Origin of the sequence: Streptomyces sp. NPDC002619 (genome assembly GCF_042889305.1) — a bacterium.
In the GTDB taxonomy this organism is placed as follows: domain Bacteria; phylum Actinomycetota; class Actinomycetes; order Streptomycetales; family Streptomycetaceae; genus Streptomyces.
Genome location: NZ_JBIAQV010000028.1, coordinates 55158 through 99681, shown reverse-complemented (window position 1 = coordinate 99681; position 44524 = coordinate 55158). Strand labels below are relative to the sequence as shown.

General features: G+C 69.5%; 40 protein-coding genes, 1 tRNA gene and 2 pseudogenes (1 of these 43 running past the window's edge). 18 read left to right on the top strand and 25 right to left on the bottom strand.

The genetic code is table 11. The features are described 5' to 3' along the window. Positions 1-90 precede the first annotated feature (90 nt). Entirely contained in the window at positions 91-1530 is a 1440-nt protein-coding gene (locus ACFYXB_RS32350; RefSeq protein ID WP_389588367.1) for a PLP-dependent aminotransferase family protein, read from the bottom strand. A 303-nt stretch (positions 1531-1833) separates the two neighbouring features. Between ACFYXB_RS32350 and ACFYXB_RS32345 the strand changes: the two genes are divergently transcribed. From ACFYXB_RS32345 to ACFYXB_RS32315, 7 genes are all read left to right on the top strand, one after another. Next, positions 1834-2388 carry a carboxymuconolactone decarboxylase family protein gene (locus ACFYXB_RS32345; RefSeq protein ID WP_389588365.1) on the top strand — a complete coding sequence of 185 codons (555 nt, stop codon included), beginning with the start codon at positions 1834-1836 and terminating at the stop codon, positions 2386-2388. Further along, positions 2385-2579, top strand: coding sequence for a hypothetical protein (locus ACFYXB_RS32340; RefSeq protein ID WP_389588363.1), 195 nt, complete (start codon positions 2385-2387; stop codon positions 2577-2579). The genes ACFYXB_RS32345 and ACFYXB_RS32340 overlap by 4 nt, the downstream gene beginning before the upstream one ends. Positions 2580-2595: 16 nt before the next feature. Further along, positions 2596-2814: a hypothetical protein gene (locus ACFYXB_RS32335; RefSeq protein WP_389588361.1), complete on the top strand. Its 219-nt coding sequence runs from the start codon at positions 2596-2598 to the stop codon at positions 2812-2814. Positions 2815-2895: 81 nt separating this feature from the next. Then, on the top strand, positions 2896-3720 hold the full coding sequence (locus ACFYXB_RS32330) for an isocitrate lyase/phosphoenolpyruvate mutase family protein (protein WP_389588359.1): 825 nt from the start codon (positions 2896-2898) through the stop codon (positions 3718-3720). 60 nt (positions 3721-3780) lie between these two features. Then, a complete protein-coding gene (locus ACFYXB_RS32325) occupies positions 3781-4428 on the top strand; it encodes a nitroreductase family protein (RefSeq protein WP_389588357.1) in 648 nt (215 codons plus the stop codon). A 54-nt stretch (positions 4429-4482) separates the two neighbouring features. Continuing rightward, on the top strand, positions 4483-5400 hold the full coding sequence (locus ACFYXB_RS32320) for an NADP-dependent oxidoreductase (RefSeq protein ID WP_389588354.1): 918 nt from the start codon (positions 4483-4485) through the stop codon (positions 5398-5400). Positions 5401-5533: 133 nt separating this feature from the next. Next, positions 5534-5917 carry an MmcQ/YjbR family DNA-binding protein gene (locus ACFYXB_RS32315; protein WP_389588352.1) on the top strand — a complete coding sequence of 128 codons (384 nt, stop codon included), beginning with the start codon at positions 5534-5536 and terminating at the stop codon, positions 5915-5917. Between the two features lie 139 nt (positions 5918-6056). Here ACFYXB_RS32315 and ACFYXB_RS32310 read toward each other — a convergent pair whose 3' ends face one another. The 4 genes and pseudogenes from ACFYXB_RS32310 to ACFYXB_RS32295 all read right to left on the bottom strand — a co-directional run. Next, on the bottom strand, positions 6057-7046 hold the full coding sequence (locus ACFYXB_RS32310; protein ID WP_389588373.1) for an integrase core domain-containing protein: 990 nt from the start codon (positions 7044-7046) through the stop codon (positions 6057-6059). A gap of 300 nt (positions 7047-7346) precedes the next feature. Then, complete coding sequence (locus ACFYXB_RS32305; RefSeq protein WP_389588350.1) at positions 7347-8870, bottom strand: CBS domain-containing protein; 1524 nt, start codon at positions 8868-8870, stop codon at positions 7347-7349. A gap of 330 nt (positions 8871-9200) precedes the next feature. Beyond that, positions 9201-9332 carry a hypothetical protein gene (locus ACFYXB_RS32300; RefSeq protein ID WP_389588371.1) on the bottom strand — a complete coding sequence of 44 codons (132 nt, stop codon included), beginning with the start codon at positions 9330-9332 and terminating at the stop codon, positions 9201-9203. Positions 9333-9397: 65 nt separating this feature from the next. Further along, positions 9398-9704: pseudogene (locus ACFYXB_RS32295) on the bottom strand (DNA helicase); the annotation flags it as partial. Positions 9705-10005: 301 nt separating this feature from the next. Between ACFYXB_RS32295 and ACFYXB_RS32290 the strand changes: the two are divergent. Continuing rightward, the gene (locus ACFYXB_RS32290) at positions 10006-10650 is read left to right on the top strand and encodes a DNA-binding protein (RefSeq protein ID WP_389588348.1); all 645 of its coding nucleotides are present in this window, start codon (positions 10006-10008) and stop codon (positions 10648-10650) included. A 531-nt stretch (positions 10651-11181) separates the two neighbouring features. Here the strand turns inward: ACFYXB_RS32290 and ACFYXB_RS32285 are convergent. From ACFYXB_RS32285 to ACFYXB_RS32275, 3 genes are all read right to left on the bottom strand, one after another. Beyond that, positions 11182-11946: a TRM11 family SAM-dependent methyltransferase gene (locus ACFYXB_RS32285; protein ID WP_389588346.1), complete on the bottom strand. Its 765-nt coding sequence runs from the start codon at positions 11944-11946 to the stop codon at positions 11182-11184. A 125-nt stretch (positions 11947-12071) separates the two neighbouring features. Then, positions 12072-12731: a hypothetical protein gene (locus ACFYXB_RS32280; RefSeq protein WP_389588344.1), complete on the bottom strand. Its 660-nt coding sequence runs from the start codon at positions 12729-12731 to the stop codon at positions 12072-12074. A 315-nt stretch (positions 12732-13046) separates the two neighbouring features. Further along, positions 13047-13873, bottom strand: a protein-coding gene (locus ACFYXB_RS32275; protein WP_389588342.1) for an IS5 family transposase whose coding sequence is annotated in 2 segments (ribosomal slippage) — positions 13047-13513 and positions 13513-13873 — 828 coding nt in all. Because the reading frame shifts where the segments join, the coding sequence is not laid out codon by codon here. Between the two features lie 338 nt (positions 13874-14211). Here ACFYXB_RS32275 and ACFYXB_RS32270 point away from each other — a divergent pair. From ACFYXB_RS32270 to ACFYXB_RS32260, 3 genes are all read left to right on the top strand, one after another. Beyond that, the gene (locus tag ACFYXB_RS32270) at positions 14212-14367 is read left to right on the top strand and encodes a hypothetical protein (protein WP_389588340.1); all 156 of its coding nucleotides are present in this window, start codon (positions 14212-14214) and stop codon (positions 14365-14367) included. A gap of 19 nt (positions 14368-14386) precedes the next feature. Continuing rightward, positions 14387-14623, top strand: coding sequence for a hypothetical protein (locus tag ACFYXB_RS32265; protein WP_389588339.1), 237 nt, complete (start codon positions 14387-14389; stop codon positions 14621-14623). A 727-nt stretch (positions 14624-15350) separates the two neighbouring features. After that, the gene (locus ACFYXB_RS32260; RefSeq protein ID WP_389588337.1) at positions 15351-15476 is read left to right on the top strand and encodes a hypothetical protein; all 126 of its coding nucleotides are present in this window, start codon (positions 15351-15353) and stop codon (positions 15474-15476) included. Here ACFYXB_RS32260 and ACFYXB_RS32255 read toward each other — a convergent pair. Both ACFYXB_RS32255 and ACFYXB_RS32250 read right to left on the bottom strand, forming a co-directional pair. After that, a pseudogene (locus ACFYXB_RS32255) lies at positions 15473-16421 on the bottom strand (IS481 family transposase). The gene ACFYXB_RS32260 and the pseudogene ACFYXB_RS32255 sit on opposite strands and share 4 nt — an antisense overlap. Before the next feature lie 137 nt (positions 16422-16558). Further along, complete coding sequence (locus ACFYXB_RS32250; protein ID WP_389588335.1) at positions 16559-17509, bottom strand: NADP-dependent oxidoreductase; 951 nt, start codon at positions 17507-17509, stop codon at positions 16559-16561. A 70-nt stretch (positions 17510-17579) separates the two neighbouring features. Here ACFYXB_RS32250 and ACFYXB_RS32245 point away from each other — a divergent pair, with 70 nt between their 5' ends. Together ACFYXB_RS32245 and ACFYXB_RS32240 are read left to right on the top strand one after the other, a co-directional pair. Beyond that, positions 17580-18593, top strand: coding sequence for a GlxA family transcriptional regulator (locus tag ACFYXB_RS32245; RefSeq protein ID WP_389588333.1), 1014 nt, complete (start codon positions 17580-17582; stop codon positions 18591-18593). A gap of 485 nt (positions 18594-19078) precedes the next feature. After that, positions 19079-19819: a helix-turn-helix domain-containing protein gene (locus ACFYXB_RS32240; protein ID WP_389588331.1), complete on the top strand. Its 741-nt coding sequence runs from the start codon at positions 19079-19081 to the stop codon at positions 19817-19819. 169 nt (positions 19820-19988) lie between these two features. On the opposite strand, the gene ACFYXB_RS32235 is transcribed toward ACFYXB_RS32240, so the two are convergent. Beyond that, the gene (locus tag ACFYXB_RS32235; protein WP_389588329.1) at positions 19989-21551 is read right to left on the bottom strand and encodes a hypothetical protein; all 1563 of its coding nucleotides are present in this window, start codon (positions 21549-21551) and stop codon (positions 19989-19991) included. Between the two features lie 565 nt (positions 21552-22116). Here ACFYXB_RS32235 and ACFYXB_RS32230 point away from each other — a divergent pair. Beyond that, positions 22117-22644, top strand: coding sequence for an SMI1/KNR4 family protein (locus tag ACFYXB_RS32230; protein ID WP_389588327.1), 528 nt, complete (start codon positions 22117-22119; stop codon positions 22642-22644). 849 nt (positions 22645-23493) lie between these two features. Here ACFYXB_RS32230 and ACFYXB_RS32225 read toward each other — a convergent pair. The 4 genes from ACFYXB_RS32225 to sucC all read right to left on the bottom strand — a co-directional run bounded on the left by ACFYXB_RS32225 (position 23494) and on the right by sucC (position 27483). Next, positions 23494-23578, bottom strand: a tRNA-Leu gene (locus ACFYXB_RS32225). Between the two features lie 150 nt (positions 23579-23728). Continuing rightward, positions 23729-25291, bottom strand: coding sequence for an aldehyde dehydrogenase family protein (locus ACFYXB_RS32220; protein ID WP_389588325.1), 1563 nt, complete (start codon positions 25289-25291; stop codon positions 23729-23731). A gap of 147 nt (positions 25292-25438) precedes the next feature. Further along, positions 25439-26338: a succinate--CoA ligase subunit alpha gene (sucD, locus tag ACFYXB_RS32215; RefSeq protein WP_351359286.1), complete on the bottom strand. Its 900-nt coding sequence runs from the start codon at positions 26336-26338 to the stop codon at positions 25439-25441. Positions 26339-26352: 14 nt separating this feature from the next. Continuing rightward, positions 26353-27483 carry an ADP-forming succinate--CoA ligase subunit beta gene (gene sucC / locus ACFYXB_RS32210; protein WP_389588323.1) on the bottom strand — a complete coding sequence of 377 codons (1131 nt, stop codon included), beginning with the start codon at positions 27481-27483 and terminating at the stop codon, positions 26353-26355. Positions 27484-27651: 168 nt separating this feature from the next. Here sucC and frc point away from each other — a divergent pair, with 168 nt between their 5' ends. The 4 genes from frc to ACFYXB_RS32190 all read left to right on the top strand — a co-directional run bounded on the left by frc (position 27652) and on the right by ACFYXB_RS32190 (position 33946). Further along, on the top strand, positions 27652-28893 hold the full coding sequence (frc, locus tag ACFYXB_RS32205; RefSeq protein ID WP_389588321.1) for a formyl-CoA transferase: 1242 nt from the start codon (positions 27652-27654) through the stop codon (positions 28891-28893). Position 28894: 1 nt separating this feature from the next. Next, positions 28895-31042: an acetate--CoA ligase family protein gene (locus ACFYXB_RS32200; RefSeq protein WP_389588319.1), complete on the top strand. Its 2148-nt coding sequence runs from the start codon at positions 28895-28897 to the stop codon at positions 31040-31042. 118 nt (positions 31043-31160) lie between these two features. Further along, positions 31161-32549, top strand: coding sequence for an OFA family MFS transporter (locus ACFYXB_RS32195; protein ID WP_389588317.1), 1389 nt, complete (start codon positions 31161-31163; stop codon positions 32547-32549). 2 nt (positions 32550-32551) lie between these two features. Then, positions 32552-33946 carry an OFA family MFS transporter gene (locus ACFYXB_RS32190; RefSeq protein WP_389588315.1) on the top strand — a complete coding sequence of 465 codons (1395 nt, stop codon included), beginning with the start codon at positions 32552-32554 and terminating at the stop codon, positions 33944-33946. A 76-nt stretch (positions 33947-34022) separates the two neighbouring features. Here ACFYXB_RS32190 and ACFYXB_RS32185 read toward each other — a convergent pair whose 3' ends face one another. From ACFYXB_RS32185 to ACFYXB_RS32140, 10 genes are all read right to left on the bottom strand, one after another. Continuing rightward, positions 34023-35174 (bottom strand): sugar phosphate isomerase/epimerase family protein, encoded by a 1152-nt coding sequence (locus tag ACFYXB_RS32185; protein WP_389588313.1) that lies wholly within the window; start codon positions 35172-35174, stop codon positions 34023-34025. Next, positions 35171-36598, bottom strand: coding sequence for an alkaline phosphatase family protein (locus ACFYXB_RS32180; RefSeq protein ID WP_389588312.1), 1428 nt, complete (start codon positions 36596-36598; stop codon positions 35171-35173). Before ACFYXB_RS32180 ends, ACFYXB_RS32185 begins: the two co-directional genes overlap by 4 nt. Next, positions 36595-37767 (bottom strand): metabolite traffic protein EboE, encoded by a 1173-nt coding sequence (gene eboE / locus ACFYXB_RS32175; protein WP_389588310.1) that lies wholly within the window; start codon positions 37765-37767, stop codon positions 36595-36597. The genes ACFYXB_RS32180 and eboE overlap by 4 nt, the downstream gene beginning before the upstream one ends. Positions 37768-37770: 3 nt before the next feature. Continuing rightward, positions 37771-38619, bottom strand: coding sequence for a TatD family hydrolase (locus tag ACFYXB_RS32170; protein ID WP_389588308.1), 849 nt, complete (start codon positions 38617-38619; stop codon positions 37771-37773). Beyond that, complete coding sequence (locus ACFYXB_RS32165) at positions 38619-39290, bottom strand: EboA domain-containing protein (RefSeq protein WP_389588306.1); 672 nt, start codon at positions 39288-39290, stop codon at positions 38619-38621. Before ACFYXB_RS32165 ends, ACFYXB_RS32170 begins: the two co-directional genes overlap by 1 nt. Next, positions 39287-40189: a sugar phosphate isomerase/epimerase family protein gene (locus ACFYXB_RS32160; RefSeq protein WP_389588304.1), complete on the bottom strand. Its 903-nt coding sequence runs from the start codon at positions 40187-40189 to the stop codon at positions 39287-39289. The genes ACFYXB_RS32165 and ACFYXB_RS32160 overlap by 4 nt, the downstream gene beginning before the upstream one ends. After that, a complete protein-coding gene (locus ACFYXB_RS32155) occupies positions 40186-41055 on the bottom strand; it encodes an SCO3242 family prenyltransferase (RefSeq protein ID WP_389588302.1) in 870 nt (289 codons plus the stop codon). Before ACFYXB_RS32155 ends, ACFYXB_RS32160 begins: the two co-directional genes overlap by 4 nt. After that, positions 41052-42173 carry an inositol-3-phosphate synthase gene (locus ACFYXB_RS32150; protein ID WP_389588300.1) on the bottom strand — a complete coding sequence of 374 codons (1122 nt, stop codon included), beginning with the start codon at positions 42171-42173 and terminating at the stop codon, positions 41052-41054. The genes ACFYXB_RS32155 and ACFYXB_RS32150 overlap by 4 nt, the downstream gene beginning before the upstream one ends. 86 nt (positions 42174-42259) lie before the next feature. Beyond that, positions 42260-43588, bottom strand: coding sequence for a ThuA domain-containing protein (locus ACFYXB_RS32145; RefSeq protein ID WP_389588298.1), 1329 nt, complete (start codon positions 43586-43588; stop codon positions 42260-42262). 14 nt (positions 43589-43602) lie between these two features. Then, on the bottom strand, positions 43603-44524 hold the 3' portion of the coding sequence (locus ACFYXB_RS32140; RefSeq protein WP_389588296.1) for a PQQ-dependent sugar dehydrogenase. The gene runs 1586 nt beyond the window's last position; the window shows 922 of its 2508 coding nt (coding positions 1587-2508); its start codon lies off the right edge, out of view; it ends in the stop codon at positions 43603-43605.

Here is a 44524-nt window from a genome sequence, read left to right as displayed (position 1 = left end):
ACCGCCGCGATCTGGCACAACGACGCCACCGGACAAACCGTCCTACGCTCACTGATCGCCTACGATCACTGACCCCTTGGACTAGATCATCTAGGGCATCACCCTGCACAGTGCGTCCAGTGCGCCCGCCCACGCGCTGTCCGAGGGCGCCGCGTAGTTGACCACCAGGGCGTCCCGTTCGGGCAACTGCCACCCACAGTCCGCCACTTCGTAGCGGAACTGCGTCAACCCCCTGATCGCCAGACCTTGCCGGGCCGCGGCCTGGACCACCGAACTCTCGGTTCCACGAGGGAGGTCGAGGACCGTCTGCAGTCCTGCCGCCATGCCGGCCACACGAATGCCGGGAGCCCTCTGGCGCAGGACCGCGACCAGCTGATCACGGCGGCGCCGGTAGCGCAGCCGCATCGAGCGCACATGACGGTCGTACGCGCCCGAGGCGATGAATTCCGCGAGCATCAGCTGCTCCAGGGCGCTCGTCATGTAGTCGCCGTGCCCTTTGGCCGCCACGATCTCCGGGATGAGTTCCTCCGGCAGCACCATCCATCCGAGCCGTACCCCCGGCGCCAGGGACTTGCTTGCGGAACCGAAGTACACCACCCTCTGCGGATCGAGGCCCTGCAGGGCACCCACCGGCTGGCGGTCGTACCGGAACTCCCCGTCGTAGTCGTCCTCCAGGATCAGGCCGCCGGTGGCACGTGCCCAGTCGACGGCCGCCGTGCGCCGCTCCGGGCTGAGCGCGACCCCCGTCGGGTACTGGTGCGCCGGGGTCAGCAGCACCGCGCCCACTCCGCGCAGTCGCGCAAGGTCGTCGATGCGTGCGCCATGTTCATCGACGTAGAGGGGCGGGGTGTGCAGACCGGCGTTCGCCAGCAGGTCGCGATACAGATCGAGACCGTAGGCCTCGACGGCCACCGCCCGCACCCGCCGCGCCCTGAGCGCCTGCGCCATCAGCGCCAGGCCGTGGTGGAAACCGGAACAGATGACGATCCGCTCCGGCTCGGCATATACCCCGCGGGCCCGCGTCAGGTAGTCCGCGAGTGCTGTGCGCAGCTCCATGCGGCCGCGGGCGTCGCCGTAGCCGAAGGCGCTGTGCGGCGCGGCGGTCAGAGCCCGGCGGGCCGCGGTGAGCCACTGCGTGCGCGGAAAGTTCGCGAGGTCCGGTGCACCCGTCAGCAGGCCGTACCTGGGAAGGTGCTCGTCCGGCCTCGTGCGGCGAGCGTCGGGCGCGGCCCTGTGCGGCTCGACCCGCGTGGCCACCCGGGTCCCGGAGCCCTGCTGGGCGGTGAGCCAGCCTTCGGCGACCAGCTCGGCGTAGGACTCGACCACGGTGTTGCGGGAGACGCCGAGATCCGCGGCAAGTGAGCGGGAGGCCGGCAGCCGGCTGCCGGGCGCCAGACGCCCCGTGCGCACGGCCTCCCGCAAGGCGTCCGTGAGCCCTGCGCGCAGCCCGGGCCCGCGCAGCTCCAGATGGAGGTCGGCACCGAACGTGGGGGGCGGATCGGCCGCGGAATTGGTCCGGGAATCTCTCATGTAATTGGACCATACTCCCGCACCACTGAGACCGTAGCGTTGCGGGCATGACGATGAATCAAGCGCACGAGAGCACCGCACGTCTCCCGAACCCCTACGTCACGTGTCTGGACCTGGGATCCGCCGGCGCGGTCGTCACCACAGGCTGGGAACGGACCGTCCAGAAGACGGGAGAACGGGTCAAGGCCCCCCGGCCAAGTTGCGGCCAGCGCAGGTAAGGCCTGCGGCGGAGCTCTGAAGCACTAAGAGCCCGACTTAGGCTCGACGACGACTACTCACACCCCCACCGGAGGTCGATTCGCTGTGTCACGACTGAACGTTCCCCCTCTAGAGGATGTCCCCGCCGGCGCACAGCGGATACTCGACAACGTTGGCGCGCAGCTCGGCTTCGTCCCGAACATGTTCAAGGCCATCGCGTCGAACCCGACCGTTCTCGAGGGCGTCACGACTCTGCAAGGCACCTTGAGCCGGGTTCTGGACGCGAAGACCCGGCACAGCATCGCGCTGGCCGTGTCGCAAGCCAACGGCTGCAGTTACTGCCTGGCGATTCACACCTACGTCGCGACCGAATTCGGCGGCATGTCAGGCGACGACATCGAGCTCGGCCGCGTCGGGAGCTCGGTCGATCCCAAGCGCGCCGCGGCCGCTCGCTTCGCGCAACGGGTGGTCGACAGCCGCGGGCGAGTCAGCGACGCCGAGCTCGCGGGTGTGCGAGGCGCCGGGTACACCGACCCGCAGATCCTGGCGATCGTCGCGGTGGCAGTGCAATTCCTGCTCACCAACTTCATCAACAACGTCAACCAGACCGACCTCGACATCCCCGCCGTCGGCGCGGTCGATACGGCCGTGGCCCAGTGAACCCGCACCCGGAGCCGACGGCGCCCGACGCGGCGAGCGAGAGCGCGATCGAGCGTGTGTTCCGCGCCTGGCACGAAGCCGTGCTGACCCAGGACGCGGACAAGATCGCCGACCTCTACGCGTCAGACGGCGTCATCGAAACACCGCCCGCCGTGCTTTCGTCGGGAGACATGGGCTCCGGCGTGGTCTAGGGCCGCGAGTCGATCCGTGCCTTCGAGAACTGGGTGGCGTACCGGGACCTACCTCACCGACGGGCATCAGTTGATCTGGGAGTACCCGCGCCAGACACCGACGGGCGAACAGACCCACCTCGTCGAGTCCATGGACATCGTCGACGGACTCATCGCGCGTCATCTCGTCTGTTGGGGCTGGGTCGGCTTTAAGAAGCTCCACGCCGCCGCCAACAACACCCCACCCACCGGTTGATCGCCGGAACCCTCGACGCGGTCCGCGCACCCAGCCGGCAAACCCCTCACCGAGTCAACGATCATTCAGGAAAGGCTCGACATGCCGGGCTCCGAACTCTATGAGAAATTCATGGCGCTGCACACCCGCGACGCTGGCCTCGTCATGCCGAACGCCTGGGACGGCCTCTCGGCGCTGATGCTGGCCGATGCCGGCTTCGAGGCGATCGCAACATCGTCGGCGGCGCTCGCCACCACGCTCGGCCGCCTCGACGGGCGGCACGAAGTCACCCGCGAAGAGCACCTCGAGCATGCGCGGCTGCTCGGCCGACTCACCGGGCTGCCCGTCAACGGAGACTTCGAGGACGGTTACGGCGACACGCCTGAAGACGTCGCCGCGACCGTTGAGGCCGCCGTGGAGTCTGGCCTGGCCGGTATCGGGGTCGAGGACACCTCGGGCAATCCCGATCAACCCATCCGCGGCTTCGACGAGGCAGTCAATCGCATACGTAGCGCCGTCGACGCGGGCAAAGGGCGCATCGTCGTCACCGGCCGCACCGACAACTTCATCCAGGGGCGGCCCGATCTCGACGACACCATCCGGCGCCTGACGGCCTTCGCCGACGCCGGCGCCGATGTGCTCTACGCCCCATACCCACCCGATCTCGACGCACTCGTCGCGATCGTCACCGCGGTCGCGCCGACACCGGTCAACGTCCTCGTGTCACCGTCGGACAAGGTGCTGACCGTCGCCGAACTGCAGAAGGCCGGGGTCAAGCGCATCAGCGTGGGCCCATCGCTCTACACCCACGCGATGGGCGCACTCGAACAAGCCACGAAGGCGCTCGTCGCGGGCGACCTCGCCTCGGCGACGACAGGAATCGGCTTCGCGCGCATCAGCGACCTACTTGCCCGCGGCACGAACTAGCCCAACCCCTGTGAACCACCGCTCCTCGCCCGCTCATCGCAAGAAGAAAGGCAGATTGACATGAACCTCGACAAGCTCATGAACAAGCACCTCACCAGGTATTTCGACCCCAGCAAGACCATTCCGGAGGAAACCCTGCAGCAGTTGCTGAGGTTCCTGCGCTCCACGCCGTCATCGGTGAACGTACAGCCCAACCACTTCTACGTCCTCGCCACGCCCGAAGGCAAAGAGCAGCTCGCCAACAACCTGGGCGAACGATTCCAGGACAACGCCGAGAAGATCCTGAACGCGTCGCACACCATCATCCTCACCACCCGGGCAGATCTGCCTGACAGCCACCTCGAGGCGGTGTTCACGAAGGAGAGGGCCGACGGCCGGTTCCCCGACCTGCCAAAGCAGGAGCTGTGGGAATCAATGACCCGGGACTTCCTCAACCTGCGCACCTACGGCTACAAGGACCTGAACCACTGGATGGAGAAGCAGACCTACATGGCGGTGGGCCTGACCATGATGGCGGCCGCCGAGCTCGGCGTCGAGGCCACGCCGCTGGAGGGGTTCGACCCGACCAGTGTCGACAAGGCGTTCAAGATCCGCGAGAGCGGACACAGCACGACGGTGCTGCTGGCCCTCGGCTACCCCGACCCGGAGAAGGTGTACACCACCCCGATCTCGCGCTTCGACGCCGACCAGCTGTTCACCTTCATTTAAAAACCCATCCGGAAACCAAAACCCACCACACATACGAGGAAGGGGACAATCTCAATGAAAGCCATTGTGGTCACCGACCAGGCCGCGGGAACGGCCGGAATGACGCTGACGGAGCGGCCTGAGCCACTCGCAGCGATCAACGACGTCATCGTTCAGATTCATGCATCGGGCTTCGTCCCGACCGAGATGGAGTGGCCATCGACCTGGGCCGATCGCGCCGGCCGTGACAAGACACCGTCGATCCCCGGCCACGAGCTGGCCGGAGTGGTCACCGCCCTCGGCTACGGCACGACGGGCCTGTCACTCGGGCAGCGGGTGTTCGGCCTCGCCGACTGGCACCGCGACGGTACCCTCGCCCAGTACGTGGCGATCGAAGCACGCAACCTCGCACCGCTGCCCGGCGACATCGACTTCACGGTAGGCGCGTCCCTGCCCATCTCAGGCCTGACCGCATGGCAGGGACTGTTCCAGCACGGCCGCCTTCAGGCCGGCCAGACCGTCCTCGCCCACGGCGCAGCCGGCGCAGTCGGGACGATGGTGACCCAGCTCGCACGTGAAGCCGGCGCTTACGTCATCAGCACCGGACGCACCGCCGACCGCGAGAAGGCACTCGACTTCGGCGCCCACGAGTTCGTCGACCTCGAGAACGACACGCTCAAAGACGTCGGGGACGTCGACCTGGTCTTCGATGTCATCGGCGGCGACATTCAAAAGCAGTCCGCCGCCCTGATCAAGGCCGGAGGAACACTCGTGTCCATCGTCGGCCCGGTCGAAGCGCGGCCCACTGACGGCCTGGCGGTGGACTTCGTCGTCGAAGCCGATCGCGCCGAACTGGGCGAGATCGTGCAGCGGGTGCGCGACGGACGGCTGCGGACAAACATCGGTGACGTCGCAAGCCTCGACGATGCCATCGGCGCCCTCAACCCGACCACGCGACGCAACGGGAAGACAATCATCCGCATACGCCCGTAGGAAGCGGACGACCACAGTCCGACCGGCAGGTCATAGGCCTGATCCACGCCAATGGTCATCGACCACCGACCGGCGCAAGCACCCGAACCGCCACACACACCAAGTACGCGGACCGACAGAGGAGTTGATCACCTTGGACGGACAGGAACTGCAGAAGATCGCGCGCGACTGCACCGCGGAACTGCCCGGCACCGACCAGGAGCATCGTCTCGACCCCAACTGGGACCTCCACAAGGTGCACGGCAAGGTCTTCATGCTCATGACCGACATGCCGGGACGCCCCGTCGTGATCCTGAAAGCCGATCCCGACGACGCCACAGCCCTGCGCGAGCAGTACACAGACATCACCCCCGGCTACCACATGAACAAGAGACACTGGATCACAGTGGAAGGCGGAGACACCATCGACGAGAAACTCGTGAAGGAACTCGTGACCGACTCCTACCGCCTCGTGGTCAGCGGGCTTCCCAAGTCCAAACAGCCCGCGGACCCACACACCTACACCCGCCGCACCTGACCTTCCCCATGCCCATCAACGGCGACAAGCTCCAGGACACAGCGCACAACACGGCACTGACGCCGCCCAGGGACAGCCACGAGCGCCCGTTCACCGAGCAACTTGGACCCTGTGCCGCTCGAAATGTCGTCGCCGCACGTCACGCCGTATATCGGTACTCGTTGATCAGGCCACCGAGGATCCGGGTGCGTAGCACCTTGCGGGTGTCGAGGTCATGCCCGGTGGCCGGCTGTTCGTGAGCCTCGGGTGGTAGCTGGTGCCGGGCCTGGTGGGGTCGGTGCTCGTTACGGTGCCGCTCGTAGGCGGCAAGGACCTTTCGAGCATGGGCCTCGTTCGCGACGAGGACGTGGTCGAGGACCTCACGCCGCATGCTGCCGATGATCCGTTCGCAGTGGGCGTTCATCCAAGGAGCTCGCGGCGCGCTCTTGAAAATCTCCATGTCCTCGGCCTGGAAGACGCCGTCGAACGCCTCGCCGTACTTGCCATCACGATCACGCAGCAAAAAGCGCAGGGACTCCATGCGTATGCCCATGTCGACGGCGAGATTCCTCGCCTGCTGCACCGTCCAATCCCGCGTCGGATGGGCGGTGACCCCGGCGATGCGCAGGCGCCGGGTACCGTGCTCGGGGAACGCCAGCGCGTACAACCGCCTACCCGGCGCGGTGTCGATGTGGAAGAAATCTGCCGCGATGATGCCCTCGGCTTGGACGGTGAGCAACTCACGCAAAGTCGGGCCGGTACGACGCGGCGCCGGGTCGACGCCCGCGGCGTTCAGGATCTTCCAGACCGTGGACGGTGCGATCGGATACCCCAGCCGGGCCAGCTCGCCCTGGATCCTGCGGTGTCCCCACCGGGGATTTTCGCCGGCCAAGCGCAGCACCAGCTTTCTGAGCGCGGCCGCGGTCGGGGGTCGGCCCTTGCGGCTGCGGCGGGCGGAGTTGTCCCACTTCTTGGCGATCAGCTTGCGGTGCCAGGTCAGCAGGGTGCCGGGTGTGACGGGGAAGACGTCGGCCCAGCGGCGGCGCGGTATTAGCGAGGACAGCGCGGAGAGCCAGAACCGGTCGGCCCACTTGTAGCGGACCGGGACCTTGAGCTGACGGCGCAGGACTGAGTTCTCATGCCTCAGCACCAACAACTCGGCGTCCCTGGCGGTGTCTCGGCGCAGCAGGACAGCGGTAGGGACAGCAGCGTGCGAGCAGCGCGGTACAACAGCGACACGACCATCGGGACAGCGTCTCAGCCACCACCGACAACCATGTACACCGCTGCTCACCTGCAGCGATGACTTTACGAGCCCCACACGCCGGCAGACACAGGCGACGAGCGGTCATCTCGCACACCCCCGCTACCCGCGCCACCGCTGCCCCGCTCCCAGGTCGGGACTGAGCCGAAAGTGCGACAGAAGCATTAACTTGCCATTCCCCGGACGTCAGGCACCGTAGTCCAGGAAACGGAGCATGGTAAGGAGGCCGGTGAGCGGCAGGAGCTCGCTCTCCGCCTCGGCATCCAGGTCGGGGTTGAGGTGCATGAGGTTGTTGCGGAAGGTAGAGGCGATGAGCAGCCGGTCGGCGAACAGTTCGGCATCGACGCCCCAGCCCAGCGCCCTCCACACGGCGTCGTCCTCGAAGATCCAGCGGTATTCGCCCAGGGTCAGGTCGCGGGCGCTGTTCACTCGCGCGCGCCGGTTCCCGCGCAGGACAGCGTGTATCTGCAGCAGGCTGATGGCGCCGTCGGCCAAAGCCTGGTCGACGATGCGTCGCAGGCGGCGCTCGATTTCAGCGATGAGGATGAACGGGCGTAGTTGGCTGCCGAGTTGCATGGTGAGGTCGGCCGCGGTGACGATGCCGGTCGTGGTCCCTTGATCGCCACGAACAAATACGTAACCTCTTCGGTAGATCTCGGGGATCCACTCCAGGAGTTCGTCGTCGGCGTCCGCCTCGCGCGGTCTCACGGTCACCGCGTCAAGAGTCAGAGACGTGGGACCGGCCAGGTTGGCCAGACCGATGCTCTCCCAGCTCACCGCGCCGAGAAGGCGTCCGTCGTCGGCGAGGACGGGCATCTGGGAGAAGTTGTTGAGCGCCATTGTGGTCATCGCCCGGCTTACATCGTCGCCCGGCGACACCGACACGAGTTGCGTCCCAAGGTCAGCGGTGGGCATCTGCCCGATGCGCACCGTGACGGGGTGTTCGTCCGGGTCGGCCTGTTGGGGCAGCTCCTGCGCCGTGGGCACGTGGACCCCGGAATCCGGTGCGACGCCGACCGGCACGATCGCCACGGTGCTGTTGATGTTGTTGCTGATGTCTGCGAACGAAGGGTTCGTCGCCAATCCGAGGACGTCCAGCCCGGCCTGGACATCGTCGATCACTGACGGCCAGCGGTGCACGTGCCCCCAGATTCCGATGAGTTCCCTGATCGTCAGTGAGACCGTGTCCTCGGCCACCATGGCGGTCTGGACGAGTTCCTGCAGGCGTTCAGGCGTAGCGAGGCGCGCGGTTTCAGGATGGGCGTGGGAGGGTCCGGGGTCGATTGCCTGGTCAGCCAGGACGTGTAGGCGCGCTGCCGCTTCGTTGCGGCGCAGTTCGAACACGGTGAGCAGTGACCCGATGCTGTCGCGCAGGTCTGGCTGAACCGTGTGTCTGTCCAGGTCACGCTGCGTCCACTTGACGCTGCGGACGTGGCGCATTTCGGGGTCGGCTTCAGGACGGTAGCGGTAGGGGCCGTCGAGATAGCCAACGGCAATCCGGCGTCCGCCGGTGGGCGTGACGATCACATCACCTGCAGCCATCTCGTTGATGAAACGCCACAGCTGGCCAGTCCAGTTGCCGATGACTTGAGGGCTGGAGTCCGGGTAGGCGTCAGCGACTGCGGCGCGTATCTGTTCTCGAGAACCCAGCCCGCTCAAGTCCCCGAGCTCGCCCCACCCGACGATCGCGAGCCCCTCGGCCAGCGCCATCGCCGCCCGCTCACCACCCCGCCCAGCGCGTACCACCCATGCCTTCATAGCCCACCCCTCCCAGCGCTTCGGCCTGGACGGTAGCGGATGTCGCCTGTCCGCGTGCAGGCTTCCGCAAGCAGCACCGTCCATAGGCCTGGGCCCGGCCCGGCCAGGTGCGGGCCAGGCTCATCAGCCTGGCCCGTCATCCGCCCGAGGCTGAATCGTCGCCTCGGACAGGCTCCAGCCGGTAAATCTGCTTGCCGTTCTACTCGAAGGTCACCGAGAAACGGTCGGTTCACGAGGCCGTCGACGCCCTCGTGAACCGCCGGGGGTCATGCGGCTGGGCCGTCAGGGGCGCAGGGCGTTCTGCATGATCGTGCGGCAGCGGTCCCAGGAGGCGGGGACGATGTGACCGTACACGTCGACGGTGGTCTTGATGGAGCGGTGGCCGAGCCAGCGGGAGACTTCGTGGAGGGGGATGTTGTGGGCGAGGGCGGTGGAGGCGAAGAAGTGCCGCAGGCCGTGGGTGGTGTACTTCGGGCTGCGGCTGCCAGTTGGGCTTGTTCGGCCGGTGTCCCCAGGCCGCGCAGGCGCGGTACGTGGTGGCGGGCGAGGGTGCGGTCGGCGGAGTAGCAGAAACGGGTCACGGTGCGCAGCACGGTGTGGGACAGGGCGCGGTGGGCGGGCGATGTCCTTGTTGTAGGCGAGATAGCGGCCGCGGTGTGTGGTGCCGGCGGCAAGCAGGCGCAGCGTGCTGGTCTTTTCGGTGCCGGCGCCTGCTTGCAGGACGAGGTGGTGGCCTGCGCGGAAGGCGTCGGCTGCTTCGGTCTGTTCGTCTGTCAGGGTGGTCAACAGGGAGTCCGCCAAAGAGGAAGGGGATCGTGTTGGCGGTCGGCTCCGTGGAGGAGCCCTACTGGCTCGGTGGTACGCGGCGGCCGAGAAGGGTGGCTGCGCAGATCCTTCTGTCATCACCGACAGAGCGTCCGCCGATATTCGGGGCCGACGGTTCGCACCGTCGACGGCAGCGACGGCATCCGCCGGCCCCTCCCCCATCGACACCTGCCCGAGAGCGGGCCTCGATGACGCACGGAAGTTTACGGTGGGAGGCCCAGCTACTGCGCCTTTTCAACGCCGAGCAGGAGTGTAAGTCTCGATGATCCCTCAGGGCCGTGAGGTGCGTTCGGAGGCGGAGGTTGCCGAGGCCATGGGCGTACCTCTGCATTCTTGGCGGCGCAAGGTGCGCGACGGGTTCGAGGAGCAGGTGACCCGGGTCAACGCCGACGAGGGGCGCATTCGCCTCTACGACGCCGAGCAGGTGACCGCTTACGTCGGAGGACGACCGATCCCTCCCCTGCCGACCGTCGGCGTCGAGCATCCCGACGATCTGTTGACGGATAGGGAGGCCGGGGCGCTCCTCTGGGTCGATGCGTCGACGGTGCGCAGTTATGCCGTGACCGGCTATCTGCCTCGCGGTGTGGAGTTGCACGGCCGTAGGTGGCCCCGTCGGGTGGTCCTGGCGCGTCTCGAGCAGGGTGATCAGCGGGAGCATCCGGAGCGGACGGGTGCAGGGCGGCCGAAGAGCAGCCCGCAGCGGCCGAACCGGGGGCGCGCGGGCCGCGACGAGAGCGCCCCGCCGGACCCGCGCATCGTGGAGACGGCCGAGGTGTTCGCCCGGGCGGTCGGGGAGGGTGCGAAGCCGCCGACGTCCGCGCAGATTGCCGCTCAGTTCGGGGTGAGCCGGTCGACCGGGGCCCGGATTCTCGCGGCAGCGCGTGCACGTCTCGCGAACACGGGCTGAGATCCGCCAACAGACCCGGCGCTGGCAGCGAGGCCACATTCCGACCAGGCTTGCAGCACAAGGGCATTGGACATTCCCTACCGTACGGCGCGCCATCGGCCGAACGTCACGAATCGCTGTATCGTTGTTATCGATCGGACATGGGGAACGGCACCCCTTCCCGATCGCTCCCCCATCAACGCCCGCTCGAAGGGACAGCGATCATGCACGACCACCGGGACACGGCGACGATCTGCTCCGGGCCGACGACTATCTGGCCGGCGACGACGACCGCGTTATCCCGCGCATCACCGGTTTGCCCCGTCAGCGCGTCGGGGACCTTCGCACCCCGAGGCAGCGAAACCGCCGCGCGAAGTAATCCCCCGGGGCCGGGACGCGTTCGCGCTCCGGCCCCTCTCTGCGCCCGCACCCAGGTTCAGCAACATCCGTGGCTGCTGGGCGCGATTTCATGTGAGCGCAGGGGCTGCGTGACGCTCCGCGAACCATCGGCCCGTGTCGCGCCGCGGGCCTTGGCCGGCGAACCGTTGCCAGTCACCGGGCAAAAGGTGGGCACATGACGGGCCGGGTGAAGACCAGTACGTCTTCGTGCTGAATGACGGAGAGGGGGATGCCGTCGCGGCGGGCGTCGCGGACGTTCTTCATCTGGAAGAAGGATGGGCGGGTGATGAGTCTGCTGTCGCGGATTCCGGCGAGGAGGGCGACGCAGCGTTCCGTGGGGGTGAGTCCGGCGGCCTTGCCGGCTCCCAAGACGGCAGAGGGCAGGTCGATGAGTTCGCCGTGTTCGCGCCATGGGCGGGTGGTGACGACCACCGTGCCACCCGGGCGGAGGACCTTGCGGCACTGGGTGAGGATGTCGGTGAAGGCTTCCAGGAGTTGGTCGGTGGAGACGTGGGCGAGGTTGGACGGGTCGTGGCTGTAGCGGTGGTCCTTCTTCAGCACGCCGGGGTTGCCGGTCTCCTTGGTGGAACGTACCTGGCCGTGGACGGAGTTGCCGTAGGGCGGTGAGGTGACGACGAGGGCGACCCGGCCGTGGTACTCCTCGCCGATGAGGGTGGTCAGGCGGCGGGCGTCGCCGCAGACAACCTCGCCTCGGCCACCTCCTGTGGTGATGATGACATGGCGGACGTTGGCGCTGGCGAGGGTGGCCCAGCGGGGCTCGTACTCGGTGCCGATGGCCTGGCGGCCGAGGCGGACGGCTTCGACGAGGGTGGTGCCGATGCCGCACATCGGGTCGAGGACGAGGTCGCCAGGGCGGGTGTAGGTGGAGATCGCGTGGGCGGCGATCCGGGGCAGCATCTTGGCCGGGTGGCGGCCGATCCCGGCACGTAGTTGTCCTTGCGCTGCTTGGGCGCGGATGTGGGGGCGGTGTTCCAGATCGAGACGGGAGAGGTCACGGGCTCTTCTCCTCCTGGGGGGTTGGGCTACGCGTGGCGGATGACGCCGAGGGCGATCAGGTCGCAGTGGGTGACGCCCTGGGAGGCATCCGAGGGCGGCGCGGGCGTGATCTGGTCGCCGTCCGGGTGGGCGTAGGCGACGACGATGTGCTGCAGGTAGCGGAAGCCAGCGGTGCGGGCGGCCGCGATGAGGGCTCCGAGCAGGTCGGTGAGGCGGCCGGAGTCCCTGCGTTGCCGGGTGGCCAGGAGCAGGTAGCCGTTGTCGGGGAGGAGTCGGTGGGCGCGGTGGAAGAAGCCGGGCCAGCCATCCTCCATGGCACCGGGCATGTCACCGGCGGGCGTCATAGGTTCGCCGGGGGCGGGGAGCGCGCCCGGGTGGAGTTCGGCCAAGAGGATCCGCATGCGCTTGGGGGCGTCCTCGTCCGCCGGGTGCATGGTGAAGGCGGTGGCGGGAATGCGGGCGTCGACGCCCGGCTCCATGTCGCGGATCGCGATCTTCAGCAGCCGCACGGGCAGGTGCTCGGGGAGCCCGACGAAGTCGGTGCGGACCTTGTCGATGGCCCAGGCCGGGAGGACGCAGCCCGGGATCGGGGCGGTGTTGGGCTCGTCGGCGTCCGGGAACCAGATCGTGGTCGGCAGCGGGCTGCCGTGGCCGGGCGTCTTGCGGGGAGCGGTGGACTGGGTCATGGCAGGTGCGGCACCGAATACCAGGCGTTTGTGCTCGTGCTGACATGAGGTCATAGGGATCCGCGAGCCCGAGATTGCCATGGCGCGGAGCGCGTTCGAAGACACCGTTCCGGGCGGCACGAGGAGACCGAAGGATCGGTGAAAGGCCTGGCCCGCAGCGGCGTTTGAGCAGCTCACGGCACATAAGAACCAATGCCAGTCCACTGACGAGCCAGCCCTGGACCACCCCTCCGGCCCCGCGCAGGAGGCGAGACTCGGTCTCCCGAAGTTTTCTTAGTTCGATTCTCAGTGCCTCACCCGAGGCAGTAAGAACTCCTAACAAAGTGGGAGGTTCCTCAGTCGCCGCCAGCAGATGATGCTGCAGGCCAGGCTGAGGAAGGCTTCGTGGATGTCGTCGCGTATTTCCCAGCGGATGCGTAACCGGCGGAACCAGTGCAGGAGTGCAAAGCTCTGCTCGACGACCCACCGGTGGACGCCCAGCCCGGAGCCGTGTTCGGTGCCGCGGCGGGCGATGACGGGGGTGATCCCGACCGCCCGGACCTGCTTGCGGTACTTGTCGTGGTCGTAGCCCCGGTCGGCGTAGAGCGCCTTCGGCCGTCGGCGAGGCCGTCCGCGTCGGCCGCGTACTGGCGGAATGGCCTCGATCAGCGGGATGAGTTGGGTGACGTCGTTGCGGTTGCCGCCGGTCAGCGATACTGCCAGCGGGATGCCGTGCGCTTCGGTGATCAGATGGTGCTTGGAGCCTGTTCGGGCACGGTCGACCGGGCTCGGTCCGGTTTTGGGCCGCCTTTCATGGCCCGCACGTGGGAGCCGTCGATCACCGCCCGGGACCAGTCCAGCGCGCCGGCGGCGTGCAGCTCGGCCAGTAGCGATTCATGCAGACGCTGCCACACACCCGCGTCGTTCCAGTCGCGCAGGCGCCGCCAACAGGTCATACCGGAGCCGAAGCCCAGTTCCTGGGGCAGGAACTCCCACGGAATGCCGGTGTAGAGCACGAACAGGATGCCCGACAGCACCTTCCGGTCGTCCAGACGCTTGCGCCCCGGGTGATCCGTGCGACGCGGCACGACCGGCAACAACGGCTCGATCCGCGCCCACAGCTCATCGGACACGATCCACGGCAGCTGCTCACCCTTTCTCATGTGCAGGCTAACACCCCATCAGACACATACATTCCAAGGTAAGTTGCAGCATTCTGTTAGGATTTCTAAGGCAGGCCACCGGACGTGGTCCGTGGCCCGGTTCTCGTACAGGCCGGTCCGTTTGTCCGGGCGTGCTGCTTCGGTGGTCTGCGGGTGGTTCGGGCGCTTGGGAGACGTGGCGGCGGAAGTTGTCCGAAACGTCACGGGAGTGCCGTCATGCAGCACCGCCACGCAGTTCGCCGTCCCGCCGCCGCCCACCGGCCGAGCACCGTCCCCTCCCCGCTCATGGAGCTGGAGCAGGCGTTCCTCTCCCCGCCCAGGGGGTGGAGCCACTCACAATGTCCGCCCACCTCGTATGCGACGAGACGGACCGGGCCGCCTGGCCGGTGGACCTGATCCGAACCCAGCTGGCCCGCCCCTCCACCTGGCCGGAGCTCCGCGAGCAGACCTGGCGCGAGGTGCTCCAGCGCGCCCGGACGCTGGGAGCGCCGTGAGACGTGGTCGCGGGTGGCCATGGCCGTCCCCGTCCTGCGCCGGATGCTCGCCCGGCTGGGCCTGTCCCGCTCACCTGGAACGGGCCGAGGTCGAGCAGGAGGCCTCACCGGCGTCACCACCGCACTGAGCACCGTCGACCTCGACGGTGAACAGCTGGGCCGGCAACTGTTCCGGGCCGCTGACCGGGCCGTGCACCGCCTGGTGTACGCCGCGCAGCAGAGCTGCCTGCGGGAGAGCGAGCTGGCGGCGGAGTAGCTCGGGCACCGGAGCTCGGTGCCCGTCGAGGAAGTGGGCGAGCTGTGGACGAGTTCACGTGCTGGCGCAGGTTCTGCAGGCAGGCGTGGTGGCCGTGGAGGACGCGCGGCTCATCGCCCGCACCCGTCTGAACGGCGAGCACATGACCGTTCTGGCGGGCGAGTGCGGGCTGGGTTGGCGGCAGCTGTACTGGCACCGGAGCGCTGCGGAGCGGCACCTGACGGCCTATCTGAGGCACCCGCTCCAGGAGCGGCAGGCAGGGCCGTTCGGGGGACTTTCCCTGGCCGCACGTCAAAGCGCGGCGCTTGTCTCTCCATACACGGTGACGACGGTTGAAGCGCTCGCGCATCAGCCGCCTCTCCGGCTCCGGGTCCGGTGCACGTGCCGGGCTCGGACCGGGTCTTCCGAGCGGTGTGGGGTGAGCACGACTGTCTCGTGCTGACACCCGAGATCTAAGTCCGTTAGTCCTCCGAAGGAGGTTGGCGCCGGGCCCAGGGTCTGCTCGCCCCACACCGCCAGGCCTTCTCCCCTATCGCGTCGCGCTCCCCGGTTAGACGTGTTCCACCGTGCTCGCGACGTTCCGTCGGTGTTCGGGCCGGTGCTCCGGCTGTGTGTGGCCGCTGGCTTTCCGCGTCGGCATAGTCGCGTGCTTCGCCACGGCGACGACGCTCGCCGAGCACAGGCGGGTGTCGGCAGTCGCCGCAGCACGCCACGCGGCTGGTGCGCCGTGCAGTTGCATCTGCTGCTACTGGCCATCGGGATGATCGCGCTTGAACTCGCGGTACTGTTCGGGTTCCTGGCGCGGGTCGCGGTAATGGCCCTGCTCGCCGTGTGCGCGTTCGCACTGCGCTAGCTGTACTGACCCGAGAGGTTGGGGACGCGGCTGGCGGGTGGCAGACCCATCAGAGCGGTATGTCTCCGGTGGTGGTTGTAGTGGTGCAGCCACACGGGGAACGCGTCGCGGCGTTCCTGCTCGCTGAGGTAGGGCTTGGCGTAGGCCCATTCGTCGAGGAGAGTGCGGTTGAAGCGTTCGACCTTCCCGTTGGTCTGTGGGCGGTAGGGGCGGGTGCGTTTGTGGGTGATCCCTGCGGCGGCCAATGTGTTGGCCCAGGTGCGCGAGCGGTAGCAGGAGCCGTTGTCGGTCAGGACGCGCTGGACGGTGATCCCGGCCTGGCTGAAGAAGTGCTGCGCCCGGGTCCAGAACTCGGAGGCGGTCTCCTTCTTCTCGTCGGTGAGGATCTCGCTGTAGGCCAGGCGGGAATGACGACGTTGTGCAGGTAGCTGTAGCCCCCGCCGATACGGTTCTTGCGGCCGGCTTGACGGCCCAGGACCTGGTGGCCGCCACCGTTGGGGATGTTGCCGAGCTTCTTGATGTCAACGTGTACCAGGTCGCCTGGTGCGGCGTGCTCGTAGCATCGGATGACGCGTCCCGTGGCCCGGTCCAGGTGCGACAGCCGGGCGATGCGGTATCGGCTGAGTACTCGGTGCACGGTGGCCGGATTGAGACCGAGCAGGTAGGCGATGCGGGCTGGGCCCCAGCGGCGCAGGACGCGGACTTTGATGATGCGCCGCTCGGTGCGGGTCGGTGTGCGCCGCGGGCTGAGGTACGGGCGGCTGGAGCGATCCGTCATGCCGGCGCGGGGCCCTGCTCGCGGTAGCGGTCTGCCCACTGCTTGGCTGTGGTGGGAGAGACCTGGAAGCGTTCAGCTGCACGGCGCAGTGGCCATTGATCCTCGACCACGCACTGGGCCAGGCGCAGGCGGCCGGTCTCGGTCAGGGGTGCGTTGCGGTGGACCATGCGGGTCTATCTGACTCTGAAGATGACGATGGCCGGGTGCACGGGTCATGTCCCGTGCACCCGGCCGTGGTGCTGGTTCCGTCACATGGTGAGGTCCGGAAGTGCTGCTGTTCAGCGAGTTTCCGTCCCGGCCCGGGTTATGGGCGGACGGTGAGGACAAGCTTGCCCGTGGCGCGGCCCGTCTCGCCCTCCGCGTGTGCCTTGGCGGCCTCGGCGAGCGGGTACGTGGCGAAGACGTGCGGGCGCAGCCGGCCGGACTCGGCGAGAGCAGCGATGCCGGCCATGCCCGCCTGGTCGTGCTCGACGAACACGGCCGCGGCACGCACCCCCAACTCGGTGGCGCGCTCGGTCACTTCGCCGAAGTCGGCGGGCAGGGTCGAAACCAGGATGCCGCCCGGCCTGAGCGTCTCAAGGGAGCGCAGCCGGTCGTCACCCCCGACCAGGTCGAGGACCAGGTCGATGTCGTGGGCTTCCTTCACGACGTCCGTGGTGCGGTAGTCGATGACTTCGTCCGCGCCCAAGCCGCGCACGAAGTCGGACTTGGCGGTGGAGGCCGTGCCGATGACGTACGCGCCGCGCGCCTTGGCGATCTGCACCGCGAGATGCCCCACACCACCCGCCGCCCCGAGCACCAGGACCCGCTGTCCGGGCTGCACGCGGGCGGTGTCGACCAGCGCCTGCCAGGCGGTGAGCGCCGCCAGCGACAGCGCCCCGGCCTCGACGTGCCCGAGCCTGGCGGGCTTGGGCACGAAAGCGCGTACGGGCCCGGTGACGTACTCGGCGTACGCGCCCACCCCGTACGGGTAGGGCAGCATGCCGAACACCTCGTCGCCCGGCTGGAACAGCGAGACCCCGAGACCGACCGCCTCGACGACACCGGATACGTCCCAGCCCAGCGTGAACGGCGGCTCGCCCAGGAAGAAGCCATGCCTGCGGTGCTGCCAGTCGGTGGGGTTGACGCCGGCGGCGTGGACGGCGACGAGGATCTGGCCGGCGCCCGGCCCCGGGCGCTCGACCTCGATCTCGTGGAGGACGTCCGGCTCCCCGAGAGTGTCCTGGCTGATGGCCCGCATGGTGTTCTTGGTCATGGATCCAGCGTGCGGCACAGGCTCTGACCTGGCCAATGGCAAGATGGTCATTGAGCGATAGAATCGAGCCATGGCCACGATCGAGTCCCGCACCGCCCTCGACCGGCCCCCGCACCGGGTCGTCGTGCTCGCCCTCGACGGCGTGTACCCCTTCGAGCTGGGCATCCCCGACCGAGTCCTCACCGGGGTCGACTACGCCGGGATCGAGGGAGCGTACGAGGTGGTGACGTGCGCGGCGACGGACGACCGCACCGTCGCCACCAACACCGACATCACCCTCACCCTCCAACACGGACCCGAGTCGCTGGAGAGCGCTGACACGGTCATCGTGCCGCCCTACGACCTGCGCCGCTTCACCATCGACCTGCCGGAGCCGGTGCGCGCCGCGCTCGCCCGGATCCGCCCTGGCACCCGCGTCGTCTCCCTGTGCACCGGCGCCTTCACCCTGGCCGCCGCCGGACTCCTCGACGGACGGCCCGCCACGACACACTGGGCGCACACAGACCAGTTCCGTCAACTATTTCCCCAAGTCGCCCTGGATCCCGAGGTGTTGTTCGTCGACGACGGTGACGTGCTCACCTCCGCAGGCGTCGCGTCCGGGATCGACGTGTGCCTGCACCTGGTGCGCGCCGACCACGGCAGCGCCATCGCCAACCAGGTCGCCCGGCAGTGCGTCGTGCCGCCCTGGCGCGAGGGCGGCCAGGCCCAGTACATCGTCCAGCCCATGCCCCCGGAGGGCGTCAGCGGCACCGGCGCGACCCGCGCCTGGGCCCTGGAACACCTCGACCGGCCGCTCGCCCTGCGGGAGCTCGCCGCGCACGCCCGGATGAGCCCGCGCACCTTCACCCGCCGCTTCCAGGAAGAGACCGGCACCAGCCCCGGCCGCTGGCTGAAACAGCAGCGGGTGCAGCGCGCCCGCCACCTCCTGGAGACCAGCGATCTCACGGTCGACCGGATCGCGGCGGAAGTCGGCTTCGCCACGGCGACGTCCTTGCGCCAGCACCTGCACGCGGCGATCGGAGTGTCGCCCCAGGCGTACCGGAACACGTTCCGAGTCCGCAGCGGGGTGCCGGGCGGGAAGTGAGCACCCCGGAGTCGCCCTTGGTGTGGTCGCCGCTCGCCGGACCCCGCCCTGTCACCAACCTCTGTGGGTAGAACAGCTAGCTACCCGAGGAGGTCAAAGCGCGCACCGCAATCGGCACGCCGGTCAGCGTCTGGCGGCCCCGCCAAGAGCTGCGCGTCGGCCCGCGCCGAGCGGCGCGGATCCACGAGCGGCTCGCCACTCGGCGGCCGCTCGACACCGACCGCCCGCCCCCGATGAATCACTCTGACCTGGGCTGACACCGATCGGCTGACGGCGCTTGACTTCATGGCCGGGTCCGAGCGTCCATGGTCGTGGCCGACCCGCCGAGCGGGATCACAGACCACCGCGATACCGCACGCCGTCGGCCATGTCCGCCCGGAACACCCCGCGATGCGCACGCGCCCGGCGACACCAGCGGCCCGCACGAGACCGCACCCCGGCCGGGGACCTCACTTCTTCACCCCTTCAAGGAACGAGGCCCCTTCATGTCCGAAACGCCGATCGCCGAGCAGCTGGCGGGCCTGTCCCCCGCCATCATCACCGTCTACACCCAACTGGTCGCCTTCACCGAATCGGCCACCGTCGACGACATCGCCCAGGCCGCCGGAGCCGCCCGCTCCAGCACCTTCAAAGCCCTCGTCACCCTCGAGAAGCGCGGCCTCGCCCACCGCGACCGCGGCATCCAGAACGGCCCCAACCGCCGCCCCGACCTCTGGCGCGCCACCCACACCGCCCCCGCCCCGACGCTTGACGAGGTTCCCGCGGAAGCGGACCCGGCCGAGCCCACGCCCGACACCGCGCCCGTCAGCGAACCGGCGGCGGACACCTCTGAGCCGAAGACGGAGCCGGAGCCGGAGCCGGACGAGCCCACTGTGGACGAGCCCGAAGAGCACTCCAATGCCCCGGAGCCCGAAGATGCTGCCCCTGCCGCGCCCCTGCCCGCCCAGCGCACCGAACCCGCCCAACCGACCAGCCCAGCCCCCATCACCGCCCTCCCCGGCGGCAACAAGCGCCTCGCACCCGGAGGCCTTCGCCAGCTCGTCATCGACCACCTCAACGCCCACCCCGGTGAAGCTTTCACCGCCACCAGGATCAGCCGCATGATCGACCGCTCCTCCGGCGCTATCGCCAATGCCCTCGCCACCCTCGCCAAGCAGGGCATCGCCGAACAGGTCACCGACCGCCCACGCACCTACCGCGCGGCGCCCCCGGAGCAGGCCGTGTAGCCGGCGTCACGCGCTGGCCGCACCAGCTCATCAGCGGCGGCGGGCTGCTCATCGGGAGCAAGTACGGTTCGACGCTTCCGAGTTATTCCCACAAGGCGTGGCACCACCGCAGGTCGCGCGCCGGTGGTCTCCCGCAAGTCCGCTACCACGACCGCCCGGCAACCGGCGGTCAGCCGAATACCAGCAGCGCGAGCGCCAGCGCCGTATTGACGACGAGCAGGGGAAGGCCCACGGGCCTGCCCCTGTCTTCGGGAGCGCTTTCCCCGGTCGGCCGCAGAGCGGGATCGGCCTGCAGGGCGCGGATGCCGTCGACCGCCCGCAGCGCCTCCGGTCTGCGGCGGAAACGACGGTTGAGCCAGGCCGGGGCGACGACACCGTAGATCTCCGCGCCGCGGGCACCGTCGCCGGACCGGTCGATTCTGAATCCGCGGTCCTTCAGCCAGACTTGGGAGAGCTCGTCCCAGGGTATGTGCCGGACCCTCCGCATCCCGACGGCCCACAGGCCCGCGCTGTCCGCCGTGATGCGCCAGCTGAACTGGGTGTCGATCAAGAGGGTCCCGCCGAGGATGAAAAGCACAAATTGCACGCGTAGCCCGAGCGGAATGTCGCCGTGTAGGGCAGGGCCACCGACCACGAAGGCGATCAGGATGCCCTGGCCGAGGACGGCGCACAGTCTGCTCCCGATTCCCGGCCCCCAGCTCACGTGCGCCGCGCCGGGACCCGGTGGCTCGGGCGGCTCGTCGGGGTATTCCTGACGCGCCGGTGCGGCGTCGTACTCGATGCACAGGCGGGGCGCTTCCTGTCCGTCGGACGAGACGAGGACGAGCCCGCCGCCGGGGTGGGGAGGGCCGAACAACACGGCCTCACGCAGCCGGTTGTGCACGGGACTGCGGGACTCGCCGTCGGCGAGCCGGGTGTAGCAGCCGAGGAACGGACAGCTCCCTTCGACGTCGTCGGCCGCGAAGACGTACGTACGCCGGTCGTTGTGCCCACCCCCCTCACGCACGAGCACACGCAGCGCGGGCACCGGCCCGCGGTGCAGCGCGGCGGCACGCCGTCGGTCTCTGACGTAGTACGCCAGGCTCAGAAAGCCGATGATGGTGCCGAAGAACGCCACCCACTGCCAGCCGTTGCTGCCCATGAACGGGGTGACGCCGAGCGGCCCGAGAACGAAGGCGAGAAGGGCAGCGACGACCATCACGATGCCGCAGCCGAGCTGCTCGCCGTCGCCCGGGCGGGTCATCGCCGCCTCGGGCAGTGGATACCGCCCGGGGCCGGCGATCTCCCATGCCAGCCGACGCTGACGGCGTGCGGCGGCGAGCCTGTGCAGACAGCCGAGACAGGCGTAGCAGGCCGCGACCGCCAAGGCGATGCCCGCTGCGGTGGGAGTGCCCGGGTCGAGAAGCGCCCAGACGGCCACCAGAGGGAGCACCGCGGCGGTGGCCAGGGGCAGCAGTCTGATGCCGCGGTAGACAACGGCGGCGACGAGCGCCGCCATGGCCGTACCGAGCCAGTCGGGAGTGCACGGCCCTTTGTCGTCGCAGAAGTAGGCATCCCCCGGGGCCAGCCAGAGGGCGGCCATGCTCCCGAGCACCAACGCCAGAACCGTTGGAAAGGGATGCGCCCAGCGCCCGGGCCGCAGCGCACGCCAGCGCTCGGCGTCGCAGGAGAGCCAGGCAGCGGCATCCGCCGGAACTATCCCGGGCGGCAGGGGAATGGGGGTTTCGGCCACGGGCTGAATTGTCAGGCCCGGCCCCCGGTGGCCCACCCTCACCGGCCGACGGGAGTATGAACAGATCGGGGCGGTCGGGCAAATACAGAGTACGTGTCCGTCAGGAGCCCGGTGACCGCGCCCTGGGGGTGGGCCAGAACAGCGTTGACCCTGTCAAGCACACGGCACCCAACGGGAACCTGGGCATGACGCCGCCCCTGACACACAACCTCATTCGAAATGCACAAGGACTGGCTGCGAATCTTCCAAATGCCCTCCTCAGCAATGGAGTTAACCCGGGCCGAAGACATCGGGTCGCTCCTCAAACGGCACCGCGAAGGCCGACCCGCCGGCCCCTTGGACCGCAGAGCCTGAACGCCACCCTCCCGCCAGCGGGCGTGCCGCTACCGCATGACACCGGGATAGACGCACCAGCGAGATCACCATCACCCCGAACCGAAAACCTCAGTAGCGGTCCAGTGGCGAGCCACCTTCGAGCCACCCACGAACCACCCTCGCCAGCTGCCCTGTGACACTGGATCTTGAACGCCTGCACCGAAATCTGATGGGTCGCTAACCTGCGCGCATGACGCAGACTGATGATCGACAGTTCCCTGCTCCGCTCGCCGCCGCCATGGCGGTTGCTTTCGACTACGACGGCGGTGAGGGAGTCGATTTCGAGCCCTTCGCTGCCTTCCTCTCCGCTGAGGAGACCACCGACTGGTTCAGGGCCTGGACCGGCAACGGGGAGGTCAGCGGAGACGACTTCCGGATATTCGGCCAGGACGGCTCCGGCGGGTACGCGGCGTTCTGGCTGATCCGCCCCGCTCGGGCACTGGCCGACCAGCCTGTCGTTTTTCTCGGATCCGAGGGGGAAACCGGCGTCATCGCGCGCGACATGAGCGACTTCCTGTGGCTGCTGGCCCACGGCTTTGGTCCCCGGGAAGCAGCCACGCAGTACGAGCCAAGCTGGGCCCCGCGTCCCAACCAGGACCTGACGGCCATCGCGGAACAGTTCGCACCAGGTCGGCGACGGTCAGCCGCTGCGGTGATCGAGCTCGCCACACGGGAGTTCCCCGACTTCGACGACACCATCATGGAGCTCTGTCGCTGAAGTCGGCAGGCACACCCACCGCGCTTAACGAGCCATCACTCAAGATCCAATGACACAGGACACCGGCAGGGAGAGGGCCCGAGCACAGACGGAAACTTTCTTCGTGTTCGATACCGGCCGGCGCAGGCGTGGCCGCGGTGCTGGTCATGGGGGCGGTCCAGCAGTGGGCCATCGCACAGGCCGGTCCAAAGGACCGGCCCTGGTCCGGAGGTGGTGTTCAGTCGGTCCGCCGGTGGCGCGGCGGGCTGAAAGGGGTGGCGGCGGAAGTTGTTCCGCCACTCCCCACGAGGAGCAGTGCCGTGCACGACACCGTCCGCCCCGTCCACCGTCACGCCGCCTGCGCGCGCCCCACCGGCCTTTCGCCTCTGGGTGTGCTGGAGGAGTCCTTCCTCGCGCTTGCCACTGCGCCCGAGCCGCTCACGCTGCCCGCGCATCTGGTCTGCGAAGAACCGGAGCAGCCCGTGCTGCCTGTCGACCAGTTCCGAACCCGCCTCGCCCACCCCGCCACCTCGCAGGTACTGCGTCGGCGGACCTGGTGTGAGGTGGTGCGCCGCGCGCAGCAGCTCGGTCGGCCGTGGGACACGGTGGCGGTCGCGATGACCGTGCCGGTGCTGCGCCGGATGCTGGCCCGCCTGGCGCGCCCGGCGCACCTGGAGCGCGCCGAGGTGGAGCAGGAGGCCCTCGCCGCTGTGGCCGTCGCGCTGCACTGCGTGGACGTGAGCGCCGCGGATGTGGGCCGTGAGCTGTTCGCGGCGGCCGACCGGGCGGTGCACCGGCTGGTGTATGCCGCACGCCGCCAGGCCGTACGCGAGACCGAAGCAACAGCGGCGCACCTGGGAGGCTTGGTTGTGTCCGAGGGGGGACTTGAACCCCCACGCCCGATAAAGGGCACTAGCACCTCAAGCTAGCGCGTCTGCCATTCCGCCACCCGGACCAGGTGTCTGCCGCCCGGCCGGAGCGTTCCCCGCGGCGACATGAACAACAATACCAAGCTTTCGCAGTGCCTTTCACCTGCGTTTCCGTGGCCGGACGACGCGGTCGTCGCCCGGTGGCGCCCGTCGCCGACCGGCGCCACCGGGGTCGGTCAGGGCATGAGCTGGTAGTCCGGGAAGTTCCCGGGCAGCCGCTCTCCGGCCGGGCCCTGAGTCACGGCGCGAACCAGGAGCTCGCCGCCGACGAAGGCGCCGCGCCAGGAGGCGCCGAAGCCGCCGAACAGCTCGTCGCGGTCGCCGCGGGATCGGGGCTTGCCGTGGCCGGTCTTGAAGGCGCGGATCTGCGGGGCGAGCCGGTCGTAGGTGGCCTGGTCGTCCGTGGACAGCGTGGCCACCAGCGCGCCGTTGGACGCGTTCATGGCGGCCAGCAGCTCCGCCTCGGTGTCGACCAGGACGATCGTGTCGACCGGGCCGAAGGGCTCTGCGTGGTGCAGCGGTGAGGACGGAGGTGGATTGAGCAGGGTGACCGGCTGGACGTACGCCGAGGTGTCCTGGCCGGGCAGGAAGCGACCGTCCGTGAGCTTGGCGCGGTGCAGCGGGACGGCGCCGCGGTCGATTGCCTCGGCGACCTGGTCCTGGAGCTCCTTGGCCTTGGCCGCGTTGATCAGGGGGCCGAAGTCCAGCTCGGGGAAGGCGTCGTCGGGGTGTTCGACGGCCAGCGGGTGACCGACCCTGATCCCCCGCACCGCCGGCAGATAGGCCGCCAGGAACTCGTCGAACAGCTCGCGCTGGACGACGAAGCGCGGGTAGGCGGTGCAACGCTGCTTGCCGTAGTCGAAGAGCTTGGGCACGACCGCGGTGAGCGCGTCCCAGTCGGAGTAGTTCCAGACGCCCCAGGTGTTGAGGCCCTCCTGTTCCAGTACGTGCCGCTTGCCGAGGTCGGCGACGGCGGTGGCCACGGCGGCGCCGGTGTCGCGGCCGCCGACGAAGGAGACGCAGCCGATCTCGGGTGCGCGGACCAGCGCCTCGGACAGCTCACGGCCGCTGCCGCTGACGAGGGTGACCGGGATGCCCTCGCGGGCGGCCAGCGCCGAGGCGAGGGTCAGACAGGCGACACCGCCGTCGGTCGGGGTCTTGGCGATGACCGCGTTGCCCGCCAGTGCCTGCACCAGCATTGCGTGAACGAGCACGCTCATCGGGTAGTTCCAGCTCGCGATGTTGGACACGGGCCCGTCCAGCGGGGCCCGGCCGGCGACCATCGGCTCGATGCCGTCGACGTACCAGCGCACGCCGTCGATCGCCCGGTCGACGTCCGCCTGGGCGAGCCGCCAGGGCTTGCCGATCTCCCAGACGAGCAGCAGGGCGAGCAGTTCGCGGTGTTCGGTGAGGGCGTCCAGGGTGGCGGCGACCCGGGCGCGGCGTTCTTCGAGGGGGACGTGCCGCCAGGCGCGGTGCTGGTCCAGCGAGGCGCGGACGGCCTGCCCGGCGGTGCTCCGGTCCAGGCGCGGGGCACCCGCGATCGGGCTGCCGTCGACCGGGCTGGTCGCGGCCAGCGCCCGGCCGTCCGCCTGCCAGGCGGCGCCCCAGAGGTTGAGGACGCGGTCGTCCCGGAAGGCCTCGGGGGCGACGGCGAGCGAGCGCCGCCAGGCGTCGCTCCAGGACGTCCCCGACTTCGGAGTGAGGTGGGGGCGGTTCGTGGTGAGGGTGGGTGCCATGCGTCAGCTCCGCTCTCGGTGCACGATCGGGCCGGGTGTTGGCAAGGGTGGCCCGCGCCGCCTGAGCCCGCTTCGACGCGGACTCGGGCGACGAGGCCGTACCAGGGACGCTACGCGCGGTTGTCCGCGCGTGACAGTCGTCTCGGGTCAGGCGCGCGTGAGATTGCCGTGGGCCGCGAGGGTGTCGAGGACCAGGCGGGCGGTCTCCGTGGGGGTACTTCCCACGCGTACCCCGGCCGCCTCCAGTGCCTCCTGCTTGGCCCGCGCCGTGCCCGAGGAGCCGGAGACGATGGCGCCCGCGTGGCCCATGGTCTTGCCCTCGGGGGCGGTGAATCCGGCGATGTAGCCGACGACGGGCTTGGTGACGTGGTCGCGGACGTACGCGGCCGCGCGTTCCTCAGCGTCGCCGCCGATCTCGCCGATGAGGACGATCAGTTCGGTGTCGGGGTCGTCCTCGAAGGCGGCCAGGCAGTCGATGTGGGTGGTGCCGACGACGGGGTCGCCGCCGATGCCGACGCAGGTGGAGAAGCCGATGTCGCGCAGTTCGTACATCAACTGGTACGTCAGCGTCCCCGACTTGGAGACCAGGCCGATCCGGCCGGGCTTGGTGATGTCGGCGGGGATGATGCCCGCGTTGGCCTGGCCGGGGGTGATCAGGCCGGGACAGTTGGGGCCGATGACGCGGGTGCCCTTGGTTTTGGCGTGCGCGGTGAAGGCCACCGAGTCGTGGACGGGGATGCCCTCGGTGATGACGACGGCCACTCCGATGCCCGCGTCGGCGGCCTCGGTCACGGCCGCCTTGGCGAAGGCGGGCGGCACGAAGACCACGGTGACGTCGGCCCCGGTCGCCTCGATGCCCTCGCGGACCGTGCCGAAGACGGGGATCGCACGGTCGTCGAAGTCGACGGTGCGGCCCGCCTTGCGCGGGTTGACGCCGCCGACCACGTCGGTACCGGCCGCGAGCATGCGCCGCGTGTGCTTCATGCCCTCGCCGCCGGTCATGCCCTGGACGAGGACCTTGCTCTCCTTGGTGAGGTAGATCGCCATGTCGTCCCGTCTCCTTAGACCGTGGTGGCGAGTTGGGCGGCACGTCCGGCCGCGCCGTCCATGGTGGTGGCCTGCTGGACCATCGGGTGCGCGTGCTCGTCGAGGATCGCGCGGCCGCGGGCCGCGTTGTTGCCGTCGAGCCGGACGACGAGCGGCTTGGTCAGCCGTACGGTGTCCAGGGCCTGGACGATCCCGTCGGCGACCGCGTCGCAGGCGGTGATGCCGCCGAAGACGTTGACGAAGACGGACTTCACGGCCGGGTCGGACAGGATCACCGCGAGCCCGTCGGCCATGACCTGGGCGGAGGCTCCGCCGCCGATGTCGAGGAAGTTGGCCGGGCGGGCTCCGCAGCCGGCGACCACGTCGAGGGTGGACATGACCAGGCCGGCGCCGTTGCCGATGATGCCGACCTCGCCGTCGAGCTTGACGTAGTTCAGGCCCCGCGCGGCTGCCTGGGCCTCCAGCGGGTCGTCGTGCTCCGTGCCGTCGGCGCCCCAACGGGCCTGCCGGAAGCGGGCGTTGTCGTCGAGGGTGACCTTGCCGTCGAGGGCGAGGATGTGCCCCTTCGGGGTGCGCACGAGCGGGTTGACCTCGACGAGCAGGGCGTCCTCGCGGACCAGCACCTGCCACAGCCGTACGAGGACGTCGACGGTCTGGGCCGGCAGTCCGGCGGTGTCGGCGATCTGGGCCGCCTTCGCCGAGGTGACGCCCTCGGCCGGGTCGATCGGTATACGGGCCACGGCCTCGGGCCTGCTCGCGGCCACCTCCTCGATCTCCATGCCGCCCTCGGCGGAGGCGATCGCGAGGAAGCGGCCCGCCGCGCGGTCGAGCACGTAGGAGACGTAGTACTCGCTCTCGATGTCGACGGGCTCGGCCAGCATCACCTTGCCGACGGTGTGGCCCTTGATGTCCATGCCCAGGATGTGCCGCGCCGCGACCTCGGCGGCGGCCGGGTCGTCGGTCAGCCGCACACCGCCGGCCTTGCCCCGGCCGCCGGTCTTGACCTGCGCCTTCACTACGACGCGGCCACCGAGCCTGCGGGCGATCTCGCGGGCCTCCTTGGGCGAGTCCGTGACCTCGGCCCGGGGCACGACGATGCCGTGCTCCTGGAAGAGGTCCCTTGCCTGGTGTTCATACAGGTCCATTCCGGCTCCCGTCTTAAAAGTGCCGCACGCCCCCTGGACACCACCCGCCGGATGCGGGATAACAAGCTTCATACAGTATTCGTCGACTGTATGCAATGTACAAAACCCCTCGCGGGATGCCCCGCGCCCTGAACCAGACCGACGTATCAAGTGAGTTGAGGTGACCTCATGACGGGCACGCCGACCAAGGCACTCGAAGGCATCCGCGTCCTGGACATGACCCACGTCCAGTCCGGGCCCTCCGCGACCCAGCTGCTCGCCTGGCTCGGGGCGGACGTCGTCAAGCTGGAGGCGCCTTCCGGTGACATCACGCGCACACAGCTGCGCGACCTCCCGGACGTCGACTCCCTCTACTTCACGATGCTCAACTGCAACAAGCGGAGCATCACCCTCAACACCAAGACCGAGCGCGGCAAGCAGATCCTCACCGAGCTGATCCGCCGTTCGGACGTGATGGTCGAGAACTTCGGGCCGGGCGCGATCGACCGGATGGGGTTCACCTGGGACCGCATCAAGGAGATCAACCCGCGGATCGTCTACGCCTCCATCAAGGGGTTCGGGGACGGGCCGTACACCAACTTCAAGGCGTACGAAGTCGTCGCCCAGGCCATGGGCGGGTCGATGGCCACCACCGGCTTCGAGGACGGGCCGCCGATGGCGACGGGGGCCCAGATCGGGGACTCGGGTACGGGCGTGCACGCCGTGGCGGGGATACTCGCCGCGCTGCTGCAGCGCGAGCACACCGGACGCGGTCAGCGGGTGAACGTGGCCATGCAGCACGCGGTGCTCAACCTCTGCCGGGTGAAGCTGCGCGACCAGCAGCGCCTGTCGCACGGACGCCTCGCCGAATATCCCAACGACGACTTCGGCACCGAGGTTCCCCGCTCGGGCAACGCGTCCGGCGGCGGCCAGCCCGGCTGGGCGGTCAAGTGCGCGCCGGGCGGCCCGAACGACTACGTGTACGTCATCGTGCAGCCCGTGGGCTGGCAGCCGCTCAGCGAACTGATCGGCCGGCCCGAACTGGCCGACGACCCCGAGTGGGCGACGCCGGAAGCCCGCCTGCCCAAGCTCGGCAAGATGTTCCAGCTGATCGAGGAATGGTCCTCGACGCTCCCCAAATGGGAGGTTCTGGAGAGACTCAACGCCCACAACATCCCGTGCGGGCCGATCCTGTCGACCAAGGAGATCATCGAGGACGAGTCGCTGATCGCCAACGACATGGTGGTCACCGTGCCGCACCCGCAGCGCGGCGAGTTCGTGACCGTCGGCAACCCCCTCAAGCTCTCCGACTCCCCGGTGGAGGTGACGAGTTCACCGCTGCTCGGCGAGCACAACGAGGAGGTCTACGTCGGTGAACTGGGCCTCGGCGACGAGGAACTGCGCCTGCTCCGCTCGAGCGGAGTGATCTGACGTGCCCGACGAGGAACGGCTCATACCGGTGCGCGCGCTGCTCGACGCCGTGCGCGCCGGGGGGCGGACCGCGCTGACCGCGCCGGAGGGCAAGGTGCTCGCCGACGCGTACGGGATCGCCGTACCGGGCGAAAAGTTGGCGAGGGACGTCGACGAGGCGGTGGCGTTCGCGCAGCGGTTCGGCCGGCCCGTCGTAATGAAGATCGTCTCCCCGGACATCCAGCACAAGACCGACGCGGGCGGCGTCGTCGTCGGCGTCCGGGGCGCGGCGGACGTACGGGCCGCGTTCCACTCGATCATCGAGAGCGCGCACGTCTACGACCCCAAGGCGCGGATCGAGGGCGTGCAGATCCAGGAACTGGTCCCCGAGGGGCAGGAGGTCATCGTCGGCGCGGTCACCGACCCGACGTTCGGGAAGGTCGTGGCCTTCGGGCTCGGCGGTGTGCTCGTCGAGGTCCTGAAGGACGTGACGTTCCGCCTCGCGCCCGTGGACGACGCTGAGGCGCTGTCCATGCTGGACTCGATCCGCTCGGCGGAGATCCTGCGCGGGGTGCGTGGCCGGGTGGGCGTGGACCGGCGGGCGGTCGCCGAGCAGATCCGGCGGGTGTCCCGACTGGTCGCCGACTTCCCGGAGATCGCCGAGGTCGACCTCAACCCGGTGATCGCCACCGAGGACGGCGCGGTCGCGGCGGACATTCGCGTGATCCTCGCCGACCGGCAGCCGCCGGCCCGCAGGACGTACTCGCGCGAGGAGATCCTCACCTCCATGCGCCGGCTGATGGAGCCTCGCTCCATCGCCGTGATCGGGGCCTCCAACGAGCCGGGCAAGATCGGCAATTCGGTCATGCGCAACCTCATCGACGGCGGCTTCGCCGGGGAGATCCATCCGGTGAACCCCAAGGCCGATGACATTCTGGGCCGCAGGGCGTACAAGAGTGTCACGGACGTGCCTGGTGAGGTGGATGTGGCGGTCTTCGCGATCCCCGCCCCGTTCGTGGCCGCGGCTCTGGAGGAGGTGGGTCGCAAGGGGATCCCCAACGCCGTGCTCATCCCTTCGGGGTTCGCGGAGACCGGTGAGCACGAACTCCAGGCCGAGGTCGTGGCGATCGGCGAGCGGTACGGCATCCGGCTGCTCGGGCCGAACATCTACGGCTACTACGCGACCTGGCAGAACCTGTGCGCCACGTTCTGCACGCCGTACGACGTCAAGGGCGGGGTGGCGCTGACCTCGCAGTCCGGCGGCATCGGCATGGCCGTCCTGGGCTTCGCGCGGACCACACGGACGGGCGTGTCGGCGATCGTCGGCTTGGGCAACAAGTCGGACCTGGACGAGGACGACCTGCTGACCTGGTTCGGCGAGGACCCGCACACCGAGTGCATAGCGATGCACCTGGAGGACCTCAAGGACGGGCGCGCCTTCGTGGCCGCGGCGCGCGCTACCGTACCGAGGAAACCGGTGGTGGTCCTCAAGGCGGGCCGTACGGCGGCCGGTGCGAGGGCCGCCGGCTCGCACACCGGCGCGCTGGCGGGCGACGACGCCGTGTACGACGACATCCTCAGGCAGGCCGGTGTCATCCGGGCCCCCGGTCTGAACGACATGCTCGAGTACGCGCGCGCGTTGCCGGTCCTGCCCACTCCCGCGGGCGACAACGTCGTGATCATCACCGGGGCGGGCGGCAGCGGCGTGCTGCTGTCCGACGCGGTGAGCGACAACGGCCTGTCCCTGATGGAGTTACCGCTGGACCTCGACGCCTCCTTCAGGAGGTTCATCCCGCCCTTCGGGGCCGCAGGCAACCCGGTGGACATCACCGGGGGCGAGCCGCCGTCGACCTACGAGGCGACGATCCGGCTCGGTCTCGAGGACCCGCGCATCCACGCGCTCGTCCTCGGTTACTGGCACACCGTCGTGACCCCTCCCATGGTCTTCGCCGAGCTCACCGCGCGCGTGGTGGCCGAATTCCGCGCGCGCGGCATCGAGAAGCCCGTCGTCGCGTCGCTCGCCGGCGACGTCGAGGTCGAGGAGGCCTGCCAGTACCTCTTCGAACGAGGGGTCGTGGCGTACCCGTACACGACCGAGAAGCCGGTCGCCGTGCTCGGCGCGAAGTATCGCTGGGCCCGGGCGGCAGGCCTGTTGGGGGGCGGCTCATGAGGTGAGTGATCAGGGGCCGCCGACGCTACGCGTCAGGCCGGTCCCGGACCCGCGTGCGCATGAAAGGCATTGGACAGGGGGCGCTGGCCAGATCTTTCGACGCAAGGGGTAAACAGTTATGACAACCACCGACCAACCGGCATCCCTCGCCTACAGCGAGGTGAAGGACCGCCATGGCCGCGTGTACAGAGTCGGCGAGTCCGATGTCGACGTCATGGGCCGCACACGCAAGTGGATGGTCATCCTGCCCTGGGTGGGCATGATGGGCATCAGCTCCGCCGAGTACGCGTTCACGTCGGCGGAGGACACGCTCCACGAGGCACATCTGTGGAGCAGCGGGCACATCTTCTGGCTGATGGGCGTCTGGGTGTTCTTCCAGGCGGCCGTGGCCTTCCCGGCCGGTCAGCTGCGGGAGAGCGGAAAGCTGCCCGCCCGTACGGCCATGCTGATCGGCGCGGTCGGCACGATGCTGGGCTATGTGTCGCTGGCGTACGCGCCGAACGTGCTCGTCGCCTATCTCGGCTTCGGCATGTGCAGCGGTATCGGCGCCGGTCTCGTCTACGCGACCTGCGTGAACATGGTCGGCAAGTGGTATCCGGAGCGGAAGGGCGGCAAGACCGGCCTCGTCAACGGCGGTTTCGCCTACGGGTCCGTGCCGTTCGTGTTCCTCTTCACCTCGTACATGAACCTCAGCAACTACCAGACCGTGCTGGCCTCGGTGGGTGTCGGACTGTGCCTCGTGGTGGCCGCCGCGGGCTGGTTCTTCAAGGACCCGCCGAAGAACTGGTGGCCCGCGCACGTCGACCCGCTGAAGGCGACCGACGACCCGCGCATCCGCCGGGCTCTCGAGAAGAACCCGCCCGCCATCAAGCAGTACACGCCGAAGGAGGCCGCGCGCACGCCGGTCCTGTGGATGATGTGGTTCTGCCTGCTGTGCACGGCCGGCATCAACATCTTCGGTATCGCCTTCCAGGTCCCGTTCGGCAAGGACATGGGCTTCGCGGGCGGCATCGTGGCCACGGCGATGTCCCTGAAGGCCATCGTCAACGGCACCGGGCGCGGCGTCATCGGCTGGATATCCGACCGCTACGGCCGCCGCAACACCCTGGTCATCGTGTGCCTCGTGCTCGGCAGCGCACAGTTCGGCGTGCTGGTCTCCGGCCAGATGGGCAGCATGCCGTTCTTCCTGATCTGCTCCATGGTCTCCGGCTTCGGCGGCGGCGCGATCTTCCCGCTCTTCGCGGCCATGACGGCGGACTACTTCGGTGAGAACAACAACGCCAGCAACTACGGCATGGTCTACAGCTCCAAGCTGATCTCGGGCCTGGTCGGTTCCGGTGTCGGCTCGGTCGTCGTCGGAGCGTGGGACTACCACGGCGCGTTCGTCCTCGCCGGCTCCATCGGCCTGGCCTCCGCGGTCCTGGCCCTCTTCCTCAAGGCCCCGGGCAGGCCCAATGCCCGCAGCATCGTTCCCAACGCACGGCCGCTCGGCGAGGAGATGGCGTAACCATGAGCGCAGACCCCATAGCAACGAACAGCACCGGCACCGAGCAGCGCTCGTACCATGAAGTGACCGACGCACGTGGCCGCGTGTACCGCGTCGGCGAGACCGACCGGGACATCCTGGGCCACTCACGCAAGTTCATGGTGTACCTGCCATGGATAGCCATGATGGCCATCAGTGTCTTCGAGTACGCGTTCGGGTCGGCCGAGGACACCTTGTCCCACGCGCACGGCTGGACACAGAGCAACACCTTCTGGATTCTCAGCGTCTGGGTCTTCTTCCAGGCCGGCATCGCCTTCCCCGCGGGCTGGCTGCGGGAGAAGGGGATACTGACCGCCCGCAAGGCCATGTACATAGGGTCGGTCATGTGTCTGGTGGGCTTCCTCGCCCTCTCGCACCTGAGTAACGTCCTCCTGGCCATCCTGGGCTTCGGCGTCATCGGTGGCGTCGGGTCCGGCCTGGTGTACGCGACCTGCATCAATATGGTCGGCAAATGGTTCCCTGAGCGACGTGGGGCGAAGACAGGATTCGTCAACGGCGGATTCGCGTACGGCTCCCTGCCGTTCATCTTCATCTTCAACTACGCGTTCGACACGGCCAACTACCACCGCGTACTGGACCTCATCGGCTGCTACATCGTGATCGTGGTGTTTGCCACCGCGTTCTTCTTCAAGGACCCGCCGAAGAACTGGTGGCCGGCGGACATCGATCCGCTGACCTACGGCGGCACCGAAAAGGGCGCGGCCAGCCTCGCCAAGAACCCTCCCGCGGTGAAGCAGTACACACCCAAGGAGGCCATCAGGACCGGCATGCTCCCCCTGATGTGGGTCGCACTCGTCATGACCGCGGGCGTGTCGATCTTCGGGATCTCCTTCCAGGTCGACTTCGCCAAGGAGGTAGGTTTCGGTCCGCTGGTGGCGGCGTCGTCGATGGGCGTCATGGCCGTCATCAACGGCATCGGCCGAGGAGTGGTGGGCTGGCTGTCCGACACCTGGGGCCGTAAACAGACCCTGGTGTTCGTCATCGTCGTCCTGGGTCTCGCGCAGTTCGGCATCATCTGGGCCGGCGACATCCACAGTGAGGCGCTGTTCCTGTTCTTCGCCTTCCTCTCCGGGTTCGGAGGTGGGGCCTTCTATCCGATGTTCGCGGCTCTGACCCCGGACTACTTCGGCGAGAACTACAACGCCTCCAACTACGGGCTGGTGTACAGCGGCAAGCTGATCAGCGGCCTGTTCGGTGGCGGGCTCGGCTCGATGGTGGTCGCCGCCTGGGGCTACAACGGCGCCTACGCGCTGGCCGGTGGCATCTCTATTGTGGCGGCGGCGATCGCCCTGCTGCTCCGGCAGCCGGGGCGCAGCGGGGCGGACACATCGGTTCCGCAGCCGCAACCGGTGGGCTGAGCAAGGGATTACGCACAACGGGCGGCCCTCCCCGCGAAGCGCTTCGCGGGGAGGGCCGCCCGTTGTGCGGGGCGGGCTACCCGCACTTCTTACGGAGGGCCGCGAGGTTGTCGTAACCGATCTTCGCATGCTTCAGCGACTGCCCGGGATCCGTGGAGCTCGGCGCGTTGTCCTGCTCGACCATCGGGTTGTGGTAGTTGCGGTGGCCCACGCGGGAGAAGAACGTCGTGTAGTCGATGACGCCGGTGCCGAACGGGACCATGTCGTAGCCCTGTCCGTTGGTGGTGTTGACGACGCCGTCCTTCGCGTGGAACAGGGGGTAGCGCATGTTGTGGCGGGTGACAAGACCCGCCGGGTCGAAGACGTTCTCCTGCGTGGAGCCGTCGTGCGCGGTGTAGGTGTGGAACTTGTACTGGGCCACGTGCGCCCAGTAGATGTCCATCTCCAGCCAGATCAGTTTCGGATCGGTGATGGAGAGGAAGTACTCCAGCTTGCGGATGCCGGAGCTGCGCGTGGGCCGGCCCTGGGCGTCGAGCGGGCCGCCGTCGATCAGGAAGCCGTACGCCGCATCGTGGTTGTGGGTGTAGAGCTTGATCCCGGCGCTGCGGGCGATCTCGCCGAGGGCGTGCCACTTGTCGGCGGCGATGTCCCAGTCGGCCTTGTAGGAGCTGCCGGTGGGGTCGCCACCGGTGCCCATGTGGTCCATGCCGAGGATGTTGGCGATTTCCAGATGCTTCTTGAAGGTGTCCAGGTCCGCGCTGGTCAGGGGCCAGGACCCCGGGATGAAGCCGTGGTTGCCCTGGGCCCGCAGCCCGTACTCGTCCAGCCAGCCCCGCAGCAGCCGGGCGCCCTCGACGGACTCCAGGTTGGCGCCGCCGGGTGCGTTCGCGTGCTGGCCGTAGCCGGCGAACTCGACCTGCCGGTAGCCGAATCGGGCGAGTTGCTCGAACACCTCGCGGAACCCGGAGGGCAGGGTGGTGGAGAGCGGGTCGCGGCCGGTCGCGTCGCGGACCGTGTAGAGGATGATGCCGCGCTTGTCGGCGGGCACGAGCGAGTGGCCTCTGCCGGTGGCGGGGGCCGGGGCGTCGGCGGCGTGTACGGGGCTCGCGCCGAAGACGGGCGCTGCGACGGCGCCCGCGGCCACGGCGGTGCACGTGCTCAGGAAGCGGCGGCGGCCGATGCCGAGGCTGCGGCGCAGCAGTTCGTCGGTGTGCTGGATGTCGTTCACGGGTGCCTCTCTCTTGTCCGGCGGCCCGACAGGCCCGCCAGGGTGAGCAGGAGTGACTTCACGTCGGTGGCCGCCAGGTGGCCGCCGACTGCGCGGGGGGTGGAGCAAAGGAGGAGCGGACCGTCGTCGTCGCTCGCGGGGAGGCGGCCGTGGCTGCCGCGAATGGGTGAGGCGTCGAGGGGCACGACCGCCATGCGGTAGCGCATGCCGAGTTTCTTGCGGGCGAGCGCGGTGGCCGCCTTGACCTTGACGTAGGGGTCGAGCGGGTCCATGAACAGCTCGACCGGGTCGTATCCGGGTTTGCGGTGGATCTCGACGAGCTGCGCGAAGTCGGGCGCACGGGCGTCGTCGAGCCAGTAGTAGTACGTGAACCAGGCGTCCGGTTCCGCGACGGCGACGAGTTCTCCGGAGCGCGGGTGGTCGAGGTGGTGGGCCTTCTTGCCCTCGTCGCCGAGGAGTTGGCCGATGCCGGGCAGTCCGTCGAGGGCGGCGCGGGTCGCGTCGAGGTCCTCGGGGCGGCGCACATAGACGTGCGCGATCTGATGGTCGGCGACGGCGAAGGCGCGGGAGACCATCGGGTCGAGGTACTCCATGCCGTCCTGCGTGTGCACTTCGAGCAGTCCGGCGCGGCGCAGGGCCCGGTTGATGTGGACGGGGCGGTCGGCGCGGGTGATGCCGTACTCGGACAGCGCTACGACCGTACGGCCCTCAGCACGGGCGTCGTCCAACAGCGGGGCCACGGCGGCGTCCAGGTCGGCGGCGGCCTTCAGGGAGCGCGGGTCGTCGGGGCCGTAGCGCTGGAGGTCGTAGTCGAGGTGCGGGAGATAGCACAGGGCGAGGTCGGGTCGGCGGGTGCGCAGGATGTGGCGGGTGGCGTCGATGATCCACCGGCTGGAGACCAGGTCGGCGCCGGGGCCCCAGAAGTGGAAGAGGGGGAACGTGCCGAGTTTCTCGGTGAGTTCGTCGTGCAGGGCGGGGGGCCGGGTGTAGCAGTCGGGTTCCTTGCGGCCGTCGGCGTAGTAGACGGGGCGCGGGGTGACGGTGATGTCGGTGTCGGCGCCCATGGCGTACCACCAGCAGATGTTGGCGACCGTGTAGCCGGGGTGGGCACGGCGGGCGGCGTCCCACAGCTTGTCCCCGGCGACCAGGCCGTTGTGCTGCCGCCACAGAAGTACGTCGCCCAGCTCGCGGAAGTACCAGCCGTTGCCGACGATGCCGTGCTCGTTCGGCATGGTGCCGGTCAGGAAGGTGGACTGGGCGGCGCAGGTGACGGCGGGCAGGACGGTGCCGAGCGTGGCGCGGGAGCCGGACTGGCCGAGGGCCTTCAGGTGGGGCATGTGATCGAGGAGACGCGGGGTGAGGCCGACGACGTCCAGGACGAGGAGCGGGGTGGGACGGCCGGTGTCGGCCGGGTCGGCGCTCATGGCAGCTCCTTCAGGCCGAGGTCGGTCAACAGTTCACGGGCCAGGGTGAGTTCGGCGGCGATGCCGTCGGCCAGCCGGCTGCGATCGCGGGGCCGCAGCTCGGGTGGGAGGGCCTGCCAGGTGTAGGTCTCGACCTCGAGGTGGTGGGTGAGCGGGTGCGGGCCGCCGACGAGGTGGGCCAGGGCGGCCTTGAGGACCTCGAGCGTGGAGGTGAGGGGTGCGGTGGGCGCCGCGTGCAGCGGGACGTGGAAGTGGGCGCGCCAGGGTGCGGTCGCGGGCAGGGCCGCGTCGTCGCGGAGTGCTTCGTCCAGGTCGTCGGTGCCGTGCAGGCCGGAATCGGTGTGGGCGCGGGTCTGGTGCAGGAAGCGGGGTTCGGCGAAGGCGGCGAGGGCGTCGCGGACCTCGGGGAGGTGGGGGTGTTCGGCGTGCAGGGCCGCGGAGAGCTGGGACTTGACGACGGGGACTCTGGCGCGGGTGAGCGCGTCCAGGGCGGTGTGCGGATCTTCGAAGGAGGTGGCGAGGTGGCACGTGTCGACACAGATGCCGATGCGGTGGTGGCCGATCGCGGTGAGCGGGGCGAGGGCGTCACCGGTGGTCTCGACGACACAGCCCGGCTCCGGTTCGAGTCCGACGCGGATGGAGCGGCCGGTCAACTCCTCCAGGGCGTCCAGGCGTTCGGCGAGGGTGCTCAGGGCGGTGTGGCAGGCCTCGGCACGCCGGGCGTCCCAGGGCGTGCGCCAGGCCATCGGCAGCGTGGAGATGCTGCCCTCGGCGGTGTCGTCCGGGAGCAGACCGGTGAGGACACGGGCGAGCGCGGTCGTGTGGGCCAGGCGTTCGGGATCGGCCCAGTCCGGCTCGTAGACGCGGTACTTGACCTCTTCCGCGCCGAAGCCGTCGTACGGGAAGCCATTGAGGGTGACGACCTCCAGGCCCCGGCCGTCGAGCGCGGAGCGCAGGGTGCGCAGGGCGACGGGGTTGGTGTCGAGGGCGCGGGCGGCGTCGCGGGCGAGCCACAGTCCGATGCCGAGCCGGTCGCGGCCGAGGCGGCGGCGGACGGGTTCGCAGTGGTCGCGGAGCTGGGCGAGGATGCCGTCGAGGGTCTCGGCGGGGTGGACGTTGGTGCAATAGGCGAGGTGGACGGTGCTGCCGTCGGGGTGGCGGAAGCGCATCGCTCACTCCCCGCCGCGCAGGATGCTGTTGCCCTCGTGCGTGGCGCCGGTGTCGGCGACATCGAGGTTCAGCCGGCCGCTGAGGGAGTAGAAGGCGGCGGGGTTGCGCCACAGCACCCGGTCGACGTCGTCCTCGGTGAAGCCTTCCGCGAGCATCAGGTCGCCGACCTTGCGGGTCTTGAGAGGGTCGCTTCTGCCCCAGTCGGCGGCGGAGTTGACCAGCACCCGCTTGGAGCCGTACTCGCGCAGGATCGCGACCATCCGCCCCTCGTCCATCTTGGTCTCGGGATAGACGGAGAAGCCCAGCCAACAGCCGCTCTCCCTGGCCTCCTTGACGGTCGTCTCGTTCAAGTGGTCCATCAGCACCCGCTCGACGGGCAGCGCGGACTCCCGGACGACGTCGAGGGTGCGGCGCAGGCCGGCGAGTTTGTCGCGGTGCGGGGTGTGCACCAGCGCGGGCAGTTCATGATCGGCGGCGAGTTGGAGCTGGGCGGCGAGGGCGGTGTCCTCGGCCGGGGTCATGGAGTCGTAGCCGATCTCGCCGACGGCCACGACCTGGTCCTTGACGAGATACCGGGGCAGTTCGTCGAGGACGGGGACGCAGCGGGGGTCGTTCGCCTCCTTGGGGTTGAGGGCGAGCGTGCAGTGGTGGGCGATGCCGTGCTGGGCGGCGCGGAAGGGTTCCCAGCCCAGGAGGGAGTCGAAGTAGTCCAGGAAGGAGGCGGGGGAGGTACGGGGCTGGCCCAGCCAGAAGGACGGTTCGACGACGGCGCGGACACCGGCCGCGTGCATGGCCGCGTAGTCGTCGGTGGTCCGGGACGTCATATGGATGTGGGGGTCGAAGATGCGCATCAGGACTCCTTGCCGTGGGGGTCGCCCGTGGTGTCCGAGGTCGCGGACTCGGTCAGGGCCAGGACGCGGAACAGACCGTCGGGCACGGCACGGCCCGCGGTGGTGCGCTCCGCGGCGAAGTCGCCCAGCATGCGGGCGAGTTCGGTGTCGCCATGGGCGCGCCGGGGCAGGTCGGCCACCTCGTCGACGGATACGCCGGTGAACAGGCACTTGAGTACGGCGTGCCGCCAGGCGTGGGTGTCGAGGTGCCGGGCGGCGTAGGAGCCGACGGCGGCGGCCAGGAGGCGGGTGTCGTTGGTGCGCAGCGCGTCCTCGACGAGCGGAAGGGCGTCGGGGCCCGGTACGAGGTGCGGCAGGGCGTGCAGGACGGCGCGGCGTTCGTCGGCGGTGCCCTGGCGGTAGACCCGGGTGAGCGCGTCGGCGTCGGCGCGGGCCGCATGGAGGATAAGAACACGGGCGGCCTCGGCGTGCGCGGGCCCGCAGCGGCGTCCGGCTTCGGCGAGGCGCAACTCCCAGACGGAGATGGGGCCGTGCGTGCCGGGATGGGCGGCGGCCTCGTTCAGGGCTTGGTCCAGCCAGGTGCGGGCGGCATCGGTGAGGTCGGCGACGAGGCGGGCGCGCAGTTCGTCGATCGGGGGGTCCGGTCTGGTGGGCGGGGGCCGGTCGGTCATGTGGTGCTCCCTTCCTGGGTGGCGGAGGGTGCGCCTGGGAGGTCCGTGGGGGTCGCCCGGCGGAGGAAGGCGAGGGAGAGTGCGGCGTAGTGCGGGCCGGCGTGCGAGTGACGGGGCAGTTCTACGACGGCGAGGCCCTGGTAGGCCGTGGCGGACAGGGCCGCGAGGACGGGCGGGAAGTCGATCTCGCCCTCCCCGAACGGCAGGTGTTCGTGCACACCGCGCCGCATGTCCTCGATCTGGACGTGACGCAGCCAGGGCGCGGCGGCGCGTACGCAGTCGGCGGGAGGGAGGGGTTCGAGGCACTGGCAGTGGCCGATGTCGAGGGTGAGACCGAGGTGTTCGGGGTCGCCGAGCGCGTGGCGCAGACGGTGGAAGTCGGCGAGAGTGGCGAGGAGGTGGCCGGGTTCGGGTTCGACGGCGAGGGGGACGCCGGCGGTGGCGGCCGCCTCCAGGACCGGGGTGAGGGAGTCGGCCAGCCGCTTCCAGGCGGTGTCCTCGTCGGTGCCGACCGGGGTGATCCCGCTGAAGCAGTGCAGCGCGTGGGCGCCGAGGTCGGCGGCGACCCGTACGGCCCGGATCAGCAGGTCCACGCGGCGGGCGCGGGCCTCGGGGTCCGGGTCCAACAGGGAGGGGCCGTGTTTGCGCCGGGGGTCGAGCACGTAGCGGGCGCCCGTCTCCACGGTGACCTCGAGGCCGAGTGCGGCGAGCCGGTGGGCCACGCGGTCGGTACGGGCGGACAGGTCCGGGGCGAGCGGGTCGAGGTGCATGTGGTCGAGGGTGAGTCCGACCCCGTCGTAGCCGAGGTCGGCGAGGAGACCGAGGGCGTCGTCGAGGCGGAGGTCGGTCAGGCCGTTGGTGCCGTAACCGAAACGCGGGAGGGGAGCATCGAGGGTCACGTCACGCTCACCTTCCTCGCGAACTTCGCGGCGAGCGGGGCCAGGGCGGCGGTGAGCAGCGCCGTGACCGGAGCGCCGGCGCGGGCGGAGAGGGCGGCCTGGAGCGGGATGGTCGCGCGGATACCGCCGCCGACGGCTCGTTGGGTGAGCGGGGGTGACGGGTTGAGGGCGGCGTGGAGGTAGGGGCGGGCGGCCGTGGCGGCGTAGGCGGTGGTGAGGGCTGTGCGCAGCAGATCGCGCGCAGCGGCGGCTCTCGGGCGTGACAGGAAGCAGCTGAGCGCACCCGTCGCCGCCAGCGCGGCAAGCGGGGGCAGGGCGGCGCCGCCGGTCGTCTCGCGACGGGAGACGGTGGTGAGCGCCAGGGTGTGGGTGCTCAGGAGCGCGGCGGAGGGCAGGGCACGGCGGGTCGCGCCCGATGCGGGACCGGTGGCCGCGGCGCCGAGCAGCAGGTCGAGACCGCGGGCCGCCGCCATCGCGACGGGACCGGCCAGGGTGTGCTTCAGGCTCAGGTCGTACGCCCATACGGTCGTCGCAAGTGGGGTCGCGACGGCGAGGGCAGGACGACCGGCACGGGACGCGAGGGCCAAGCCCGCCACGGTGAAGGCGCAGGCCGCCGCGAGCGCCGCCGCGGGCTGGATACGGCCGGACGGAATGGGCCGGTGCGGGCGTTCCACGGCGTCCTCGTCCCGGTCGGCCCAGTCGTTGAGGGCCATGCCCGCTTCGTAGAGGCAGAGGGAGGAGCCGACGGCCAACAGGGTGCGGCGGTCGGGGCGCGCCGACACCGCTGCCGCTCCGGCCAGCACATCGCCGGGGACGGTGAACAGGGCGGGGAGACGGAGCAGTTCGGCCCAGGCAAGCACGGTCACGCCACCCCCCGCAGTCGCCCCGCGAACCCCACCAGCCGCGCGTACTGCTCCCCCAGCGACGAAGGCCCCTCCCCCACCGGGTCCTTGAAGTAGAAGCCGAGGTCGGTGAGCGGTCCGCCGATGCCCAACTCCTGGGCGCGGAGGGCCAGTCGGGCCAAGTCCAGGACCAGGGGGGCGGCCAGGGAGGAGTCGCAGCCCTGCCAGGTGGTCTGGAGGACCATGCGTGTGCCGAGGAAGCCGTCGAAGGCGACGTGGTCCCAGGCCGTCTTCCAGTCGCCGAGGGCGGGGACGTCGTCGATGTGGACCTCGCCCTGCGGTGGCGTGCCGAGGGTGTCGGCGAGGACGCGTTCCTTGCCGGCGTTCTTGGCGGCGGCTGCCGCCGGGTCGGCCAGGGCGGCACCGTCGCCGCCGCCCAGGAGGTTGGTGCCGGACCAGGCGCGCACCGCCAGCGCCCGCTGCGCGAACATCGGGCCCAGTACGGATCTCAGCAGGGTCTGTCCGGTCTTCCCGTCGCGGCCCGCGTACGGCACCCCGCTCGACGCGGCGGTGGCGGCCAGCGCCGGGTGGTGCAGTCCCGTCGACGGGGTGAAGTTGACGTAGGCGCAGCCCGCGCGCAGCGCCGCCGCCGCGTACAGCGAGCTGGGCGGGAGGGTGTCGCCGGTGGCGGCGGGCTCGGTGGAGGCGACGTTCACCACCACGGCACGCTCCAGCCCACCGCGTCGTACGAAGTCCTGGATGTCCGCGGCGAACGCGGCGATCAGTTCCTGCGCGTTCCGGGTGTCGCCCGGGGCCGGGCCACCGGGCCGTATCTCTGCGTCGGCGGCGGCGAGTTCGGCCGCGACGGCCGCTGGGAGGCCGTGCGGCAGCACGCCGCCCGCCGCGAGTTCCTCCGCCCGTTTGGCCAGGGGGCAGTCCACCGTGTCGTGGCCGCCGAAGACGAGTGCGGAAACCGGCGGCAGACCGCTGTCGGCGAACGGGGGTGTTTCGGTGACCATGCCGGTGGGCGGGTGCAGGCCCGCCGCCACGGCGGCGCAGCCGGTCACGGCGGTCGTGGCGACGGAGCCCCGGGCACCGATCAGCCACACCCCCACACGGGCTCGGGAACGGGACGCGGACATGGGCAGCCTCCTTGGCATGCACGAACCCCGGGAGAGATGGGACCAAGACGGCGGGCGGGAGTCCGGCGTCTCCCGCCCGCCGCCGCTCACTTGCCCTTGGCGGGCAGCTCCTTGATCCGGATGTCGCGGAAGGACACCTCGTCACCGGATCCGTGGTTCTGGATGCCGATGTGTCCGTCGACGAGGCTCCGGGCCGGATCGGTGTTGGTGAAATCGTTGATCTTCACGCCGTTGAGCCAGACGCGGAGGCGTTCGCCCTCCACGCGGATCTCGTACGTGTTCCACTCCCCCGGCGGGTTCAGCGCACGGTCGCGCTTCTTCAGGTCGGCGGACTGGAAGCCGTAGACGGACCCGGTGGTCTTCTCGGGCACGTCGGTGGCGTCGATCTGGATCTCATAGCCGTTGTCGACCGCCGACCACGGGTCGTCCGAGGGCGGGAAGCCCACGAACACACCCGAGTTGTCGTCGCCGGCCGCCTTCCAGTCGAGCTTCAGCGAGTACGAGCCGAAGTCCGAGGGGGTGTACCAGAGCAGCCCCAGGCCACCCGTCGACGTCAGCGTGCCGTCGTCGGACAGGGTGAAGGAGCCCGGGCCGGCCTGCTGCCAGCCGTCCAGGGAGCTGCCGTCGAAGAGCGGCCGGTAGCCGTTCTCCGGGCGGCAGTCTGCCTGGGCGTCGCCGATGGCCCAGCGGATGCCGCCCAGCAGGTGCTGTCTGAAGGCGGGGTCGGCGTAGGACTCCTTGGTGTGCCCGCCGCCGGTGTAGAAGGCGCGCCCGCCCTGGTAGTTCTGGCACCAGGCGATGGGATGGTCGCCGTTCATGGTGCCGCCGGTGTACGACGTCTCGTCGAGGGAGGCGAGGACGTGAGCGCGTTCGCGCGGGTTGGAACGGTAGTTGTACCACTCGTCCGTGCGGTCCCAGGTGCCGGCCAGGTGCGAGGTCGCCGGGTGGGCGCGGTCCTCCACGTTCACCGTGGCGGGCTGGATCGCGGGGTGGTTCTGGAAGTAGGCGCCCGCGAGCCCGCCGTAGAACGCCCAGTCGTACTCGGTGTCCGCGGCCGAGTGGACGCCCACGTAGGCGCCGCCGTGGCGGATGTACCCCTCGAACGCCTGCTGTTGGGTGTCGTCGAGCACGTCGCCCGTGGTGGACATGAAGACGACCGCGTCGTAACGGCCCAGGTTCTTCCCGGTGAAGGCGGCGGCGTCCTCGGTCGCGTCGACCGTGAAGCCATTGCTCTCACCGAGCTGCTTGACCGTCGCGATGCCCTCCGGGATGGAGTCGTGCCGGAAGCCGGCGGTCTTGGAGAAGACCAGGACCCGTTTGGCGTCCGCCGAGTCCGATACGGCGGGTGCGGTGACGCAACCGAGGAGCAGGGCGGCACCCACGACTCCGGTGGTCAGTCTGCCGGTTGAGCGCATGGTGTCTCCTCCTCTCAGCTCGTCGTGAAGGTGAAGTCGTCGACGTCGAACAGCGCGCCGGAGCCGCCCTTGAAGACCAGGTAGAGCGTGGTGGTGCCGCGCGGTGCCCGGCTCAGGTCGGCGCTGACGTCCTGGAACGTCTCCCAGCCACCGGTCACCGGCACGGTCGCCTTGCCGAGCAGGGTGCCCGTGGCCGACCCCGCGCGGACCTCGAGGGTGCCGCCCGCGCCACCGGAGGAGATGCGCGCGCTGATCGACTTGGCGTTGCTCAGGACGTACGGCGTGAAGGAGATCCAGTCTCCGTTGTCGATGTCGCCGACGGTCCGGCCGCCGTGTGCGGTGGCCTTGTTGTAGATCGTGACGCCGGAGGAGTCGCCGAAGTGCTCGGCCTGGCGGTGCCGGGGCTGGGTGACGCTCTGGTCGTGCGAGGTGAGCGCTGCCTGGCCGCCGCCTCCGCCGTCGGTGTACTCGGCGTCGAAGACCCCGAAGATGTTGGCGTCCTCGTCGTGGCCGCCGTCGGCGCTGGTCTGGATGGTGCCGGAGCAGCCGGTGGCCGAGGTCAGCGGGTGACCGTGGGTGTCGTGGCCGAGGATGAAGTTGACGGTGACCTTGGAGCAGTCGATGTTCGGGCCGTCCTCGGGGTCGGTCACCTTCACCTTGAACGGGACGGCGTCACCGAAGCTGAACAGCTGCCCGTCCTGGGGGAGTTCGAGGGTGACCTTGGGTGCGGTGTTGCCGACGACGATCTGCACGCTGGCGCTGCCGGTGCGGCCGGTCGGGTCCTTCGCGGTCACGGTCGCCGTGTAGGTGCCGTTGGTCTTGTACTTGTGTGTCGGGTTGGCTGCGGTGGACTTGTCGCCGTCGCCGAAGTCCCAGCTGTAGGTGAGCGCGTCGCCGTCCTGGTCGCTGGACCCGGCCGAGGAGAAGGCCACCTTC

Bases quoted from the DNA above. Each gene is read 5' to 3' on its own strand.
- ACFYXB_RS32350 (WP_389588367.1), bottom strand. From the start codon at position 1,530: ATGAGAGATTCCCGGACCAATTCCGCGGCCGATCCGCCCCCCACGTTC.
- ACFYXB_RS32330 (WP_389588359.1), top strand. From the start codon at position 2,896: ATGCCGGGCTCCGAACTCTATGAGAAATTCATGGCGCTGCACACCCGC.
- ACFYXB_RS32325 (WP_389588357.1), top strand. From the start codon at position 3,781: ATGAACCTCGACAAGCTCATGAACAAGCACCTCACCAGGTATTTCGAC.
- ACFYXB_RS32320 (WP_389588354.1), top strand. From the start codon at position 4,483: ATGAAAGCCATTGTGGTCACCGACCAGGCCGCGGGAACGGCCGGAATG.
- ACFYXB_RS32305 (WP_389588350.1), bottom strand. From the start codon at position 8,870: ATGGCGCTGGCCGAGGGGCTCGCGATCGTCGGGTGGGGCGAGCTCGGG.
- ACFYXB_RS32290 (WP_389588348.1), top strand. From the start codon at position 10,006: ATGATCCCTCAGGGCCGTGAGGTGCGTTCGGAGGCGGAGGTTGCCGAG.
- ACFYXB_RS32285 (WP_389588346.1), bottom strand. From the start codon at position 11,946: ATGCTGCCCCGGATCGCCGCCCACGCGATCTCCACCTACACCCGCCCT.
- ACFYXB_RS32280 (WP_389588344.1), bottom strand. From the start codon at position 12,731: ATGACCCAGTCCACCGCTCCCCGCAAGACGCCCGGCCACGGCAGCCCG.
- ACFYXB_RS32270 (WP_389588340.1), top strand. From the start codon at position 14,212: ATGTCCGCCCACCTCGTATGCGACGAGACGGACCGGGCCGCCTGGCCG.
- ACFYXB_RS32265 (WP_389588339.1), top strand. From the start codon at position 14,387: ATGGCCGTCCCCGTCCTGCGCCGGATGCTCGCCCGGCTGGGCCTGTCC.
- ACFYXB_RS32250 (WP_389588335.1), bottom strand. From the start codon at position 17,509: ATGACCAAGAACACCATGCGGGCCATCAGCCAGGACACTCTCGGGGAG.
- ACFYXB_RS32245 (WP_389588333.1), top strand. From the start codon at position 17,580: ATGGCCACGATCGAGTCCCGCACCGCCCTCGACCGGCCCCCGCACCGG.
- ACFYXB_RS32240 (WP_389588331.1), top strand. From the start codon at position 19,079: ATGTCCGAAACGCCGATCGCCGAGCAGCTGGCGGGCCTGTCCCCCGCC.
- ACFYXB_RS32230 (WP_389588327.1), top strand. From the start codon at position 22,117: ATGACGCAGACTGATGATCGACAGTTCCCTGCTCCGCTCGCCGCCGCC.
- ACFYXB_RS32220 (WP_389588325.1), bottom strand. From the start codon at position 25,291: ATGGCACCCACCCTCACCACGAACCGCCCCCACCTCACTCCGAAGTCG.
- sucD (WP_351359286.1), bottom strand. From the start codon at position 26,338: ATGGCGATCTACCTCACCAAGGAGAGCAAGGTCCTCGTCCAGGGCATG.
- sucC (WP_389588323.1), bottom strand. From the start codon at position 27,483: ATGGACCTGTATGAACACCAGGCAAGGGACCTCTTCCAGGAGCACGGC.
- frc (WP_389588321.1), top strand. From the start codon at position 27,652: ATGACGGGCACGCCGACCAAGGCACTCGAAGGCATCCGCGTCCTGGAC.
- ACFYXB_RS32195 (WP_389588317.1), top strand. From the start codon at position 31,161: ATGACAACCACCGACCAACCGGCATCCCTCGCCTACAGCGAGGTGAAG.
- ACFYXB_RS32190 (WP_389588315.1), top strand. From the start codon at position 32,552: ATGAGCGCAGACCCCATAGCAACGAACAGCACCGGCACCGAGCAGCGC.
- ACFYXB_RS32180 (WP_389588312.1), bottom strand. From the start codon at position 36,598: ATGAGCGCCGACCCGGCCGACACCGGCCGTCCCACCCCGCTCCTCGTC.
- eboE (WP_389588310.1), bottom strand. From the start codon at position 37,767: ATGCGCTTCCGCCACCCCGACGGCAGCACCGTCCACCTCGCCTATTGC.
- ACFYXB_RS32170 (WP_389588308.1), bottom strand. From the start codon at position 38,619: ATGCGCATCTTCGACCCCCACATCCATATGACGTCCCGGACCACCGAC.
- ACFYXB_RS32165 (WP_389588306.1), bottom strand. From the start codon at position 39,290: ATGACCGACCGGCCCCCGCCCACCAGACCGGACCCCCCGATCGACGAA.
- ACFYXB_RS32150 (WP_389588300.1), bottom strand. From the start codon at position 42,173: ATGTCCGCGTCCCGTTCCCGAGCCCGTGTGGGGGTGTGGCTGATCGGT.
- ACFYXB_RS32145 (WP_389588298.1), bottom strand. From the start codon at position 43,588: ATGCGCTCAACCGGCAGACTGACCACCGGAGTCGTGGGTGCCGCCCTG.